The 43,084-nt window shown below is 65.4% G+C and carries 39 protein-coding genes and 4 pseudogenes; 17 read left to right on the top strand and 26 right to left on the bottom strand.

Annotation, left to right across the window (positions count from 1 at the left end):
- Together LXM94_RS15060 and arsK are read left to right on the top strand one after the other, a co-directional pair.
- A pseudogene (locus LXM94_RS15060) lies at nucleotides 1-715 on the top strand (flavoprotein); the annotation flags it as partial.
- Nucleotides 712-1,917: an arsenite efflux MFS transporter ArsK gene (arsK, locus tag LXM94_RS15055; RefSeq protein WP_235772286.1), complete on the top strand. Its 1,206-nt coding sequence runs from the start codon at nucleotides 712-714 to the stop codon at nucleotides 1,915-1,917. The pseudogene LXM94_RS15060 and the gene arsK, both read left to right, overlap by 4 nt.
- Here arsK and LXM94_RS15050 read toward each other — a convergent pair.
- Entirely contained in the window at nucleotides 1,914-3,272 is a 1,359-nt protein-coding gene (locus LXM94_RS15050; RefSeq protein ID WP_235772285.1) for a sensor histidine kinase, read from the bottom strand. The two genes, arsK and LXM94_RS15050, sit on opposite strands and share 4 nt — an antisense overlap.
- Nucleotides 3,272-3,988 carry a response regulator gene (locus LXM94_RS15045; RefSeq protein ID WP_235772284.1) on the bottom strand — a complete coding sequence of 239 codons (717 nt, stop codon included), beginning with the start codon at nucleotides 3,986-3,988 and terminating at the stop codon, nucleotides 3,272-3,274. The genes LXM94_RS15050 and LXM94_RS15045 overlap by 1 nt, the downstream gene beginning before the upstream one ends.
- 200 nt (nucleotides 3,989-4,188) lie before the next feature.
- Here LXM94_RS15045 and LXM94_RS15040 point away from each other — a divergent pair, with 200 nt between their 5' ends.
- From LXM94_RS15040 to LXM94_RS15015, 6 genes are all read left to right on the top strand, one after another.
- Nucleotides 4,189-4,503 carry a hypothetical protein gene (locus LXM94_RS15040; RefSeq protein ID WP_235772283.1) on the top strand — a complete coding sequence of 105 codons (315 nt, stop codon included), beginning with the start codon at nucleotides 4,189-4,191 and terminating at the stop codon, nucleotides 4,501-4,503.
- 129 nt (nucleotides 4,504-4,632) lie between these two features.
- On the top strand, nucleotides 4,633-5,148 hold the full coding sequence (locus LXM94_RS15035) for an SH3 domain-containing protein (protein ID WP_235772282.1): 516 nt from the start codon (nucleotides 4,633-4,635) through the stop codon (nucleotides 5,146-5,148).
- A gap of 47 nt (nucleotides 5,149-5,195) precedes the next feature.
- On the top strand, nucleotides 5,196-5,477 hold the full coding sequence (locus LXM94_RS15030; protein ID WP_235772281.1) for a cysteine rich repeat-containing protein: 282 nt from the start codon (nucleotides 5,196-5,198) through the stop codon (nucleotides 5,475-5,477).
- Nucleotides 5,474-6,805: an efflux RND transporter periplasmic adaptor subunit gene (locus tag LXM94_RS15025; RefSeq protein WP_235772280.1), complete on the top strand. Its 1,332-nt coding sequence runs from the start codon at nucleotides 5,474-5,476 to the stop codon at nucleotides 6,803-6,805. The genes LXM94_RS15030 and LXM94_RS15025 overlap by 4 nt, the downstream gene beginning before the upstream one ends.
- Entirely contained in the window at nucleotides 6,802-7,965 is a 1,164-nt protein-coding gene (locus LXM94_RS15020; RefSeq protein ID WP_235772279.1) for an ABC transporter permease, read from the top strand. Before LXM94_RS15025 ends, LXM94_RS15020 begins: the two co-directional genes overlap by 4 nt.
- Nucleotides 7,962-8,663: an ABC transporter ATP-binding protein gene (locus tag LXM94_RS15015; RefSeq protein WP_235772278.1), complete on the top strand. Its 702-nt coding sequence runs from the start codon at nucleotides 7,962-7,964 to the stop codon at nucleotides 8,661-8,663. The genes LXM94_RS15020 and LXM94_RS15015 overlap by 4 nt, the downstream gene beginning before the upstream one ends.
- 33 nt (nucleotides 8,664-8,696) lie before the next feature.
- Here the strand turns inward: LXM94_RS15015 and LXM94_RS15010 are convergent, their stop codons facing one another.
- From LXM94_RS15010 to LXM94_RS14990, 5 genes are all read right to left on the bottom strand, one after another.
- Nucleotides 8,697-9,344, bottom strand: a complete 648-nt coding sequence (locus LXM94_RS15010; RefSeq protein WP_235772277.1) for a hypothetical protein — start codon at nucleotides 9,342-9,344, stop codon at nucleotides 8,697-8,699.
- Nucleotides 9,345-9,355: 11 nt separating this feature from the next.
- Nucleotides 9,356-10,816: an aspartate aminotransferase family protein gene (locus LXM94_RS15005; protein ID WP_235772276.1), complete on the bottom strand. Its 1,461-nt coding sequence runs from the start codon at nucleotides 10,814-10,816 to the stop codon at nucleotides 9,356-9,358.
- Nucleotides 10,813-11,472, bottom strand: coding sequence for a class II aldolase/adducin family protein (locus LXM94_RS15000; protein ID WP_235772275.1), 660 nt, complete (start codon nucleotides 11,470-11,472; stop codon nucleotides 10,813-10,815). The genes LXM94_RS15005 and LXM94_RS15000 overlap by 4 nt, the downstream gene beginning before the upstream one ends.
- Nucleotides 11,465-13,078, bottom strand: coding sequence for a xylulokinase (locus tag LXM94_RS14995; protein WP_235772274.1), 1,614 nt, complete (start codon nucleotides 13,076-13,078; stop codon nucleotides 11,465-11,467). Before LXM94_RS14995 ends, LXM94_RS15000 begins: the two co-directional genes overlap by 8 nt.
- 86 nt (nucleotides 13,079-13,164) lie before the next feature.
- Complete coding sequence (locus LXM94_RS14990; protein ID WP_235772273.1) at nucleotides 13,165-14,205, bottom strand: AraC family transcriptional regulator; 1,041 nt, start codon at nucleotides 14,203-14,205, stop codon at nucleotides 13,165-13,167.
- A gap of 265 nt (nucleotides 14,206-14,470) precedes the next feature.
- Between LXM94_RS14990 and LXM94_RS14985 the strand changes: the two genes are divergently transcribed.
- Both LXM94_RS14985 and LXM94_RS14980 read left to right on the top strand, forming a co-directional pair.
- Nucleotides 14,471-15,613, top strand: a complete 1,143-nt coding sequence (locus tag LXM94_RS14985; RefSeq protein WP_235772272.1) for an MFS transporter — start codon at nucleotides 14,471-14,473, stop codon at nucleotides 15,611-15,613.
- A gap of 180 nt (nucleotides 15,614-15,793) precedes the next feature.
- Nucleotides 15,794-18,355: a GcvT family protein gene (locus LXM94_RS14980; RefSeq protein ID WP_235772271.1), complete on the top strand. Its 2,562-nt coding sequence runs from the start codon at nucleotides 15,794-15,796 to the stop codon at nucleotides 18,353-18,355.
- Between the two features lie 66 nt (nucleotides 18,356-18,421).
- Here the strand turns inward: LXM94_RS14980 and LXM94_RS14975 are convergent, their stop codons facing one another.
- From LXM94_RS14975 to LXM94_RS14965, 3 genes and pseudogenes are all read right to left on the bottom strand, one after another.
- The gene (locus LXM94_RS14975; protein WP_235772270.1) at nucleotides 18,422-18,868 is read right to left on the bottom strand and encodes an SRPBCC family protein; all 447 of its coding nucleotides are present in this window, start codon (nucleotides 18,866-18,868) and stop codon (nucleotides 18,422-18,424) included.
- A 209-nt stretch (nucleotides 18,869-19,077) separates the two neighbouring features.
- Nucleotides 19,078-19,491 carry a GFA family protein gene (locus tag LXM94_RS14970; protein ID WP_235772269.1) on the bottom strand — a complete coding sequence of 138 codons (414 nt, stop codon included), beginning with the start codon at nucleotides 19,489-19,491 and terminating at the stop codon, nucleotides 19,078-19,080.
- A 258-nt stretch (nucleotides 19,492-19,749) separates the two neighbouring features.
- Nucleotides 19,750-19,878: pseudogene (locus tag LXM94_RS14965) on the bottom strand (LysR family transcriptional regulator); the annotation flags it as partial.
- On the opposite strand from LXM94_RS14965, the pseudogene LXM94_RS14960 reads away from it, so the two are divergent.
- The 3 genes and pseudogenes from LXM94_RS14960 to LXM94_RS26195 all read left to right on the top strand — a co-directional run.
- Nucleotides 19,867-20,406 (top strand): annotated as a pseudogene (locus tag LXM94_RS14960) (isocitrate/isopropylmalate family dehydrogenase); the annotation flags it as partial. The pseudogenes LXM94_RS14965 and LXM94_RS14960 sit on opposite strands and share 12 nt — an antisense overlap.
- A gap of 53 nt (nucleotides 20,407-20,459) precedes the next feature.
- Nucleotides 20,460-20,945: pseudogene (locus LXM94_RS14955) on the top strand (GntR family transcriptional regulator); the annotation flags it as partial.
- Between the two features lie 104 nt (nucleotides 20,946-21,049).
- Complete coding sequence (locus LXM94_RS26195) at nucleotides 21,050-21,169, top strand: hypothetical protein (RefSeq protein ID WP_329605615.1); 120 nt, start codon at nucleotides 21,050-21,052, stop codon at nucleotides 21,167-21,169.
- 92 nt (nucleotides 21,170-21,261) lie between these two features.
- On the opposite strand, the gene LXM94_RS14950 is transcribed toward LXM94_RS26195, so the two are convergent.
- The 8 genes from LXM94_RS14950 to LXM94_RS14915 form a co-directional block, all read right to left on the bottom strand.
- A complete protein-coding gene (locus LXM94_RS14950) occupies nucleotides 21,262-22,359 on the bottom strand; it encodes a mannitol dehydrogenase family protein (protein ID WP_235772268.1) in 1,098 nt (365 codons plus the stop codon).
- Nucleotides 22,360-22,400: 41 nt separating this feature from the next.
- Entirely contained in the window at nucleotides 22,401-23,396 is a 996-nt protein-coding gene (locus tag LXM94_RS14945) for a Gfo/Idh/MocA family protein (protein ID WP_235772267.1), read from the bottom strand.
- Entirely contained in the window at nucleotides 23,393-24,274 is an 882-nt protein-coding gene (locus LXM94_RS14940) for a sugar phosphate isomerase/epimerase family protein (protein WP_235772266.1), read from the bottom strand. Before LXM94_RS14940 ends, LXM94_RS14945 begins: the two co-directional genes overlap by 4 nt.
- 25 nt (nucleotides 24,275-24,299) lie before the next feature.
- Nucleotides 24,300-25,133: a carbohydrate ABC transporter permease gene (locus tag LXM94_RS14935; RefSeq protein ID WP_235772265.1), complete on the bottom strand. Its 834-nt coding sequence runs from the start codon at nucleotides 25,131-25,133 to the stop codon at nucleotides 24,300-24,302.
- Nucleotides 25,130-26,053 carry a carbohydrate ABC transporter permease gene (locus LXM94_RS14930; RefSeq protein WP_235772264.1) on the bottom strand — a complete coding sequence of 308 codons (924 nt, stop codon included), beginning with the start codon at nucleotides 26,051-26,053 and terminating at the stop codon, nucleotides 25,130-25,132. Before LXM94_RS14930 ends, LXM94_RS14935 begins: the two co-directional genes overlap by 4 nt.
- Nucleotides 26,054-26,165: 112 nt before the next feature.
- Entirely contained in the window at nucleotides 26,166-27,365 is a 1,200-nt protein-coding gene (locus tag LXM94_RS14925; protein ID WP_235772263.1) for an ABC transporter substrate-binding protein, read from the bottom strand.
- Nucleotides 27,366-27,388: 23 nt separating this feature from the next.
- Nucleotides 27,389-28,369 carry an alpha/beta hydrolase gene (locus tag LXM94_RS14920; RefSeq protein WP_235772262.1) on the bottom strand — a complete coding sequence of 327 codons (981 nt, stop codon included), beginning with the start codon at nucleotides 28,367-28,369 and terminating at the stop codon, nucleotides 27,389-27,391.
- On the bottom strand, nucleotides 28,366-28,962 hold the full coding sequence (locus tag LXM94_RS14915) for a GntR family transcriptional regulator (RefSeq protein ID WP_235772261.1): 597 nt from the start codon (nucleotides 28,960-28,962) through the stop codon (nucleotides 28,366-28,368). The genes LXM94_RS14920 and LXM94_RS14915 overlap by 4 nt, the downstream gene beginning before the upstream one ends.
- A 189-nt stretch (nucleotides 28,963-29,151) precedes the next feature.
- Between LXM94_RS14915 and LXM94_RS14910 the strand changes: the two genes are divergently transcribed.
- A complete protein-coding gene (locus LXM94_RS14910; RefSeq protein ID WP_235772260.1) occupies nucleotides 29,152-30,234 on the top strand; it encodes an ABC transporter ATP-binding protein in 1,083 nt (360 codons plus the stop codon).
- A gap of 33 nt (nucleotides 30,235-30,267) precedes the next feature.
- Here the strand turns inward: LXM94_RS14910 and LXM94_RS14905 are convergent, their stop codons facing one another.
- The 4 genes from LXM94_RS14905 to LXM94_RS14890 all read right to left on the bottom strand — a co-directional run bounded on the left by LXM94_RS14905 (nucleotide 30,268) and on the right by LXM94_RS14890 (nucleotide 34,605).
- Nucleotides 30,268-31,074 carry a MipA/OmpV family protein gene (locus LXM94_RS14905; protein ID WP_268965133.1) on the bottom strand — a complete coding sequence of 269 codons (807 nt, stop codon included), beginning with the start codon at nucleotides 31,072-31,074 and terminating at the stop codon, nucleotides 30,268-30,270.
- A 499-nt stretch (nucleotides 31,075-31,573) separates the two neighbouring features.
- A complete protein-coding gene (locus tag LXM94_RS14900; RefSeq protein ID WP_235772287.1) occupies nucleotides 31,574-32,425 on the bottom strand; it encodes a DUF3313 domain-containing protein in 852 nt (283 codons plus the stop codon).
- A gap of 174 nt (nucleotides 32,426-32,599) precedes the next feature.
- Complete coding sequence (locus LXM94_RS14895) at nucleotides 32,600-33,931, bottom strand: sensor histidine kinase (RefSeq protein WP_235772258.1); 1,332 nt, start codon at nucleotides 33,929-33,931, stop codon at nucleotides 32,600-32,602.
- Nucleotides 33,931-34,605 carry a response regulator transcription factor gene (locus tag LXM94_RS14890; RefSeq protein ID WP_235772257.1) on the bottom strand — a complete coding sequence of 225 codons (675 nt, stop codon included), beginning with the start codon at nucleotides 34,603-34,605 and terminating at the stop codon, nucleotides 33,931-33,933. Before LXM94_RS14890 ends, LXM94_RS14895 begins: the two co-directional genes overlap by 1 nt.
- Before the next feature lie 178 nt (nucleotides 34,606-34,783).
- On the opposite strand from LXM94_RS14890, the gene LXM94_RS14885 reads away from it, so the two are divergent.
- Nucleotides 34,784-35,941: an efflux RND transporter periplasmic adaptor subunit gene (locus LXM94_RS14885; protein ID WP_235772256.1), complete on the top strand. Its 1,158-nt coding sequence runs from the start codon at nucleotides 34,784-34,786 to the stop codon at nucleotides 35,939-35,941.
- A gap of 1 nt (nucleotide 35,942) precedes the next feature.
- Entirely contained in the window at nucleotides 35,943-39,119 is a 3,177-nt protein-coding gene (locus LXM94_RS14880) for an efflux RND transporter permease subunit (protein ID WP_235772255.1), read from the top strand.
- 77 nt (nucleotides 39,120-39,196) lie between these two features.
- On the opposite strand, the gene LXM94_RS14875 is transcribed toward LXM94_RS14880, so the two are convergent.
- From LXM94_RS14875 to LXM94_RS14860, 4 genes are all read right to left on the bottom strand, one after another.
- Complete coding sequence (locus tag LXM94_RS14875; RefSeq protein WP_235772254.1) at nucleotides 39,197-39,895, bottom strand: hypothetical protein; 699 nt, start codon at nucleotides 39,893-39,895, stop codon at nucleotides 39,197-39,199.
- Between the two features lie 108 nt (nucleotides 39,896-40,003).
- On the bottom strand, nucleotides 40,004-40,201 hold the full coding sequence (locus tag LXM94_RS14870) for a tautomerase family protein (protein ID WP_235772253.1): 198 nt from the start codon (nucleotides 40,199-40,201) through the stop codon (nucleotides 40,004-40,006).
- A 79-nt stretch (nucleotides 40,202-40,280) separates the two neighbouring features.
- Nucleotides 40,281-41,276, bottom strand: a complete 996-nt coding sequence (locus tag LXM94_RS14865; RefSeq protein WP_235772252.1) for an alpha/beta fold hydrolase — start codon at nucleotides 41,274-41,276, stop codon at nucleotides 40,281-40,283.
- A gap of 59 nt (nucleotides 41,277-41,335) precedes the next feature.
- A complete protein-coding gene (locus LXM94_RS14860) occupies nucleotides 41,336-41,962 on the bottom strand; it encodes an NADPH-dependent F420 reductase (RefSeq protein WP_235772251.1) in 627 nt (208 codons plus the stop codon).
- 97 nt (nucleotides 41,963-42,059) lie between these two features.
- Here LXM94_RS14860 and LXM94_RS14855 point away from each other — a divergent pair, with 97 nt between their 5' ends.
- Complete coding sequence (locus tag LXM94_RS14855; RefSeq protein WP_235772250.1) at nucleotides 42,060-42,974, top strand: LysR family transcriptional regulator; 915 nt, start codon at nucleotides 42,060-42,062, stop codon at nucleotides 42,972-42,974.
- Nucleotides 42,975-43,084: the final 110 nt, after the last annotated feature.

The following is a 43,084-nucleotide window of genomic DNA, read 5'->3' as shown; positions in this document are numbered from 1 at the left end:
CAACCGCCTCGACCGGCTTCTCGGCGGCGGGCTCAGCGACCGGCTCCCGGCCCGCGGCGCCCTCGGCCTCGCCGCCCGGGCGGCGATCGACGGCGGCCATCTGAGGCTCCTCGCGCCCTTCGCGGTCGAAGCGGTCCGGCGCGCCGGCGACAGGATCGCCGTCGAGGCGACGGCAAACGGCCGGCCCGAGACGATCCTCGCCAACCAGCTCATCGTCGCGACCGGCTTCCGGCCCGATCTTTCCATCCTGTCTGAGCTCAGGCTCGATCTCGACCCGGCGGTCGAGGCGCCGCGCCGGCTTGCGCCGATGATCGACCCGAACCTGCATTCCTGCGGCACCGTCCCGCCGCATGGCGTCGTCGAACTGGCGCAGCCGGAGGCCGGCTTCCACATCGTCGGCTCGAAGGCCTACGGCCGCGCGCCGACCTTCCTGATGGCGACAGGATACGAACAGGTGCGCTCGGTCGTGGCGGAGCTCGCGGGCGATCATGCCGCGGCGCGCAGGGTCGAGCTGGTGCTGCCGGAAACCGGGGTCTGCAGCACCGATCTCCTCGGACCGGAGGGCCAGGCCGCCGGCTGCTGCGGCGGTCCCGCGCCCGTGGAAACCGACGCATGCTGCGTTGCCGATGCCGCGGCCAAGGCGCGTGGCCGGACGGGCTGCGGCTGCGGCGCGCCCTCCCCCTCGTCCGTCGCGCTTCCGGAACCCGCCGAATGAGCGCAGCGCCGGGCGCCAAGGGCCTCATCTGGGCGCTCGGCGTCACGCAGATCATCGGCTACGGCACGCTCTACTATTCCTTCGCGATCCTCGCACCGGCGATCGCGCGGGACGTCGCCCTGCTGCTCGACGCGCTGTTCGGCCTGCTGTCGCTTGCCCTCGTCTGCGGCGGGCTCGCAGCGCCGAAGGCAGGCGGCTTGGCGGACCGGTTCGGCGCCGGCCGGCTGATGGTGCCGGGCTCGCTTGCGGCCGGCCTCGCCCTCGTCGCCGCGGCCTTCGCCCCCGATGCGCTGACGCTCTTCCTGTCGCTCGTCGCAATGGAGGTCGCCTCTGCCTTCGTGCTCTACGGCACGGCTTTCGCGGCCATCGTGCAGGCAACGGGCCAACACGCCCAGCGCAGCATCACCCACCTCACGCTGATCGCCGGCTTCGCCTCGACGCTGTTCTGGCCGCTGACGGCAGCGCTGCATGCGCGGCTGAGCTGGCAGGACGTCTATCTCGTCTTCGCAGTGCTCAACCTTGCCGTCTGCCTGCCGATCCATCTGTGGGTCGCGCGGCTGCCGCGGGAGATTGCAACGAGCGAGGCCAAGGGCGATGCCGCACCGCCGTCCGGTCCGGACGGCGACGGGTTGCGGCCTGCTGCGCGCAGCCTGTTTCCGCTGATGCTCGCCGCCTTGGCCATCGAGGGCCTCGTGCTCGCGGCCATCCTCGTGCACATGGTGCCGCTCGTCACCGCACTCGGCCTCGGCACGTCAGGCCTCGTCGTCTCCACCTTCTTCGGTCCGGCGCAGGTGGCGAGCCGGCTCGTCAACATGTTGTTCGGCGGCCGGCTGGCGCAGCGCCACCTGGCGATCATCGCCGCCGGCCTGCTGCCGCTCGGCCTCGCTCTTCTCCTCTCGACCGCGCCGCAGCTTGCGGGCGTCGGTGCCTTCGCGATCCTGTTCGGTCTCGGCTCCGGCCTTACGAGCATCGTCGGCGGCACCCTGCCGCTCGAACTCTATGGCCGGAACGGCTATGGCGCGAGGCTCGGCTGGGTCTCGGCGGCGCGACAGTTCTCCGCCGCCTTCGCGCCCTTCGCCTTCGCGGTCGCCCTGGAACGCTGGGGTGCAGCGACGGCGCTGTCGACGGCACTTGCCTTCGGGCTCGCGGCCCTCGGCCTCTTCGTCTTGCTGGCCCGTGCGGCGGGAGCCGTGCGCGTCTAACCCGTACCGGCGAAAACCGGCACGCGGACGAGGGCGCGCCCTCCACCGCCGGGCGCTTCGGCAAGGTCCAGCCTGCCGCCATGGGCTTCGACGAGACTGCGGGCGACCGCGAGGCCGAGACCGGCGCCGCCGGTCCGGCGGGCACGCGACGGCTCCATCCGCACGAAGGGTTCGAGCAGCATTTCCCGCTGCCCCGCCGGGATGCCGGGCCCCTCGTCGTCGACCGTCAGCACCAGTACCTGATCGTCGCGCGCGAGCCGGACATGGGCGGCGGCGCCGTATTTGATCGCATTGTCGACCAGGTTGAAGACGACGCGCCTCAGCGCAAGGCGATCGCCGAGCACCTGGGCAGCACGGGCCTCCTCCGTCACATACAGCGTCGCGACCCGGTCCGCATCCGGCCGCTCGCGAACCTCGGCGATGACCAGCCCCGCCAGATCGAGCAGTTCCTCGTCCAGCGCGCCGACGCCGGCGCGGCCGGCGAGCAGCGAGTCGTCGAGCAGCGTGATCATCGCCTCAATGTCGCCCGCCGCCCGGCCGCGCTGCTCCTCGTCGGGAATGTGCTCGATCCGGAGGCGCAGGCGTGTCGCGAAGGTGCGGACATCGTGCTGGATGCCGCCGATCAGGGCGAGCCGCGCCCGCATCATCGAATGCAGCCTTCCCTGCAGCCGGTCGAAGGCGCCGACCAGCGTCTTCATCTCCTCTGCGCCGTAGCGCATGTCGGGAAGTGCTACCGGATCGCCCGCCGGATCCATCCGGTCGACGGCGGCGGCGAGCCGGCCGAGCGGCCGGATCTGGCTGTGCAGCAGCAGGACGGCGACGAGCGCGAAGACGGTGCCGATGACGCCTGCGCCAAATCCCGCGGGGAGGCCGAACCAGGTGACGACATAGGGCGCCCTCGCCTCGATCTGCAGAACCTCCGCGTCGTTCAGCCGGATGCGGAAGACGACGGGACTGACCGAACCGGCAAAGGGCCGCGGCAGCCAGCGGTCGCCGCCCTCGACGCGGCCCGCCGTGACCGAGAGCAGCGCGGCGCCCAGCGCCTCCCGGTACGGCTCGAAGCGGCTCTGCTCCAGAATGCTGTTGCCGCTGCCCGTCTCGGGCACGGGCATGTCCGTTTCGACCGAGACCGCGACGAGCGGCGACCGGACGATAGCCAGCACCTTCTGCCGGTCGGCCGGCCCGGCTTCGGCAAGCAGGCCGGCCATCGCGACGAGCTGCTGCGGAGCAGGAAGCGAAATCCCCTCGTCCAGCCCCTTCGACAGATAATAGACGGAGACGATCGTCACCCAGGTCGTCAGCATCGCCGTCGCCGCGATGGCGGCGAGGCGCGCGGAAAGGCCGGCTCGGACCATCAGGGCACCTGCCGGACAGGCACGGTGAGCAGATAGCCGTTGTTGCGGACCGTCGTGATCAGGGTGGCCTCGGACGAGACGGACTGCAGCTTGCGGCGCAGCCGCGATACCTGCAGATCGACCGTGCGGTCGAAGGGATTGGCGAGGCGGCCGTGCGTCCAGTCGAGGATCTGGTCGCGCGACAGCACCCGGCGCGGCCGCGCGACGAAACAGGCGAGCAGGTCGAACTCGCCGCTGGTCAGTGCGACCGGGACGCCGGTCTCGTCCGTGACGGTGCGGGAATCGAGATCGATCACGAAGCGGTCAAAGGCGAAGCGGCGCGACGGCGCGTCCTTGCGCTGCGTTCCGGCGCGGCGCAGCAGCGCGCGGATGCGGGCAAGCAGCTCGCGGGGGGCAAAGGGCTTCACCAGATAGTCGTCGGCGCCGATCTCCAGCCCGACGACCCGGTCCGTCTCGTCGCCCTTCGCCGTCAGCATGAGGATCGGCAGATCGTCCTCGCCGCGCAGCCGGCGGCAGATCGACAGGCCGTCCTCTCCCGGAAGCATCAGGTCGAGGACGAGAAGGTCGACCGGCGTGCGGGCGCGCACGGCGTCCATCTGGGCCGCATCCTCGGCAAGCTCCACGTCATAGCCCTCCCGGCGCAGCATGTCGCCGATCAGCCTGCGGATTTCGCCGTCGTCGTCGACGACGAGAATGGTCTGGTCACTGGTGCTCATGGGCGAAAGGATGCGGGGGCGGCGAAGCGGAATCAAGAGCCCGGCGGACCCCGTTACAAATTGCTACAAACCGGCGCGGCGGCGATACACAACGACTGCGCCGAGCCACATGGCGCATACATGCCGTCCCTATCCTTCGACCATCCCGAACGGCGCCGGCCACGGTGCCGGAACGGGAGAACGAGCGAAAGGAGAATGCCATGAACGTGACGAAGGCGATCCCGACAGGGCTGCTTGCCGGTCTCTTCGCAGTGGTGGCCGTCGGCGAGGCCGCCGCCTGGACCCGCAGCCGGTCGGTGACCGGCTGGCACGGAACGGCCTCGGTCAACGCCCATGGAAACTGCGCCGGAGGAACCTGCTCGCGCAGCGTCAGCCGCACGGGTCCCTACGGATATTCCGCCAGCCGGAGCGGTTCGGTGAGCTGCGACGGTCCGTCCCAGACCTGCAGCGGCTCGCGCACCACGACAGGCGCGCACGGCGGCACGGTTCATCGCGAAGGCAGCGTCAGCTGGTAACGGCTTCGCGATGACCGGCAGCGGGTTCTCTCCGCCCCCCGCGCAGCCCGCTGCCGGTTTCCCCTTCTTCCAACAGTCCCACGACCGCGCGGACCCGCAGCGGCCGCCCTACATTCCGAGGAGAACACGATGAAGATACGTGCAGCGATGCTCGCCCTGCTGCCTGCGCTGCTGGCCTCCGGAGCGGCAGAGGCCGCGACCAGTTCCATCACCGTCATGGATGTCAATCTCAGGGCCGGCCCCGGAACGGGCTATCCGGTCGTCCGCGTCATCGCGGCGGGAAGCCGGGTCGTCACTTTCGGCTGCCTCGCGGACTACTCCTGGTGCGACGTCGGCGTCGCGGGCGTCCGCGGATGGGTGGCTTCCCGCTATATCACGATTGCGAGCGGCGGCACGACGGTCGTGGTCACGCAGGCGACCGCGGTGCGGATCGGCGTACCGGTCGTCGCCTACGGCTCGGCCTACTGGCACGCCCATTATGTCGGATACCCCTGGTATGCCCGCGGCCACGCCTATTACGCCCGGCCGGTCGCCGGGCCGGCGGTGCGGCGGCCGGCGCGCTGCCTCGACGGCTGCTCGGCGTCGCGCACCACGACCGGCCCGCGCGGCAGGACCTATTCCCGCAGTTTCACCTTCGATCCGTGAGGCCTGCTGGCCCCCCAACGCTTCGTCAACCAAAGAGGAGATCCCAGATGAAGAACCGCATGCCCGCCGGCGCCCGTCCGTTCGCCGCCACGCTTCTTGCCCTGTCGCTGATCGGCGGCGCATCGTCCGCCTTCGCCCAGGCGCAGCAGGCGACACCCGAGATGAAGGCAAAGGCCAAGGAAGTCGCCCGCGCCTGCCGCACCGACATCCGCCAGTTCTGCAAGGGCATCGAACCCGGCGGCGGGCGGATCGCCATCTGCCTGCAGGAACACGCCGCTTCGGTTTCGCCGACCTGCCAGCAGACGCTCGCGGGAGCACTCGGCCAGTGACGACCCCTCCCCTGCCGCACCGGACAAACGGCGCAGTCGCCCCGACGAAGGCTGCCGCGAAACCGGAGCGGCAGGCCGACAGCGGGGCCGGCACGGCCGCCCCCGCTGTCAGGGCGCGCGCGGACCAGCCCGCCTCCGACCCTCCGGCGGGTTCAACCCGCCGCCCGCGGCCGCAGCGGCGGCGCGGGATACGCACCACGCTCGCCGGCGCCCTCCTTGCCGCAATGCTCGCCGGCGCACTCGGTCTTCGCTACGGCGTTCCGCATGCCGCCGAGGGCATCGTGCTTGCGGAAGCGCCGCTCGTCTTCGACATCAGCGGCCCCGGGACATTGACCGCCATCGAGAGCAGCACGGCCGGCGCCCGCATCCAGGGCATGATAACCGCGCTCCATGCCGACCGGAGCGACAGGGTCCGCAAGGGCGATCCGCTCGCCGACATCGCCGCGGACGACCTGAAGAGCAATCTCGCCGCCGCGACGGCCTCGCGCGACGCCGCGCGCCGCGCGGTCGACCTCGCCGAAGCCGATCGCGAGCGGGCCGAGGCCGGCCTGCGCAATGCCCGCCTCTCGCATGACCGGCAGCGCGATCTTTTGCGCCAGGGCACGACCTCGCAGGCCTCCTACGACACCGCGCTCGCCACGCTGCAGCAGGCGGAAGCGGACGTGGCACGCACCGAGGCCGCGGTTTCGCAGGCGCGCGCGCAGGCAATCTCCGCCGAGGCAACCGTGGCGCTCAACCGCACGCGGCTCGAGGATGCAGTCGTGCGCGCGCCCTTCGACGGCATCGTCGTGTCGCGCGATCGCAATCTCGGCGACGTGGTGACGCCCGGCACCTCGCTGTTTTCGATCGTCGACCCGGCTTCGCTCGTGCTGACCGCGCGTTTCGACGAGAGCACGATGGCCGAGATCCGCCCCGGCCAGCAGGCCTCGCTCTCCTTCGCATCGGCGCCCGACCGCCGCGTGGCGGCGCATGTCCACCGGCTGGGCCGCACGGTGGACGAGGAAACCCGCGAATTCACCGTCGACGTCAAGCCGGACCGCCTGCCGGACACCTGGGCGATCGGCCAGCGCGGCACGGCAAGGGTCGCGGTCGGCGCGGCGGCGAGGACGCTTTCGATCCCCACCGACGCCATCGTGCACGACGACGGCCGCCCGGGCCTCTGGTTCGTCGTGAACGGCCGCGCATGGTGGCGGCCGGTAACGTTCGGCCGGATCGGCGACGGCCGGGCGGAGATCCGCAGCGGCGGCGCACCGGGCGATACCGTGCTGCTCAAGCCTGCCGGCGCCTATCGCGGCATGCGGGTGGACCGCGCGGAGACGGCCCGATGAACCTCGCGATCAAGGACATCCGCTTCAACCTCGCGCGCTTCGTGATGACGGTTGCCGGCGTCGGCTTCCTCGTCACCGCCTCCATCGGCATGGTCGGCCTCTACCGCGGCATCGTCGCGGATGCGCTTCTCGTCATCGACGAGATCGGCGCCGATCTCTGGGTGGTGCAGGGCGGCCGGTCCGGACCCTTCGCCGAAAGCTCGGCCCTTGCGGCACGCATGGACCGCCGGGTCGAGGGCGTCGACGGCGTCGCGACGGTCCGCCGCTTCGTGCAGTTCAGCCAGCAGTTCGACGTCGCGGGCCACGCGCTGCGCGCCGCCGTGACGGGGCTCGACTATCCGACCGACACGGGCGCCTGGCTCGATCTCGTCGCCGGCCGTTCGCTCGCGACGGGACACTACGAGGCCGTGGCGGACGAGAGCGTCGGGCTTTCGCTCGGCGACCGCGTGAAACTCGGCCGCGACAGCTATGCGATCGTCGGCCTGACGCGCGGCATGGTCGACGCGACCGGCGACGGGCTGCTCTTCGTGACGGTCGCCGACGCCTCGGCGATCGCCACGACCCGCACCAGCGAGGAGGTGCTGCTCGCCCGCGCCGCGAACGGCCACGCCGCCTCCGACGACGGGCGGCAGAGCTCCGTCTCGCAGGACAGCAAGATCGCCGCCATTCTCGTGACGCTCAACCCGGCAGCCGACGAGAACGCCGTCAGGCGCGCCGTGCTCGGATGGGGCGACGCCAACGTGCTCAGCCGTGCCGACCAGCGCGACCTGCTGCTCAACCAGCGGCTCTGGCGGCTGCGCGTGCAGATCCTCGCCTTCACCGCCGTGCTGCTCGTCGTCATGACATTGGTGATCTCGATGATCATCTACACGCTGACGATCGAGAAGCTGCACCAGATCGCCATGCTGAAGCTGATCGGCGCGCGCAATTCCGTCATCGTCTCGATGATCGCGCAGCAATCCTTCCTGATCGGCGGCGGCGGCTTCCTGTTCGGCTGGGGCGCGGCGAAGCTCATCTTCCCCTATTTCCCGCGGCGCGTCGTCATCGACCCCGCCGACCTCGCCGGCCTGCTCGCGGCGATCGCCGTCATCTGCGGGGTCGCCAGCCTGCTCGGCATCTCGCGCGCCCTCAAGGTCCGGGCGCAGGAGGTTCTGTCATGAGGGCTGCGCCCATCCTCAGCATCGAGAACGCCACCCGCCACTATCCGAGCGGCGACGGCATCGTGCGCGCCCTTGACGGCGTGTCGCTGGAGATCTTCCCCGGCGAAGTCGTCGGCATCCTGGGGCCGAGCGGCTCGGGCAAGAGCACGATGCTGATGATCGCGGGGCTCCTGGAGCCGCCGACGGACGGCGAGGTGCGGATCAACGGCGAGCGCGTCTCCCATGCCGGTGCCGAGCTCGAAAGCCTGCGCGATTTCCGGCGCAACCATATCGGCTTCGTTTTCCAGAAGGCCAATCTCATCCCCTTTCTCACCGCAGTGGAGAACGTGGCGCTGGCGCTGGAGATCGACGACGTGCCGCCGCGCGTCGCCCGGACCCAGGCGACCATGCTGCTCGACGAGCTCGACCTCGGCCACCGCATCGACAACCATCCGGCGCGGCTTTCCGGCGGCGAGCAGCAGCGCGTCGCGATCGCCCGGGCGATCGCCAACGAGCCGGCGCTCATCCTCGCCGACGAGCCGACTGCGGCGCTCGACGGCGTGCGCGGCCGGCAGGTGATCGCGCTCTTCCGCCAGATCGCCGACCAGCGCGGTGCCGGCATCGCCATCGTCACCCACGACCACCGCGCGCTCGACCTCTTCGACCGCACCGTGGAAATGGCCGACGGGCGCCTGCAGCAGCCGGCAGGCCTGGCCTGACGGTCGCCGGTCCGCAACACGATGCCAGGGCCGTCAGTAACCGGCCTTCGGCACCGCCCGTTCGCCGCGCAGATGTGCCGCTGCGGCCTGCGCCTCGTCGTGCCGCAGCCGGCGGCTGGCGATGAAGCGGACGAGCCACGGGATGTGCTCGACGCGGTGGCCGGTCGCGAAGGCCAGCACATAGGCCTTGGCGCATTTCTCGAGAAGCTCCGCATTGAGCGCCAGGCGCTCGAGCGTCATGCCGAAGCACCAGATGCGGTTGTTGAACAGGACGGCGTTGGACCCGTCCGCAACGAGCGCCCGCAGCGCCGCGTCGTCGGCCACCGGCGCCGAGCGGCGCACCTCCAGGCCGAGATGCCGGATCTGCTCGTCGAAGACACCGGGCATCGAATGGCCGAGCTGTGCGAGCGCCGAAGCCCAGGGCTGGCGGCCGATGAGGATCGCGCCGACATCCGGCCGGACCGCCATGATGCGGCGCCGGAGGTCCGGATCGGTGCCGGCGAGATCCAGGCGGACGGCATCCTGCGGCGGCGCCGTGCCTGCGGCGAGCGTCAGGACGCGCAGCACGCCCTCCTCCGGAACCCGCGCGGCGAGCGTATCACCGGGCAGCATGAGGCCTTTTCCCGCAAGCCGCGCGGCAGTGCGGCGAAGCCGCGTTTCGTCGTCTTCTCCGATCGCCATGCCCACCCTCGTCAGACGAGCCGGAAGACGGCCTCGAAGCGGCCGAGTGCGTCGTCGATCACCTCGTCCGTATCGGCCATGCTCGTATAGATGCGGCTTCCGGCGAGCGTCAGCACGCCGTGTGCGAGATAGGCAGCGCCCATCTCCTCCATCGCATGCTTGCGGGCAGACGCCTCGCGCATCAGCTTGATCGGGTTGCGCATGCTCATGAGCAGCACGGCCGAGGTCTGCAGGTGCACGATCGAACCGAAATTATAGGCGACGAAGGGCAGGCCGAGCCGGTCGATGATTTCGTTCAGGCCCCTGCAGAGCCGGTCGCCGGCCCGCCCGGCGAGGACCGGGGCATCGGTGCGGGCCATCTCGGAGAGCGCGTGGTAGCCGGCGGCGCAGGAGAGCGGGTTCGCCGACAGCGTGCCGCCGACGAAGGCGCGGCGGCTGCTCGTGCCGATGCCGCCCGCCAGAAGCATCATCACCTCCTTCGACCCGCCGATGCCGCCGGCCATCAGGTAGCCGCCCGTCAGGCACTTGCCGAAGACGGTGAGGTCCGGCCGGACGCCGAAATAGCCCTGTGCGCCGCCCATGCCGACGCGGAACCCGGTGACGACCTCGTCGAAGACGAGGAGGGCGCCGAACTCGTCACAGAGCGCCCGCACGCCGGCATTGTAGTCGCGCGTCACCGGCCGCGTGCCACTCTCCGGCCCCAGCGGCTCGACGACGACCGCCGCCGTGCCGCCGCGCAGCCGGTTGATCTGGAGCTTGCGGCGCAGTGCCGCGAGGTCGTTCGGAAAGACCTCCTGCGTAGACGCGGTCGAGCCGCGCGGGATGCCGACCGCCTCGCGCCGGCCGGTGCCGGGCACGCGCATGCCGTAGACCACCTGGTCGCTCCAGCCGTGATAGGCGCCGCCGACCTTGATGACGCGCCTGCGGCCCGTATAGGCGCGGGCAAGCCGGATCGCACCCATCACCGCCTCGGTGCCCGAGCCCAGCATGCGGAACATCTCGACATTGGGCATGTGCGAGCGGATGAGCTCGGCGAGCTTCAGTTCGTATTCGTGGAAGAGGCCGGTGACCGGGCCGCATTCGTCGAGCAGCGCATGGACCTTCTCGCGCACCGGCGGATAGTTGGAACCAAGCAGCGTCGGGCCGCCCGCCTGCAGGAAATCGATGTAGCGGTTGCCGTCGGCGTCCCACAGATAGGCACCCTCGCAGCGCGTCGCGGCGAGCGGAAACGGATAGTTGAAGGCGAGATTGTGCTGCACGCCGCCGGGAATGACCTCCGCCGTGCGTGCCGCGAGCGCCTTCGAGGTCCTGCACTTCTTCTCGAAATAGTCGAGCACCGTCGGCAGGGCGTCCTTGCGGATGCCGCGAACGGGGAGCTTCAAAAGGGCGTTCAGCCGGTCCATCACCGCGGCATTGTCCGGCCAGGCGCTGATGGCATAGGACGCCGCGGCGGGCGCGGTGCTTGTGGTCATGTCCATGGTTCCTCCGTCAGGATTTCATCCAGGCAGGCGAGCACGATGCGGCGAACCTCGCCGCCGACGCGCGAGCGGGCCTGCATCAGGTTCTTGATATGGCAGGCGGCTGCAGCTTCGACGGCGGCGATCATCGCCGCCGCCGCATCGAGCGTCGGGGCGCTGCAGATGACGCCGTGGCTTGCCAGCAGATAGGCGTAGACGTCCGGCCGAAGACGCTTCGCCAGCGCGCGCGCCAGCATCGCCGTGCCCGACGGCCGGTAAGGCACCAGGCCGACATGGTCGCCGAGCCGCTCCCGGTCGGCGCCGGGCGGCCAGGTGAGCGCCTCGTGCAGGAGCGCCACGGCACTTGCGACCGGCTGATGGGTGTGCACCGACGCAGCGCGTGACGGAAAGGCCCGCAACATCCGCGCATGCAGCCCCGTTTCGATCGAGGCCGGCTTCGTGCCCTCGAGCTGTTCGAGCGTGTCGAGCCGGACGACTGCGACGTCGGCTGCCGTCACGGTGTCGTATTCGGTCGCCGACGGCGTGACCGCGAAGCGGTTTTCGTCGAGCCTCAGAGCGACATTGCCGCCGGTGCCGGCGAGATAGCCCCTGCCGGCAAGAGACCGGCAGGCGTCGGCGACCTGCCCGCGTTCGTCGAGGAAACTAGCCACGGCCCGCCCCCTCCCCGCCGTTCAGGCGCCGGTAGACGGGAGTGAGCCGCCGGTGCAGGTCGCGGAACAGGCCGAAACGATCGTCGTAGAGCCGGCGCAGGCGTGGATCCGGCTCATAGGTGCGGCCGATCCCGGCCCAGGCCGATGCCGCGGCAAAGGACGTCAGGCCGAGGCCGACCGCGGCGATCATCGCGGCACCGAGCGCATTGGCCTTCAGCGGTTCGCGCGGCTGGCGGATCGGCATGTCAAGCACGTCGGCGTATATCTGGCACCAGGCGGCCGACAATCCGCCACCGCCGATGATGGTGAGATGCGGCGGCCGACGGCCGAGGAAGCGTTCGACCGGCTTCATCATCCAGCGCGTGTTGAGCGCGGTGCCCTCGAAGACGGCGCGCACCAGCGTCTCCCGGCTGTGCTCGATGCTGAGGTTGAAGAGCCCGGCCCTGAGCGACCGGTCGTCCACGGGACAGCGCTCGCCGAACAGCCACGGCAGGTAGACGAGACCGTCACTGCCGGGCGACGTGCGCGCGGCAATGGCGTCGAGCACCGCGTAGATGTCCGGCGACGGCTCGCTGTCGACCAGCCCGTCGTCGTGGAAGATGATGCGGTCCTTGAGAAAGGCGATGCTGTTGGCGCCGCTCGTCTGCAGGGCCATCATCAGATATTTCGACGGCAGGGCGCAGGGGACGGAGGCGATCTGGTCGACAACGCTCGTCTTCTTGAAGGGTACGTGCGCCGCGACCCACGAGGACGAGCCGACATAGAGATGGGCGTCGTAGTCCGCGACGGTTCCCGCCCCGACAGCGGCGGCCGAATTGTCGATGGCGCCGGCGATCACCCGGGTTTCCGGCAAAAGGCCGAGGTCCTCCGCAACCGCCGGCAGCAGCGGGCCGACGACGTCGGTGCAGCGCACGAGATCGGGGAACTTCTCCCGGTCGATGCCGCTCAGGCGCAGCAGGCCCGCGTCGTAGCGGATGGCGTTCACGTCGCGGTTGTCCGTCACCCAGGAGGTGAGGATCGAATCCTGCGTCGCGACGAAGCGGCCGGTGAGCCGCAGCACGAGATAGTCGAGCACGTTGAGGAACTTGTGGGTCTTCTCGTAGACCGCCGGCCGATGGTCGCGGATGAAGAGCATGTGACCGAACGGATCCTTGCCGGACAGCGCCGGCGCCCCGCCGCAGAGCCGGAGCCATCGCTGCAGCTTGAGCGCATCGTAGCCGGCGACCTTCAGAAGACCGCGCATCCGCCGGCGGACGGACGGCGCGCCGCGCATGTCCATCCAGATGACGCCGTTCATCAGGGCGCGCCCGTCGCGGTCGACGGCCACCGTTCCCTCGCCCTGGGTCGAGGCGCAGACCGCGACGACGCGGGCGCGCGGAATGTCGGCGTCGCGGAGCGCCTGCCGGCCTGCCTCGACGAAGGCGCGCCACCAGTCGTCCGGCCGCTGCTCGGCGCCGGCGCCCTCCACGAGGACAAGCGACACCGGCCGGAAGGCCCAGCCGGCAACCCGGCCGGTCGCGGTGACGACCGCGACCTTGCAGCCGCTCGTGCCGAGATCGACGGCAAGGATGGCGGGCTCCGCAAGGGGGGAAACGGGGACTGCCAAGCGGACGGGCTCCTGTTGCAACCTTCTCGCCGCACGCTACCGCGACCGGCCGGCGGGGCTAAGGGGCGAGCAGACCGAAAAGGGGTCTATTCCGGCCAGATCGCATGCATGTCGCGGCGCAGGCTGCCGGGCGTGCTGCCCGTCCAGCGGCGGAAGGCACGCCGGAAATTGTGCGGGTCGGTGAAGCCGACGGCAAAGGCGATCTGCTCGATCGAAAGCTGCGGATTGCCGAGCAGTTCCAGCGCCCGCGTCTTGCGCTGGCCGTCGAGCAGCGACTGGAAGGAGACGCCGTAATCCGACAGGCGGCGGCGCAGCGTCCTTTCACTCATGCAGAGTTCGCGCGCGATGGCGGCGATCTGTGGATGACCGCGCAGGTTCTGGCGCAGGATGCGCTCGACCGAGGAGATCACCTCCGCCGCCTGGCGGTTCCTGGCGCGGTGATGGTCGAGGAATTCGAGGATCTGCCGGTGGCTGAGCAGATCGGCGGTGTTGAGCGGCCGGGACGACCACGCCTGGTCATAGATGAAGGCACTTGCGGGCTGACCGAAAGACACCTCGCAGCCGAAAATGCGCCGGTAGGTCGCAACATAGGCCGGCGCCGGATAGGCGAGGTCGACGCGGCGCGGCCGGAAACTGTCGCCGACGAGGTCGCGCGCCACCTGCATGAAACTCGCGAAGGCTTCCTCGACAAGGAAGGCGTGGATCTCCGGGTCGGGAAAGCGGCTGCTCGCGACGATCACCACCTCGCCCGCTTCGCTCCGCATGTCGAATTCGAGCATGCTGCCGGTGTCCTTCTGCAGCGTGAGACCGAGCGCGATCGCGTCGCCGACAGTGGGGCAGGTGATCATCGCATAACCGACGAGGCCGATCGACGTGATGCGCTCGCGGATGCCTGTCTCGAGGCCAAGCGCGTGGCCCCTCGCCATGTCGAGCGCGCGGCGGATGAGCTCCCGTCCCTGCCGGAACGAGACACGGCAGGAGGGATCCGTCAGGTCGTCCAGCGACAGGCCGAGGCCACGCGTCAGGCGCCCCGGCTCGAAACCGAGATCGGCGAGCGTCGAGGTCAGGCAGCGCAGCAGGAAGACCGGAATGTTGGCGGTGAGATAGGTCGTCTCGTGTGAAGTCATGGAACGGGCCTGCTGACGAAGCGTGACGCCGCCGACGGCGCTCACGATACATAGCAGAACACCGGCGCCGGCACAGGCCGCAATTGCGATCACCGCCGCCGCACCGGACGTCTCTTTGGCCGAATCGGATACCATTCTGGCCCGCCATCCCCTTGCCCGGCCTTTCGCCGCACCTATCGTGAGACCCGGGCAGCCGTTCCGGCAGCCCGTTCCGCGCAACCGAACCCGGCGGCACAAGCGCCGGCCCGCCACAGGACGATTGCCGATGCCGCTCTGGATTCTGGGATTGAGCTCCGCTTTCGCGGTGGCACTGAGCGGCACGATGGTGATGCCGATCGTCGTCCTGGCGATGAGCCGCATTCCCGGCTTCGACGAGGCGACGGCAACGATCGTCGCAAGCGCCGAACTCGCCGGCATCGCGCTCTACGGCATCTTCCTGCCGCGACTGGCGAACCGCCTGCCGCGCACCGTCGCCGTCGCCGGCATCCTCGCCGTGCTGGCGGGTCAGGCGTCGAGCTACGCGCTGACGACGCCGCTGCTTCTGGCCCTGGCCCGCCTCGTCGCTGGCCTTGGCGAAGGCGCGGTCTTCAGCCTGATCGCGGTGCGGGTCGCCTCGAGGCCCAATGCCGAGCGGCTGTGGGGCGCGCTGAACCTGATCGGCGGCACGACCATGGGCCTGCTGCTGCTCATCATCTCCGTCGTGCCGGCCGCGCCGACGCAGCAGCCGGTCTTCGGGTTGCTGACGGGCTTCGTCCTGCTCATGCTGCCGTTCTTCCTGCTGATGGGAGGCCGTCCGCCGATCCCCGCAGGCGGCGGCAAGCCTATCGCACTCGGCCGCGGCGCGATCCTGCGGACGATGATCGTCGTCTTCCTCGTCTATGCCGTCCAGGCGGGACAATGGGCGATCTGCGGCTATGTCGGCGAACGCGCGGGGCTATCGACCGGCACGGTGGGTCTCTTCCTCGCGCTGTCGTCCGTCGCCGGCTTCCTCGGCGCCGTCGTGCCGGCAGTCACGCGCAGGCGGAACCTCCGGCTGCCGCTCGTGCTCGCCGGGCTGCTCGTCATGGCCGTCTCGCTTTACCTGTTCTTCAACGTGCCGGGCGGCGGCGTCTTTCTCGTCGCCCAGATCACGCTCAATATCGGCTTCTACATGGCGACGCCCTTCGTGACCGGGCTTCTGACGGAGACCGATCCGGACGGTGCCCTGCTGTCGCGCATCCTCGTCGTCGCGCTCTTCGGCGCCGCGGTCGGGACTGCGGCCGCCGGCCCGATCCTGACCGCCGTCGGCCCGTCCGGTTTCGGCTGGATCTACATGCTGCCGCTCGGCCTGTCGGCCTTGCTCGCCGCGCTCGTCTTCGGACGGCTGCATGTGGACATGGTCGCAGCCGCCGCCGAACCGGCGAAATAGCACCCGTCCCGGCGGGCACGGCGCATTCGGGACAGCAGCGGCCCGCCGCCGCCCGCGACCGCCCGGTTTCCGGCCGCGCCCGTGGGTCGTGGAGCAGGATGATTATGTCGTAGACAGGCTTTGGTCCCGGCGCGGCAGGCACTAATATCCCGCTCCATATTGAAACCAGGGTCGCAGGCAATGGCAGAGTTTCCGCAAAGGGCGAAGGTCGTCATCATCGGTTTGGGTGGCATCGTGGGCGCGTCGATCGCGCATCATCTCATCGAGCGCGGCTGGGACGACATCGTCGGCATCGACAAGTCGGGCATCCCGACCGACATCGGCTCGACGGCGCATGCCTCGGACTTCTGCTACACGACGAGCCACGACTATCTCTCTGTCTGGACGACGCAGTATTCCATCGATTTCTACGAGAAGATGGGCCACTACGCCCGCATCGGCGGCCTCGAAGTCGCCCGCAGCGGTGACGAGACCTGGATGGAGGAGATCAAGCGCAAGCTCTCCTCCGCCAAGGCTTTTGGCACGCGCGCGCACTATGTCTCGCCATCGCAAATCAAGGAAATGTTCCCGCTGATCGAGGAAGACCAGGTGATGGGCGGCCTGTTCGATCCCGACGCCGGCCTCGTCGTCCCGCGCTCGCAGACGGTTGCCGGCAAGCTGGTCGACGCGGCCGAAAAATCCGGCAAGCTCCAGGTCTTCGGCAACACCCCGGCCCAGTCGCTGATCGTCGAGGGCGGCCGCATCAAGGGCGTCGTCACGCATCGCGGCACTATTCATGCCGACCACGTCATCGTCTGTGCCGGCATCTGGGGGCGCCTGATCGCCGAAATGGTCGGCGAGGATCTTCCCGTCATGCCGGTCGACCATCCGCTGACCTTCTTCGGCCCGTACAACGAGTTCGAGGGCACCGGCAAGGAGATCGGCTTCCCGCTTTTGCGCGACCAGGGCAACTCCGCCTATATGCGCGACACCGGCGACCCGAAGACCACCGAAGGCGGCCAGATCGAGTGGGGTTACTACGAGCAGACCAATCCGCGCCTCTGCCACCCGCGCGACATTCTCGAAAAGCACGAGGCGCGGCTGTCGCCGTCGCAGCGCGACCTCGACATGGAGCAGATCCTCGAGCCGCTCGAAAAGGCCATGGAACTGACGCCGATCCTCGGCGAGCTCGGCTATAACGAGGGCCATTCCTTCAACGGCCTGCTGCAGGTGTCGGCCGCCGGCGGCCCGTCCTGCGGCGAGAGCCAGAAGGTGCGCGGCCTCTGGTACTGCGTCGCCATCTGGGTGAAGGACGGCCCCGGCTATGGCAAGCTCATCGCCGACTGGATGACCGACGGGCGCACCGAAATCGACCACAACTCGATCGACTACGCCCGCTTCTACCCGCACCAGCTCGAGGAAAAGTTCATCGAGGGCCGCACCTTCGAGGCGGCACAGAAGATCTACTTCCCGGCCGTTCATACCCGCGAGCCCTATGCCACCGGCCGCAACATCAAGCGTTCGCCCTTCTACGAGCGCGAGGTCGAGCTTGGCGGCTATTTCATGGAGCTCGGCGGCTGGGAGCGCGCGCACGGCTATGCGGCCAACGAACACCTTTTGGAAAAATACGGCAACCGCGTGCCGGTGCGCGAGAACGAGTGGGACAGCCGCCACTTCTGGCGCGTCTCCAACGCCGAGCATCTGGCGATGAGCGAGGATTGCGGCATCGTCAACCTGTCGCACTTCCATATGGTGGATATCGAAGGGCCGGACCATGTCGAGCTGCTCGAATGGCTCTGCGCTGCCAAGATCGGTGGGGACGGCAATATCGGCAAGGGCATCTACACCCACTTCCTCGACGACGAGGGCATGGTGCGCGCCGACTTCACGGTCTTCCGCATGGCCGACCGCTGCCGTCTGGTGAACGGTGCCGATGCCGGCCCGCGCGACTTCCACTACATGCGCCGCGTGGCCCAGGACCGCGGTCTTGACGTCACCATCACCGACGTCTCGGAACAGTTCATCACGATCGGCATCTGGGGTCCGAACGCCCGCGAGACGCTGAAGAAGGTCGTGGCGGATCCGGCCGGCCTCGACATCGAGAACTTCCCCTTTGCCGCAATCAAGCAGATCGGGATCGCCGGCAAGCCGGTCACCGCCTTCCGCATCTCCTATGTCGGCGAGCAGGGCTGGGAACTGCACATGAAATACGAGGACGGGCTTGCCGTCTGGGACGCGCTGCGCGCCACCGGCGTCATGGCCTTCGGCGTCGAGACCTATGCCAATTCGCGCCGCATGGAAAAGAGCCTGCGCCTGCAGAACGCGGACCTGCTCACCCAGTACAACCTCATCGAAGCCGACCTTGCCCGTCCGAAGGTCAAGGAAGCCGACTTCCGCGGCAAGGCGAAGCATCTGGAATACAAGGCGCGCGAGCACCAGCCCGCCATGCTCTGCACGCTGGTGATGACGGAAAACACCGACAAGACCGGCGTGAAGCGCTATCCGGTCGGCAACCTGCCGGTCATGGACCCGGAAACCGGCGAGGTGCTGATCGACGAGCTCGGCCGCCGCTCCTACACGACCTCGATCGCCTTCGGCCCGACGATCGGCAAGAACATCGCGCTCGCCTACCTGCCATGGGTCTATTGCCAGGAAGGCCGCAAGCTGAACGTCGAATATTTCGCCGAGACCTATCCGGTCGAGGTGGTCGGCATCGGCTACAAGCCGCTCTACGACCCGGAAAACGTGAAGCCCCGCAGCTGAGGACCCGCGCGCGTCCGGCCGGCATCGGGGGGCCCGGCCGGCCGAAGCGCGTGCCGCAGTCCCTCCTCAGTCCGCGTCGATGCTGATGCGGACGTCATTCGGGAAGGTCGAGCCCCTGCCGGTCTCCAGCATCGCTTTCAGGCTCATCAGGAAGGTGGCCCATTTGGTGCTGCAGTGGTGCATGAACTCCACCGGCTCGCGCCAGCCCTGGTGCTTGAAGAGAATGGTCGTGCCCTTCTCGTAGGGCCTGAGATCCCAGATGACGCGGGTGCCGATCCAGTCGCCCGGCCCCTTCACCACTTCCCAGACGACGCGCTTGCCCGGATCGAGTTCGAGCACCTTCATGTCGAAGAAGCCCCGGTCACCGAACTGGAAATGGATGACGCTGCCGATGCCGGTCTCCCCCGTCGTGTCGTTCGTCCACCACGCGGCGAGACCGTCGAGCGTGGCGAGGGCATTGTAGACGTCACGCGGCGGGGCGTCGATGCCGACGCGGTGCAGGATGTCCACCATGATTGTACTCCTTCTCGGGTTGGCGCCGGTGTCGGATTGTCTGCCGAGCGGCGCGGTCGGGTCCGTGTCTTTTGCGCCCGACGGACTTCCGGGCATAGGCAGGACGCAAGGCTCCTGCCGGAGGGCGCGGACGCCGCTCCGGAGATTGCATTGCACTCGTTTGTCGACGTGGATTGCGGCGACCGGTACGACGGCGCCGCCGGGCCGTGTCATCCGGGCATGCGCTCGAATTTCTGAAGGGAAGGGTCGAGCGTATCCCAGGCATGGCCGCGCACGGTGTAGGTGACCGCCTGCGGATCGAACTGGGCCGGATCGTCGAGGCTCGCGGCATGGACCGCGATCAGCTCCGGCATCGCGACGAAGGTCAGGTAGACCGGCGTGCCGCAGGTCGGGCAGAAGGCGTGGAGCTTTTCGTCGCCACTGTCGCCGGCGATCCGCCACTCCCTCGCCTCACCCGAAATCGCCACGTCCGTCCGCCGGGGAAAAACCAGATAGGACGAATGGCCGGTGCCGCTTCGCTGCTGGCAATGCCGGCATTGGCAATGGCTCTGGAAGATGGGTTCGTCGGTCGTCTCGTAGCGGACGAAGCCGCATGCGCATCCGCCTCTATAGTGTCTCGTCATTGCCTTCTCCATCGAGGTCGATCGTCGTTTCGGGCTGTCCGGCAGCCGTCTCTCAAAACAGACAATAGGGGCAACGGCGCAGGTGTGAGAGTAACAAGCTTGGCGCGAAAATCGGGCGTGGCGCCGGACGTCCGCCGGACCAGTCCGCTGTTCCGGACGCGGCGGCAGCCTGCCGCGGAACGCCTCGACTTGACGCCGCGCCGGAACCGTTTTCCCTCCCCGCAGACAGCAATATGCGGGGCCGGCGCCTTGACGGCGTCAGTCTGCCTTCCAGACGCCGAGAAGCATGCGCCGGAAGCGCTCGGCCGCCGGCGAGAGCGTGGCGGCGCGGCGACGGACGATACCGATGGTCCGCGAGATCTGCGGGTCCCTCAACGGCCGCGCAAGCGGCTGACCGTCGTCACCAAGTCGAACGCCCAGCGCCACGGCATGGTGCTGTGGGACGAGGCCTGCCGCGACGTGCTGAAGGAGTTTCCGGAACTTGATGTCGACTGGAAGCTGGTCGATGCGATGGCGGCGCTGATGGTGACGAAACCCGGCAATTTCGACACCATCCTTGCCAGCAACCTGCACGCCGACATTCTCTCCGACCTCGCCTCGGCGCTGACGGGAAGCCTCGGCAACGGTGCGACCGGCAATGTCGATCCGTCCGGAAAGCATCCGTCGATGTACGAGCCGATCCACGGCTCGGCCTTCGACATCATGGGCAAGGGCATCGCCAACCCGATCGGCGCCTTCTGGACCGCGGCGATGATGCTGGACCGGCTCGGCGAGGCGGCGGCCGCCGAAAAACTCATGGCGGCCATCGAGACAGTCAGCCGGTCGGGACCGCATACGCCGGATCTCGGCGGACAGGCGGACACGAAGGCCGTCACCGAAAACGTTCTGGGTGCGATAGGACGGGGCGCCCAATAGGAGTTGCAGCTTACATTCCCATTGTTTATTGCCTACAATAGCAATCGAATTCAATGGAAGGCGCCCTGTATCAGGAACCGAAGGTGCAGCAGAACGACCTCATGGTGTTGAGAACGTCGTCGCTGAAGGGGGTGATCGAGCGCGAGCTCGAACACCTCATCCTGGCAGGCGAGTTGAAACCCGGCGAGCGCCTCAACGAAATCCAGCTTTCGACACGGTTCGGTACCAGTCGCGGACCGCTGCGCGAGGCGACGCGGAGCCTGCAGGCCAAGGGTCTCGTCGAGAGCATCCGCAACCGCGGCGTCTTCGTGCGCTCGGTTTCGCCGACGGAGGCGCTTGAAATCTACGACGTGCGCGCCGCGATCTTCGGCCTTGCGGGACGCCTGCTCGCCGATCTCGTCACCGACCAGATGCTGGCGCGGCTCAATGCCTTCCTCGACCAGATGGACGAAATCGCCGCGAGCAAGAACTTCGACGACTACTATCCAGTCAATCTCGCCTTCCACGACTATCTCGTCACGGCGACGGGAAACGGGACACTCGTCAAGGAATATAAGGGCTTCGTCAACAAGCTGCATCTCGCCCGCGCCCGCGGCCTGGTTCAGGCCGCGGGCTCTCGGTCTCCAACCGCGAGCACCGCGAGATGGTCGACGCACTCGCCTCCGGCAACCGCGAACGGGCCCAGGAAGCCTTCTTCCGCCATGTCGAGCGCTCGAAGATCCGCTTCCGCTCGACGCTGGGTGCCAGCGAATCCGGAGCCTAACAGGCGCCTGGAAGCTGGCAACGCGGGCTCTGCTGCGAGACTGGATTGCTCGGTGCGCCCGTCGTGGCGCCTGGTGCGGCCTTGCCGCTGCCCTAGCCGAGATGCCCTGCCACCTCGGTCAGCCCGGGAAACCGGGCATTGCAGCCGGACTGCCGCGCGAGATCGAGAAAAGCGACGATGCGGCGCTGAACCTTCTGCGCATGATTCTGGGCGATGTCCGCGAGCTTGTGGTCCAGGAAAGGATTGGCGAACCGCTCCAGCGTCGTGTCGCGATAGCGCCGGGCCGCCTCGCCGCAGCCGAGATGCGCGAAGACCGGCAGGACTTCGTCGTCATAGATCCCGGCCAATTCGCCCGTCACCGCCGCACGCCCCAGGAAATCGCGCACCACGGGATCGCCGGTCATGCCCTCCCGTTTCCAGATATGCACGAGAACCGTATGGCCGAGATTCAGGATATGGAGTTTCAGCCGCTCGATTTCCTTCAGGTCATCGACCAGCCGGACGGCATCGTGGCGGCACGGCTCCACGACGCCGGCCGCCTTCTCGATCGCCCAGAGCGCATAGGGTTCGGCAACCGCGCCGGCCGGTTCGATCGGCTCCGAGACGATACGGTCCACCAGACTGCATGCCCAGGTGACGTCGCCCTCGAGATAGGACACAAGGGCGCGCGATGCGCCGCTTCTCCTCGCCTGCGCCAGGACAGCCGCTTTCAACACCTTGCCGTTGTCGACGACGAGTTCCATCGGCATCACGACAAGCGGGCCGGAACCGGCCGCATGGCGGGCCGCCAACAGGCGATAGAGTTTCGCGGGAAAGCTCATCGCCGGATCGAATTCTTCCTGCGTATCCTCCGGCCGCTCCTGGTAGCCGGCGTCGCCGGTGTTGGAGATCGCCAGTTCCGCCTCTTCAAACGCACGGACCACGTCCGGCCAGTCGGTAGCGGTCGAGAGGCAGCGCTTCACCGATGTCACGCGTTTCGTTTCGTCGACGGTCCTGCCGTCCAACAGACCCCGGATGCGCACCGGATAGCCTTCCGGTGCGGCAAGGGCCTGCAGTCGCCTGGATCGGCCGGTATCGCCCGACGTCTGCACGACCGTGACCGTGCGGGCGGGGGCGCCTTCGGAGAAGAACAGGTCGGCATGCGCCTGCAGGAACCGGCTGGTTCCGAACTGGATCACGGACGTCTTCATGGATTTCCTCCCTCGCCGTTGCAGGTGTAATCTGTAACCGGTCAAAGCGAAAGTTCGCGCCGCAGCGCTTCCAGCCGCTCCATCGCCACGACGCCGTCGCGGATGGACGGCGCCGGCGTTTCGGCGCCGGCAAGCGCCGGAAGGACGTCGGCGAGCAGCGAATAGTATCCCTTCGGATCCTCGTTCGCCGCCGCCGTGAAGTTGGGCTTCCAGGTGAGGCTGTCGGTGGTATCCGACAGGGACGCAGCCGGATCGTCCACCTTGAAGGGCGGATTTCGGTTCCATCGCACCTCGATCACGTTGTCGACCTCGAGGCGCTGGTGATCGCCCATGATTTCGATGCGTTCGACGGGCGCGCCCCGCGATTGCGCCGTTCCCATCGCGATCGTGCCGATCGCGCCGCACTCGAAGTCGAAGTGAACGTGAAACAGGATCTTACCCCGATCCTTCTCCACCTTGCGCGCCGTCAGTTTCGAAACGGGCGACACGAGGAAGGACACGAGATCCATGTAGTGGACACAGTGGTGCAGAAAGAAGCCGGTATAGTCGACATTGCCGGCGAAGTAGCCCGGCGCCGTCATGTAGTAGCCGGTCAGGCCGTAGATATCGCCAAACCGGCCGGAGCGTAGGATGTTGGCGGCGACCTTGTTGCCGGCCGAATAGCGCTTCATGAATCCGAGCAGCAGGGGCTTGCCCGCCTTCTCCGATGCGCTCATGAGCTCGCGGGCGCCTGCGGCGCTTCCCGACGGGGGTTTCTCCATGAAGACCGGCAGGCCGCGCCGGAGGGCCGCCTTGCCGAAGAGGAGATGCTGGTCGGGGCCGACCGCCATGCCCACGGCGTCGATTCCCGGCGTGCGGATGAGCTCCTCGGCATCGCTCGTCAGCGTCGAAACGCCGAATTGCCGTCCAGCCGCGGCGAGCCGCCTGCCGTCGATGTCGCAAAGTGCTGCGAGTTGCACGTCATGGCGAACGAACTGCGGAAGCAGCATCTGGGTTGCGTGGGTACCGCACCCGATCCAACCGATCTTCAGGGTCATCGACGAAATTCCGTGAGCAGGATATGGGACTTGATGAATTCCGCGCTCGCGGAAAGGCGGGCGCTTTCGTCTTCGTGCGGCGGCCGCCACTGGGCGAAGGGTACACCGAAGCGGTCGTCGTTGCGCCGGAAGGGTTCCAGCGACACCGGCCCCTCATAGCCGATCTCGTGCAGCGCACGGAACACCGCGACCCAATCGGTGGCGCCGGTTCCCGGGAAGCCGCGGTGGTTTTCGTTGGCCTGGAAATGGACGAGGCGCCCGCCGCCAAGACGGATCGCCTCGGCGATCGAGGCCTCCTCCATATGCATGTGGAAGGTGTCGAGCATGAGCTGCACCGCCGGATGGTCGACGGCGTCGAGCAGTTCGATCGCCTGCTGCGTCGTGCAGAGCACATCGCTCTCGAAGCGGTTGAGCGGCTCGACCGCGAGCATGACGCCGCGACCGGCGGCATGATCACCCGCCTCGCTGAGGCCTGCGACGGAGCGCGCCTTGCGCGCCAGCCGCTCCTCCTCGGCGACGGGGTGCGGCGAGCGGCCGGCAAAGACAAGCGGATTGCCCGTCAATGGGCCGCCGACGATCGTCGCTCCGAGTGCGACGGCACAGTCGGCGGCATAGTTCAGGTAGTCGATGCCCGCCCGGTGCGCAGCCGGATCGTCCGAGCAGAGATTGCGCTGCAGGTTGACGCGCGCGGCCAGCACGACGGCAAGCTTCGCCGCGTCCAGCGCCCGGCGCATGTCCGCCAGATCGACCTCGCCCGGCTCCGGCACCAGCAGTTCGACGAAGTCGTAGCCAAGCCTTTTCATCTCCGCGAAAAGGGGAAAATGTTCGGCCGTGAAGGGCCTTGCATATTGCATGGAGATCAACCCGACAGGGTTCATTGTCTGTCCTCTTTCTTCGTTCGGTTCAGCCCTTCACCGCGCCCTGCGTCAGCCCGCCGATCAGGCGGCGCTGGACGAGCAGGAAGAGAAGTGTTGCCGGCATTGCGCCGACGACCGCGCCGGCCGCCAGCAGGCCCCATTCGATCTGGTATTCGCCGATCAGGGTCTGGATCGCCACGGTGACGGGACGGACGTTTCGTCCACCGAGCGTCAGCGCATAGAGATATTCGTTCCAGGCCGTAATGAAGATATAGATGCCGGTGGAAATGATGCCCGGCATGGTCAGCGGCAGCACGACGCGACGGAGCGCCGCCAGTCGCGAGCAACCGTCGATCATCGCTGCCTCGTCGAGACTTTTGGGGATGGCCCCGACATAGCTCGTCAGCATCCAGACGGCAAAGGGGATGGCCACCGTCGCATTTGCCAGTACGAGGCCGAAATGCGTGTCGAGAATGCCGACCTGCCGCATCAGCACGAAGAGCGGCAGGATGAGCAACACCACGGGAAACATGTTTATGAGAAGAAACTGCAGCATCACCACCTTGCGTCCGGCGAAGCGAAAGCGCGAGAAGGAATAGGCTGCGGTGACGGCGACGGCGAGCCCGAGCACGACGGTGCCCGAGGCGATGATCAGGCTGTCCAGCATGTTGTCGAGAAAGGACGTCTGGCGAAACAGCCGCAGATAGTTGTCGAAGCTCCAGCCGGCCGGCGACAGCGCGACGCCGCCGGCGTTCAAGGCTTCCGTCGGCGTCAACGACGTCAGCACCATCCAGGCGAAAGGCCCCATGGCAAAGAGCACGATCAGGAGAACCGGCAGGTCCGTCGTGAGGATCCGGCGCAGGGTCGACGGCCTGTTCATCGCTCCACCTCCCGCATGGTTCGCGCCAGATACACGGCGACGACCGCGCCAAGCAGGATCGTGAAGGTCACCGCGATTGCCGTGCCGTAGCCGAAGTCGAGGTTCTGGCGGGCCCGGATGAAGGCGTAGAGCGGCAGCGTGTGGGTCGCATAGCCGGGGCCGCCGCCGGTCATGACGAAGATCACGTCCATCGAATTGGCCACCCAGATCACGCGCAGCAATCCGGCCGTCGCAAGCACCGGCGCGATGCCGGGGAGCGTGATATGGACGAACTGGCGCCAGGGCGAGGCGCCGTCGATCGAGGCTGCCTCGTAGTGGCTTTTCGGTATGCCCTGGAGACCGGCGAGGATCATCACCGCAAAGAAGGGAAAGCCCTGCCAGGTGAGCGTGGCGATGATCGCGTAGAGCGCGAGGTCCGGATCGGCGAGCCACGGCACCGCGGAGCGCACGATCGACAGATGGATGAGGATGTCGTTCAGCACGCCGGTATTCGGGTCGTAGATCCAGCGCCACATCAGCGCAATCACCACGCTCGGCAGCGCCCAGGGAATTATGATGAGCGCGCGCGCAAGGCCGCGCCAGGGGAACTCCCGGTTCAGCAGAAGGGCGGTGACGAGGCCAAGACCCATCTGCAGCGGCACGGTGAGACCGATCCAGACCGTCGTATTCCGGAGCGCCGTCCAGAAGACCGGATCCCCGAAAAGCTTCACGTAGTTGCCGAAGCCGACGAAACGACTGGCATTCGGCTTCCAGAGGATGAGGTCGTAAAGACTCGTGACCACGGCCTGCAGCATCGGGAAGAACACGATGAAGAGCGTGACGAGCACCGCCGGCGCCAGCAGCATGTAAGGCATCATCCGGACGCTCCAGGGGGGCCGGGTGGCGAAGGCAGCGGTTGTCGGAGCGGTGGTGGCAGTCATGCGGTGGTTCCCGGCCGTTCACGGCAAATGAAAGGTCCCATCCGTCCAGTGTTCGGGCAGGACGGATGGGAAGGCAGGACCGGCCTGCTCATCGGCCGGTCCATGGGAGGGTTCATTGGGCGAAAAGCGCCTCGAGCTGCTGCATCATCTGCTCCGAGGTGATCTGCCCCGTCAGGGCCTGCTGCATGGCGGTCTGCCAGGCCGTGTTGACGAATTCCGATGTCGCGGTGTTCTGCGGCAGGACATGGGCGAACGGCAGGGACCGCACTGTCGCCTCGACGAACCGTTGCTCGTGCAGGTTCCAACCTTGCGAGCCGCTCTTCGTTACCGTCAGCTGGCCTGTCGCCTTGTTGAACTCGACATTGTTTTCCGCTTCGGCGAGGAACGAAATCCATTTCCATGCGGCGTCCTTCGCCTCGGACGCCGAGAAGATGGCCAGCGACTCGTCGCCGTAGGACGTCCACCGGCCGCCGCCGCATTCCGGCACCGGAACCGCGGACACCTTGTCCCCAAGCGCCTTCACCATGTCGTTCGACGAACCGACGTGGTGGATCGTCATGGCCGTCGTACCATTCTTAAAGGCGCCGATGATTTCCTGGAAACCGTCATTCGGCGCCGACGGCGGGATCGCCTTGTCTTTCTGGAAGAGATCGATCAGCCACTGGTTGGCGGCGATCGCTTCCGGCGTCGTCAGACCGCCGGGCTCGAGCTTTGCGCCCTGCGACAGCACGAAGGCGCCCCACTGGTCCCAGCCACCCTTGCCGCCGCGCAGGCCGAAACCGTAGGTGTCCGGAGCCTTGGTCAGCTTCATCGCCGCGTCGCGGAAGTCGTCGCAGGTCGCCGGCGGCTTCAGGCCGGCAGCCTCGAACATATCGGCACGGTAGTAGAGATAGAGGACCACATACTGGATCGGCAGGTAGTATTGCTGGCCGTCCGGCCCCTTGTTGAGATCGAGAAGGTTGTCGAGGAGATCGGCCTTGCCGGCCCATGCGTCGATGCGCGCGCCGAGCGGCTCAAGCGCGCCCATCTCGATCAGCCGGGGCTGGGCGAAGAGCTTCACCATCGCCGCATCCGGCGCATTGCCGCCGACGAGCGAGGTGTAGAGGTTGTCGTAGTAGCTGTTCCAGGGAACGTTCTCCGCCTCGATTTCGATGCCGGGATTGGCGGCCTCGAACTTCGCGACCAGGTCGTCCATCGGGTTTTCAGGATTGTCGAAGTGATACCAGAACCGCACGGTTTCGGCCGAAGCCGCACCGGCGACGAGCGACGCCGCGAGTGCAGCGCCGATAGCGAAAGTCTTCAAGATTTTCATTGTCTCCTCCTTTGAAAATCTGTTCAGCCGGAAACGGCCATGCGTCGCGCCGCCTTGCCGGCAGCCGCGAGCGCCTCCCGGGCCGCATCGAGGTCGAGGGTATTCTGCAGAAAACCATGCGTGACGCCGGGCACGACGGTCATCTCCTCGTTGCGGCCGAGCGAAACGAGGCGACGGTGCAGTTCGAGCGTGTCGGACAGGAGCGGATCGACCCCGGCCGCCATCAGATGCAGCGGTGGCAGCGCGGCAAGCGCCGCATCGCCTGCCGCGAGCGGACAGGCAAGCGGATCGGCCGAAACGTCCCGATCACCGATATACCACCGCCAGTAGCGCTGCATCTTCCCCGTGGTCAGTCCGGGACCGTCGGCGTAGTCGCGGTAGGACTCGGTGCGGAAATCGCCGGCATAGGTGCCGTAGAAGAGCAGCGCACCGGCGACCTGCCCATCGCCATGGTCCTGCTCGTGGAGCATCGCCGCGAGCGCCAGATTGGCGCCGGCGGAATCGCCGGCAAGGATCAGCGGCCCCTGCCGGACACCGGCCTCGGCGGACACGGTCAGCGCCTGCCGCACCGTCGCGACGACGTCCACCAATCCGGCCGGGTAGGGATTTTCCGGGGCAAGGCGGTAATCCGGCAGAAGGACCGGCATGCCGCATTCGGCCGCCAGGACACGCGCGCACCGCTCGTGGCTTTCGGGGCTGCAGAAGGCAAACCCGCCACCATGCACGAAGATCAGAGCGCCCCGGTCGTGAGCCGGCGGCACCAGCACCTTGAGGCGAATTCCCACCGACCCGAGCGCCTCATCCGGCGCGAGCCACAGGTCGTCGACATGCGCCATCTGCGGGAGATCGACATTCCACCGCCGGTTGCCCGCCTCCGACAGCGCCCGTCCTTCGGCCGGCGGCAGGGTGGTCGGATCCGGCTGAAGGCCCACCTCCGTCGCGACGCGTGCGAGCAGGGCAGCCATTTGCGGCGATAGCCGGGTCTTGTTGCCGATGTCGTTCATTGCGTCGTATCCGAAAAGACATCCGGCCCAAGATCAACGATCGTCGCGATATGGTGCCGCAAGGCGGCGCTGGTTCCCGCGACATCGCCGCTCTCGATGGCCTCGATGATGAAGCCGTGGCGCTGCGCCGTCGCAACCAGGTCGCGCGGCGTCGTGCTGCGCGAGATCTTGAACCGGTGATTGTGCACGAGGCAGCGGTGAAGGATCGGATCGAGTGCCGGAAGCTGCGCATCCTGAAAGATGCGCCGGTGAAAGTCGCGGTCGCAGGAGGCAAGCCCGAGTTCATCCCCGGCCGCCGCCGCGTCCAGCATTTCGGCGAGGAGCACCTTCAGGTCCGGCATGAGCGTGCGGCTGGGCGCCTGAAGAACGCGCACGATGCCGTTGCACTCGATCTGCTGGCGGACCCGGAACATCTCGATCGCTTCCGCCTCGGTGCACTCGGAGACCTGCGTGCCCCGATGGCCCTGGCGGCGCACGAGACCCTCCTCCTGCAATTGCAGCAGTGCCTCGCGCACGGTGCCCTGGCTGCAGGAGAAATAAGCGGCGAGTTCGAGCTCGGTGAGCGCGGTGCCGGCGGGCAGGTTCCCCAGCATGATGTCGCGCTTCAAGGCATTGAACGCGGTGGCAGACTTCGCGGGCCTTGCGGGGGCACGGCTGCTCGAGGTTGCAGAAAAATAAGCCATCGCCGGACCTGTGGAGTTGCCAATCGTTGCCTCTGTCATTATTGATATTGATATCGATAATGAAGGTCAAGGGCAGATTGCCCGATGGAGGAGGAAACCGTGACCGCAATCGCGTTGAGGCAGATCCGGAAAACCTATGGCTCTCTGCAGGTCATCCACGACCTCGATATCGACATCGCAAGCGGAGAGTTCCTGGTCCTGGTCGGTCCGTCGGGGTGCGGCAAGTCGACCCTCCTGCGCATGATCGCCGGGCTGGAGGAGATTTCCGGCGGTGTGCTCGATATCGGCGGAAGGGTCGTCAACGCGCTTCCGCCATCAGACCGGGACATCGCGATGGTCTTCCAGGATTATGCGCTCTATCCGCATATGAGCGTGAGGGAAAACATGGCCTTCGGGCTGAAGATGCGCGGCACGGACGGAGCGACGATCGAGCGGCGCGTGACGAAGGCTGCCGAAATCCTCAAGATACAGTCTTTCCTCGAACGCCGGCCGGCACAGCTTTCCGGCGGCCAGCGCCAGCGCGTCGCCATGGGCCGGGCTATCGTGCGGGAACCATCGGCCTTCCTTTTCGACGAGCCGCTCTCAAACCTCGATGCGGCGCTGCGTGTCGAAATGCGGCTCGAGATCGCCAAGCTGCACAACCGCATGAAAGCCACGACCGTCTACGTGACCCATGACCAGGTCGAGGCCATGACGCTTGCGGACCGCATCGTCGTGCTGAATGCCGGCCGGATCGAGCAGATCGGCCCTCCCCTCGAACTCTACCATCACCCGGCGAGCCTTTTCGTCGCGCGCTTCATCGGCAGCCCGACCATGAACACGATGGAGGTCGTGCTGGCCGGCGGCGACGCGGGACGCGTGACCCTCAGCCGCAACGGTCGGGCGTTGCCGGGGGCGGGCTGCACCTTGTCCACGCCGGCAACCGGCGCGGCGACGCTCGGCGTCCGCCCCGAGGACCTTGAAGGCTGTGCGCCGGAGGAGGCCTGGTTCAGCGGTCAGCTCGCCGTCGTCGAGCGGCTTGGCAGCCAGACCTTCGGCTATGTCGAGATCGGCGAGAGCCGAATGCTGACCGTCGAGTTCCCGCAGGATGCCGGAATAAGGGTGGGGGACGAAATTCACGTGCGCGGCAGGGCGGAAACCCTCCACCTGTTTGACGACGCGACAGGCCTCCGCCTCGAATAGCCGGCGCGCGGATCGATTGAATGGGGCCGCACCCTAAAACCTATACGCGACTCCCAGCATCGCGAACGGCTGGACATCATCCTTGACGATCGGGCTGTCCTTGGCATCTCCCATCAAGAAGCCGGCGCCAGCCGCTCCGGTAACCAGCCAGTTTTCGGTAGCCATGTAGGTGATCGATGCCTTCACATCGACACGCTTGACACCGGCCTTGGCATCGTACTGAGCCAGGCCGGAGCGCGCCGACTGGGCCGAAGTGATCCCGAAATACGATTCCATATGCTTGTCGTCGGCCCAGGTACCCAACACATCGGCAGAGAAGATGAAGCGTTCGTATTTATAGGAGGCCTTGGCGCCGACGGTACCCGTCAATCCATCGCTACCGCCGATGGTCTTGTCCAACGTCGCATAGGCCTCGAAGGGGCCGGCTTCGTAACTGACGATGCCGCCGATCACACCGCCCGCGTCGATATCGCCGAGTCCGCGCAAATAATCGGAATCGTCTGCCTTGCACCCCATCTCATAACCACCCTTGACGCCGACGCGGAAGCCGTTGGCCTCGTAGAGATCAACGGTGACACCGGTGATGTCGACGCTGACACGCTCGCCAAACTCCGCCGAGAAGATCGGGAACGGATTGACGTCGAACTTATCCGAACCCTCGTATTCCGGCATGTAGATTGCGCCGGTTCCAATCGTGACTTTCCAGTTTGCAAGTCTGTCGCGGAAGTCGCCGTAACGTTCGGTGTCGAACTGCTGCGGCTGGGGCATCCCGGCATCACTCGTATCGAGGTCCGCTGCGAGCACTGCCATCGGCAGAGCAGTCAAGGCGCACGCAAACATGATGGTATGAACCGTGCTGCGAGCAGAACGGCTGGCCTTTGCTCGACAAGGGCGGGATTGATGTCTGGTCACGAAAAACTCCTGGTATCGGATTTTGGAAGGCCCAGCCAGAGAAGCCGGGAACGGGGGTTGAACATGGGATCAGATGCGACCCGCGTCAGGTCGCGCTGTAGCGCCGGCGAAAGCGGGGAAAATTCCCTCAAGTGTTGACAAAAGCTTCGCTACGGCTGGCGAAGTGCTGGACTGGACGCTTCGGGTTGGCGGCGGCAGGCATAAGCGCCGCCGTCTCCACGCAATGTCGCTGCAGTTTCCCGGTCTCCATTGCTGTTTCCCCTACGAGAGTAGCCCCTGCCCTGTTTCCGAGTTGGCGCTACTCTGGCGAGGAAGAATTGCGGCAACATTACAAGGGGCAATGCAGCCGAGATTTTAAGACGGACGGAAGGCCTGGGGTTTGGCCCGTGCTCCGTCCGTCCTACCCGCCCGGCAAAGCCGGCCGATTTTAGAGCGTCGAAGCTTGTTGTGTCGGGATCTTCGGCTGCTTGTCGGTCCACTGAGGCGGTGCACCGACCTTGTCCGCGACGATACCGGCGAGACCCGGCGACCGACCGAATGCATCGCAGGCCGCATATTTCGGCTTGCCGCCGAGCGCGGAATTCAATCGTTGGCCAGACGGCAACGAGAGATCGAGACCCTTCGGCTCCTTGCCGCTGACAAGCATGCGGGAGAAGTATTTCCCGAAATTCGCGGCGAGACTGTAGGCGTCGCCGACCTCCGACACGCGCGCATTGTTGGTGATCGAGTTGGCGCCCTTCGACCAGACGACCGCCGCGCGCTGCGTGCCGCCGACGTCGACCGCCTCCGCCTCGACCGCAAGCCCACCGAGCCCGACAGGCAGTCGTGGAATCCCGACCGGGAGGGCGAGGCTGCTTCCAAGCGAAACGGCGGTTGAAACACCCGCCATGGTCTTGTTGGTCGCGACAATGTCGGTCACGACAGTTCGGACGATCATATCCGCAGGCTGTCCGGTTGGAACGATCTGGTACTTGTCGCTAAGGGAGACGCAAACTGCACGGTCGAGAGCGTTGGAGACGAGTGCCCTGTCTTGTGGCGTCTTGATCCGCGATGCCGCGTCGAATGAGAATGTCGTCGGCACGATCGAAACCGTTCTGACGCCAGCCAGCCCCTGCGCATCGACAAAGGTGCGGGATTTGGTGAACTTTCCCTTGGAAGGGCTGAGTTGACTATAAGACGTCAGCGTTCCTCCCTCTTTCAGCGGAACGGACGTACAGCCAGCGAGCAGGGCTAGCGTGGGCAAGACAAGCCACGCCAGTCCGCGGCGATGCCTGCTCATGTTGTCTGCTCCGGAAAACGTCGCTTCCGGATGATGTCTGTTGTTCACAATGCTGTCCTCTTGCCGGTCGCAATGGGCGGAAGATGCGCGACAAGAATTGCGGCAACATTACAGAGTTTCACGTACCGACACCTTCAGTCTCGATGAGGGTGCGGCAGTTCAGCCAAGGGTATCCTACAAGCGAATTGCGAACGTGGTCCCTGCGGATGAACTGTCGATCGTCACCGCGCCGCCATGGCGAGCGACGATCTGCCTGACAAGCGCCAGCCCGAGACCCGCTCCCTTGCTCTTCGGGGTCACCCGGTAGAAGGGCTCGAATATCAGCTCCCGCTGGTCGGCGGGGATGCCCAGCCCCTGGTCGGAAACAGCAATCACAGCATCAGGGGAGACGGAGACGACGATCGCCCCGGTGTTTCCTCCGTGATCGATCGCGTTGCGGACAAGGTTGGTGATCGCCCGGGTAAGTGCGGAAGGGCTGCCCCGCCGCTGCAGGGTTTCCTTCCCACTCTCGAACGAAATGTCATAGCCGGCCGCGATGGCGACGGGGGCGAGATCCGCCACCACTGTCCGCGCGATGTCGACGAGATCGACAGCCTCCTGCAGGTCATCGGTCTGATCGTTGCGCTCGAAGGCCAGCAACTGCTCTGCCGTGTCCGCCAGCCGCGCGACATCGTCGAGGAGGCGCCGACGCTCCCTGCCCTCATCCATGCCTTCGATGCGGGTCTGCATAATGGCGATCGGCGTTCTCAGTTCATGGGCCGCGTCGATCAAAAATCGCTGCCTGGCCAGGAATTGCTCCTCAAGCCGCTCAAGCACACTGTTGAAGGCGACGATCAAGGGAGCGACTTCTTTCGGCACCTTGCGGACGGGAAGTCGTGTCCCGGGACGGCGGGGGTCGATCTCCGGCGCCATTTTCGCGACGTCTTTCAAGCCGGCGAGCCCCCGGCTGACGATACGTGGGATGGTGAGGAACAATGCCGGCAGAGCGATCGCCAGAAGCGGGACGTAGATTGGTGCAAGGCTGGTCAGCATCGTCAGGATATTGTCGGTCGTGCTGGTATTGCCACCGTACATGACCCGGACTTCACCGAGAGGTGTTTCGATCGCGTCGATTGACGCTTTTTCAGCGGTTCCGCTTGCTCCGCGAATGTCTCCATCTCTTATCAAACGAACATAGGGCGCGAGACCGGTATAGTAGTCGGGGGTTGTGCCGTAGCTCGCCAATTGCCCGTCTTGAGTGGCGGCGACAAACCATAGCCGGTCGTTCTCGGCCTTGAACGATCGAAGTTGGGCGCTCTCTTCGATGACGAGCCTTCCCTGTTGATCGCGCACAAGTGAATCTTCAAGCGCGTGTGTCAGCCTGTCCTTCAGCCCGACATTGGGCGAGAGGATCATGGCGCCGTATACGCATAGCCCTACAATGACGGCGGCCACGACAGCGACAAATACGAGGCTCAACTGCCAGCTCAGCTTCCACCAAAGCGAGGAGTTCGGTTGCGTGTCCATCAGCCGTCATCCTTGAGCAGATAACCGACACCCCGGATATTATGGACGGACACGCCTGCAGAGCAATCCGCCAGGCGCTTGCGCAGCCGCGAGATATGCGCGTCGAGCGCGTTCGACTGGATCTCTTCCTCGTAATTGTAAACGGCCGCTTCAAGGACGGATCGCACGACGGTCTTGCCCTGTCGTTTGGCGAGCGCAATCAGCACCAGAAGCTCCCGGCGCGGCAGATCAAACGGACTGTTGTCCATCGTCACCGTGAGATTGAGGGGATCGATCGTCATGCGGCCGACTTTGATTTGCTGTTCCACCACGGACGCCGGACGGCGAAGCACGGCGCGTACACGCGCCATCAGTTCGTCGACGAGAAAGGGTTTGCCGAGATAATCATCCGCTCCCCCGTCAAGACCTTCGATCCGCTCCTTCGGATCGTTTCGGGCGGTCAGGACGATCACCGGTGTGACGATACCTTCCCGCCGGAGTTGGGGAATGAATGTCAATCCCTCGCCATCGGGCAGACGTCGGTCGAGAAGGATCGCATCGTAGGTGGTCTGACGCGCGAGTTCGTGAGCGTCGGCAAGCAATATTGCATGGTCGATGACCACCCCCTGTTTCTCAAGCGCCGTCGTCAAGGCGTCAGCCAGTTCGTTCTCGTCCTCGACCAATAGCAGTCTCATTCTGTTCACCGCCCTTTCCGCGTCCTCTTTTCTATCCTGAACGTTGCGGCAGGATTACGGAACCCGGATCCTGAGCGGTAATGCTGCTGCAATTGTTGGAGCCTAGAGCCGTAAACTCACACGAAGCGAGGCAACTGTTCCGACGGTCATTTTGCGTCCGGTCGAAAGGATAAGAGCTATGGCATTCAGATGGGCGACGCGTATCGTCAAGGCGGGCTTTCTAGTCGGCGGCTGCACTCTCGCCGTCATGTATCTCGCTTCTGCAGGCGGAACAGTCGACGCGAACGATCGGCTCAAGAATGTCGTGGCGTCCGTATCCACGTCACAGACAGTCAGACCATTCGAGCTTACGCAGACGGAAGTGGTCAAAATCGCATTGGTTCCCATGGAAGAACGACTGCGCGTTAGCGGCGAGCTTAAGCCAGTCAACCGTGTGGTTATCCGCGCCGAGGCCGGAGGAAAGGTCATCGACGTCAGCGCCCGCGAAGGCGAGCGGGTGAAGGCAGGCGAGGTCATTCTTCGCTTTGAAACGGATGACCTGCAATCGACGCTGCTGCTGCGCGAAAGCGATCGAGGCGCGGCCGAGGCCGAACTGAAGCTGGCCATACAGGCACTAAGCCGCGTCGAACAGCTGGCCACCAAAAATGTGGCATCGAAAGAGCAACTGGAAAAGGTCAGAAGGGATGTCGCCGCGACCACATCGAAGGTCCAGAGCCTTTCGGCACAGGTCGATATCGCCCGCGCCGCCCTCCGCGATGCGGACGTCACGGCCCCCTTCGACGGCGTCGTGGCGGGCCGTGTGGTCGAGGCGGGCTCGCGGGTCAGCGCGGATGCCGAGCTGCTGACCATCGTCGACACCAGCGCTCTGGAAGCGAAAGTCCTGGTTTCCACCCGCGACATTACACGTGTCGCGGCAGGCCAGGCCGCCACATTGACGATCGATGGCATGGAAGGACAAGCGATTGAGGGTACTGTCGCGCGGATCAATCCGGTCGCCGAGAGCGGCACGCGCTTCGTGCCGGTCTATCTGCGACTAGCCAATCGCGACGGACGGCTCTGGGGCGGCATGTTCGCCACCGGCTCGATCCTCGTTCGGGAAAAGGCAGATGCGCTCGTTGTCCCAGCCATATCGCTGCGCAAGGACGAAACCGGCGACTATGTGCTCAAACTGCACAATGGTCATCTTCAGCGCCAGTCTGTGACGGTTGGGCCGGCCTGGAGCAGCGGCAGCATGATCGAGATTGCCGATGGCCTCGTCGAGGGCGACACGATTATCACCGCGCCGCTGTCCGAACTGCGGCCCGATGTCGCCGTGACCATCATCAAGGCCGGCTGACATGCTCCTGACCGGCATCTCCGTCACCCGTCCCGTCTTCACCACCATGATGATGGTCGCCCTGCTGGTGATGGGCGCCTTCTCCTTCCAGCGGCTGGGGCTCGATCAGTATCCCAATGTCGATGTTCCGATCGTCGTTGTCATGACGACCTATCCCGGCGCCACGCCGGAAACCGTGGAGACTGAAGTCACGCGCCCGGTCGAAGACGCACTGAACGCGATTAGCGGGCTCGATGAGATCACCTCGACGTCCTACGAGGGGCGTTCCGTGGTAACCGCCAAATTCAAGCTCGAGGTTCAGGGTGCGGTCGCGGTGCAGGATGTGCGCGACAAGCTCGCCGCCATCGAAGCCGACTTGCCCGACGATGCCGACAAGCCGATCGTCTCGCGGTTCAATCCGTCCGATCAACCCATCCTCTCCATTGCCATCAGTTCAACGTCGCTGGACGTCCCTGCCCTGACGACGATCGCCGATCAGCGCGTCGTTCGGCAGGTGACGACCATTTCGGGCGTCGGTCAGGCAACGCTGGTGGGCGGACAGAAACGGCAGATCGACGTGAGGATCGACGACACGCGGATGCGGGCACTTGGAGTTGGCATCAACGACGTGATCAATGTTCTGAAATCGGGAAACCAGAACAGCCCGGCCGGAAGCGTCATCAGCACCTTCTCCGAACGCACGATACAGGTTCAGGGCCGGATCGAGCAGCCCGAAGACCTGCTCGACATGATCGTCGCCCGTCATGGCGGCGGCCCCGTCTACCTGCGTGACGTCGCGACCGTCTCGAACGGCGCAGCCGACGCCGAAAGCCGCGCCCTCTACAACGGTGAAACGGCGCTCGCCATCGATATCGTCAAGGTACAGGACGCCAATACGGTTCAGGTCGTGGCAGACGTGCGGGCACGTCTCGATCAGCTCAACACGGAACTCGCCGCCCAGAACGTCCAGCTCCGCGTTGTGACGGATGCCTCGACGGCGATCGAAGAATCCGTGAGCCAGGTGCAGGCAACCCTGATCGAGGGCGCAGCGCTCGCCGTAGCGATCGTCTTCCTCTTCCTCAATTCCTGGCGCAGCACCGTCATCACCGGCCTGACGCTCCCGATCGCCATGCTCGGAACGCTGGCGGTGATCAGCCTCCTCGGCTTCACGCTCAACACGTTGAGCCTGCTGGCGTTGACGCTGTCGATCGGCATCCTCGTGGACGATGCCATCGTCGTGCGCGAGAACATCACGCGGCACCTTCACATGGGCAAGTCGCATATCCGGGCGGCACTGGACGGCACCAATGAAATCGGGCTTGCGGTGATTGCGACGACATTGACGATCGTTGCGGTGTTCCTGCCGGTCGCCTTCATGGACGGTATCGTCGGGCGCTTCTTCTACGAATTCGGCGTGACCGTTTCTGCCGCCGTGCTCATCTCGCTGTTCGTCGCCTTCACAGTCGATCCGATGCTGTCCAGCGTCTGGTATGATCCCGATGCGCATCCGGATGCGAAACGCGGCCCCATTGGACGGCTGATCGCGCGCTTCGATCATGGCTTCGAATGGCTGGCTGATCAATATCGCCATGTGATCGGCTGGATCTTGCGCCATCGCCTCGTGACGCTTCTGGCAACCGTCGGCATCTTTATCGGCAGCCTGTTCATGCTGCCTCTGGTCGGCGCGGAGTTCGTGCCGGGCGCCGACGAAGGCCGGTTCCAGATCAACGTGACGGCGCCGGCCGGCTCCTCCCTCGACTACACCGCGACGAAAGTGCGGCAGGTCGAAAATGCGCTCAGGGAATTCCCCGAGATCGAGACGATCTATTCGACGATCAACACGGGCGGGACGGTCGGCAAGCATCGCGCCGCAGTGCTGGTGCGCCTCGTGCCCCTTGAGCAGCGTGAACGAACTCCACTCATGCTGGCAAACCCGATCCGCGAGCGGCTGTCCGCCATCCCGGGCATCGAGATCGCCATCGTGCAGGAAGGGCTGGGCGGCGGCGACAGCCCGATCCAGCTGAGCGTGCTGGGAGACGACCGCGCGGTCATCGAGAAAATCGCCTCGGATCTGGCCGACAGTATGCACAGGATACCCGGCATGGTCGACGTCAATTCGAGCGCCAAGGAAGTGACCTCCATCCTTTCGGTGCGGGTGAAGCGCGAAGCGGCAAGTGATCTCGGCCTGACCATATCCGATCTTGCCGCCTCGCTCTCTCCGCTGGTCGGCGGCGAGGAGGTTTCGAACTGGACCGATGCCACCGGCGAAACCTACAATATCGTGGTACGTCTACCGAATGAACGACGCTCCGATCCCGCGACGATCGGCGAGCTGATGCTGACGACCGGAAAAACGGGTGCGAACGGAACACCAATTCTGGTTCAGGTCGATCAGGTCGCCGTTATAAAGGCCGTCCCGGCGGCTTCCGAAATCCGCCATCTGGACAATCGCCGTGAGGTGCTGGTGTCCGCCGATGTATCGGGCCGCACGCTCGGTGACGTGACCAGCGAGCTGCAGGCGCTGATTGACAACCGAGATCTGCCCGACGGCTACCGCATCCGTTTTGGTGGCGAATCCGAGAACATGCAGGAAACGATGGGGCATATGGTGACCGCGCTGGCGATGGCCGTGATCTTCATCTACCTCGTGCTGGCCTCGCAGTTCGGCAGCTTCTTGCAGCCGATCGCCATCATGGCGGCCCTGCCCCTGTCGCTCGTCGGTGTGCTTCTCGGCCTCATGGTCGCCGGCAGCACGTTCAACATGTTCTCGCTGATCGGCTTCATCATGCTGATGGGCCTCGTCACCAAGAACGGCATCCTGCTGGTCGACTTCGCCAACCAGGAGCGTCGCCGCGGTCTTTCGCTCGACGAGGCGCTGATCAGCGCCGGCGCCATCCGCTTCCGGCCGATCGTCATGACCACGCTGGCGATGATCTTCGGCATGATCCCGCTTGCAATAGCGGTGACCGGCGGTGGTGCGCAACGCGCGCCGATGGCACATGCCGTGATCGGCGGGTTGATCAGTTCCACCGTCCTGACCCTGATCGTGGTACCGATGATCCTGTCTTACATCGACAGCATCACGCGGCGTCTGGCCCGCTTCATGCCGAAGGCGCCGGACGATCATGGCGATCAAACGCCGCACGCCGGGACACAAGACGGTTATCGCGGACAGCAGCCGGGCACGGCTACCTCCTAACCCGCCGCAAGCAACATGAAGGCCGAAAGGCATGCGAAAGGCGTCGATCATGACGTGCCTACGGCTCGTTTACTTTTTCAAGGCGCAGGGGTCACCTTCAGGTTCCGGAAATAGGCAACAGTGCCGGATTCGAGCCAGACGCCCACACCGCCTTGTTGCTCGGCTCCCAGTTTCAGATCGCTGACGATTAAAGCCGCTCGTGGATTGTCGTCGAGATAGAGCTCTGCCCTGTCCCCGGATACAACGATCTTCATTTGGATCCAACGCCCAAGGTCCAGTTCGGCATAGCTCTCGTATTTTTCAGGAGATTCTTGCCTCAGCCTGTCGAAACGATGGTCAGGATACGCCACATACTGGATACTGTGGTTGCGCCGTATCTGATCGTTCGCCGTGCTGTTCGTCGGGCGCAGGTAGATGCTTTCAAAGCGGCCGTCCCTGTCGATCCGGAATGTGAGGCCGATAAAGCCACGGGCGTAGGCGGGAGCGTTCTCGACCAGTTCACTTGCCACCTCGACCTCGATGACGCCGTTGCCAAAATCCAACGGCAACCAAGCCATGAAGTCCCGGTCCGCAAGCTTTTCCTTCTGCGGGTCCTGGATAGCCTCCGATGGCATGGTCATCCTGAACGCCGGTTCGCCCTTGTAGCTGGACTGTTCGAGCGAAACACCGGAAAGGATGAAATCTGCGGCAGAGGGGGGAGCCGAGGATCCGGCTGAATGGCCTTCGGCAGCAAAAAGCATTCCGGCGGCGAGTGGCGCCGTACGCAGCAAATTCATCGTGTTCCTCCGGTTTCGTGTGGCGGGAAAGTCGCGCCCCCACGCCTGATGCGCTCCTCTGCGGGCGTGCTGCCGAACCTTCAAGACAACACGCCCGGTTTCGGATGGTTAGGATGTCTCGGCCGCTTCGCCGAAGAGCTTGCCAGCGCCTGCCCAATCCGACGGCTCGATATCCTCGAACAGCACATAGATATAGCTCGCGTCAGTGCCGGTGTTCCTGACGATGCTTTCGGTGATCTCGGCTGCAACCGCAGCTTTGGCTTTCGCGTCCTTACCGCTGAACCAGCTAACGCGTACAACAGGCATGTTGAATCTCCTTCTGTGTTGAGCGGCTGTATTCCGCTATCCGATGGGTCGGGCTTTCTGCCCAGGAATTCTGACAACGCTAGCGTTCCAGGAACGAGCTGAGATCGTCGGTGAACTTCACCGGGTTCTTGAAGGCCAGGAAATGGTCCCCCTCCTCGCCAGCGGAATAGACAAACAATTCCGATCCCCTGATCTGCGACTGCATCCACTTTTGGCTCGGAACATTGTTGCTATTGTCGCCGGTGAAGATCGCCGTCGGCACGTCGATCTTCCGGCTGACGACATCGCGCCAGTCATTGGTCGCATGGTCGAAAAGAACCCGGGCCATATAAGCTGGATCGCTCTTGATGAATTCGCGGGCAAAGGCTTCAGAGTTCTGGGAATAGGGAGAGCCTTTTTCCATGGAACGTCGTACAACGTTCATGTCGACGACCTGATCGTTCGTCGGCGCGCCGGCGAAGGCTGCGATCATCCGCTCCGGCGATGTTGTCATGCCGCCGGCGTTCAGGCGTTCTTCCTCCGTCCAGTCGGCATGGGTGTAGATCGAGATCGGCTCGTCGATAAAGGCCGCCTTGCGGATGGACTTCGTTCCGAACAGATCGACGTAGCTCCAGATCACGGATGCTCCCATAGACCAGCCGCAGAAATCGGCTTGTTCAAGGCCAAGATGATCGACGAACTCTTTCAAATCCATGCCGTAGCGCGCGATCCGAGTGCCATAGTCGACATTCTCGGACAGGCCCTGATTGCGCGGATCGAGCACAAGAACGCGGTACTTCTTGCTTAGCAGGGCCATGACATTGAAATATTCCGCACCGTTGGCACCCCACCCGGGAACGAAGATGATTGGTCGACCTTCGCCAGCTTCCCAGTAGGACAGCGTCACGCCGTCATTCGTCTCGAAGCTGTTGATCTGCAGACCGTTGAAGTCGGAAAGCTTACCGGGAACGCCCTTGATCTGGTTCGGAAACGTGAAGTCACGGCCGAGTACATCGATTGCGGGCGCGGCGAGTGCCTGACTTGCGACTGACATCATCAATGCCGCATAAATTGTCTTGAGTCCGAGACTGGTCATCGGCGTTTCTCCATTCAAAGGTGGACGGCGAGGGCCGCCGTCCATTGATCAGATTGTGTTCAAACGCGAATCCAGGCGGGCGCCACTGTCGGGCCCATGCCGAGGAAGAAACCGAAGTGGATGTTCATCTCTCCGATCGGTTCAAGGAAACGGCTGTTGCTCAGCGGACCGGCGTTGATCGCCTCAAAGGAGAGCTTTTCCGCGAGTTCGCGCACCTTGGCAGTCGCGTCGGCATCGTCGCCAGCTACGAACACCTGCAAGGTCTTGCCAGCACGCGCCTCGGGCGAGAGCAGGCCGGCAAAGATCGTGTTGAACGCTTTGACGACATGAGCCCCGCTTGCCGCCTTCTGGATTTCTTCGGCCGCGGAGGTCGTGTGGCCCAGCAGAAGCTCCTTGTAGTCGGCGGTGATCGGATTGCTGATGTCGATCAGGATCTTGCCCGTCAAATCTCCGGCTTCGCCGAGGACAGAAGCCACGCTCTGATATGGCACGGCAAGCAGCACGATATCGGCGAGCTTCACAGCCGCTGCAGTGCCACCGCCTTCGACGGTGGCGCCGACTTCAGCAGCCAGCGATGCGGCCTTGGCCGGATCGCGATGGCCGATCACCACATCAACGCCTGACGAAGCAAATGCCCGGGCGAATCCCGAGCCCATGTTTCCGGTTCCGATAACTGCAATTTTCATTGTCTTGTCCTCTGTTGGAGCTGACGCGGATATTGACGATGAAATGAAACGAGATAAATTTCGAAAAAATCGCTTTACCTGAAACGGAGTATTTCAAATGGACCGGCTGACCGGCATGGAAGTGTTCGTCAAGGCGGTCGAAAGCGGCTCCTTCAGCGCCGCCGGTGAAGCCCTGCAGATGTCGTCCCAGCTTGTCGGGAAACACGTGCAGAGGCTTGAACAGCACCTCGGCGTTCAACTGCTTCATCGCTCGACCCGCCGCCACAGCCTGACGGATTTCGGGCGCATCTTTTACGAGAGAGCGAAGATCATTTTGTCAGAGGTTGAGACGGCGGAAGGTTTGGCGGCAGAAACACGCGCCGTTCCAAGCGGGCGTCTGCGCATCAATGCCCCTGTCAGTTTCGGCATGCGGACCCTTTCTCCGCAATTGCCTGAATACATGCAGATGTATCCGGAGGTGTCGGTCGAACTCACCCTCGCCAATCGTGCCGTCGATCTCATTGATGAAGGCTACGATGCCGTCTTCCGTGTAGGAGAACTGTCGGACAGCGGGCTGATCGCCCGACAGCTCGCGCCCTATCGCCTCGTATTGTGCGCGGCGCCTGCATACCTGGAACAGCACGGTCCCTTGGCAACCCCAAAGGACCTGCAGATGCATGAGTGCCTTGGCTTCTCGCATACGGAGTTGAGGACGCACTGGACGTTCGATGGAGCTGAAGGGAGGGAAGTCGTGCCCGTGACGGGGCGGTTCATGGCCGATCATGGTGAGCCACTGCTTTGCGCCGCCCTTGAAGGCCTGGGCATCATGCTGCAACCCACAGAAGTCGTGAAAGACTACCTGGCTGACGGCAGACTTGTTCCATTGCTGCCCGATTACTCTGTGCCAGCCCGCCCCCTGCACGTCCTGTATGCGCCGGACCGTCGCCTGACACCGAAACTCCGAAGCTTCATAGATTTCGCGGTCGCCAGTTTCGGAGCTTCGAAAGATCTCGCTTCGATGCGCTACAAATGAAAACGAAGCAAAACTCGCAATCCGTGAATAGCAGTAAGCGGCAAGGAGACCCCATCTGGCGCGGCTGATGCTGAGCAGGGTATTTCGGGCATACGAGTTCTCTGAATGTG

It is taken from the genome of Rhizobium alarense (assembly GCF_021555155.1).
Lineage (GTDB): Bacteria > Pseudomonadota > Alphaproteobacteria > Rhizobiales > Rhizobiaceae > Rhizobium_D > Rhizobium_D alarense.
Note: the sequence above shows the minus strand (reverse complement) of the source record. Positions and strands in the feature narration are given on the sequence as shown.

Coding starts and splice junctions, on each gene's coding strand:
- LXM94_RS15030 (WP_235772281.1), top strand. CDS start 5,196: ATGAAGAACCGCATGCCCGCCGGCGCCCGTCCGTTCGCCGCCACGCTT.
- LXM94_RS15040 (WP_235772283.1), top strand. CDS start 4,189: ATGAACGTGACGAAGGCGATCCCGACAGGGCTGCTTGCCGGTCTCTTC.
- LXM94_RS14865 (WP_235772252.1), bottom strand. CDS start 41,276: ATGACCAGTCTCGGACTCAAGACAATTTATGCGGCATTGATGATGTCA.
- LXM94_RS14990 (WP_235772273.1), bottom strand. CDS start 14,205: ATGACTTCACACGAGACGACCTATCTCACCGCCAACATTCCGGTCTTC.
- LXM94_RS15010 (WP_235772277.1), bottom strand. CDS start 9,344: ATGGCGATCGGAGAAGACGACGAAACGCGGCTTCGCCGCACTGCCGCG.
- arsK (WP_235772286.1), top strand. CDS start 712: ATGAGCGCAGCGCCGGGCGCCAAGGGCCTCATCTGGGCGCTCGGCGTC.
- LXM94_RS14880 (WP_235772255.1), top strand. CDS start 35,943: ATGCTCCTGACCGGCATCTCCGTCACCCGTCCCGTCTTCACCACCATG.
- LXM94_RS14885 (WP_235772256.1), top strand. CDS start 34,784: ATGGCATTCAGATGGGCGACGCGTATCGTCAAGGCGGGCTTTCTAGTC.
- LXM94_RS15020 (WP_235772279.1), top strand. CDS start 6,802: ATGAACCTCGCGATCAAGGACATCCGCTTCAACCTCGCGCGCTTCGTG.
- LXM94_RS15045 (WP_235772284.1), bottom strand. CDS start 3,988: ATGAGCACCAGTGACCAGACCATTCTCGTCGTCGACGACGACGGCGAA.
- LXM94_RS14925 (WP_235772263.1), bottom strand. CDS start 27,365: ATGAAAATCTTGAAGACTTTCGCTATCGGCGCTGCACTCGCGGCGTCG.
- LXM94_RS14970 (WP_235772269.1), bottom strand. CDS start 19,491: ATGACGAGACACTATAGAGGCGGATGCGCATGCGGCTTCGTCCGCTAC.
- LXM94_RS14890 (WP_235772257.1), bottom strand. CDS start 34,605: ATGAGACTGCTATTGGTCGAGGACGAGAACGAACTGGCTGACGCCTTG.
- LXM94_RS14945 (WP_235772267.1), bottom strand. CDS start 23,396: ATGACCCTGAAGATCGGTTGGATCGGGTGCGGTACCCACGCAACCCAG.
- LXM94_RS14975 (WP_235772270.1), bottom strand. CDS start 18,868: ATGGTGGACATCCTGCACCGCGTCGGCATCGACGCCCCGCCGCGTGAC.
- LXM94_RS14935 (WP_235772265.1), bottom strand. CDS start 25,133: ATGAACAGGCCGTCGACCCTGCGCCGGATCCTCACGACGGACCTGCCG.
- LXM94_RS14930 (WP_235772264.1), bottom strand. CDS start 26,053: ATGACTGCCACCACCGCTCCGACAACCGCTGCCTTCGCCACCCGGCCC.
- LXM94_RS26195 (WP_329605615.1), top strand. CDS start 21,050: ATGGTCGACGCACTCGCCTCCGGCAACCGCGAACGGGCCCAGGAAGCC.
- LXM94_RS14860 (WP_235772251.1), bottom strand. CDS start 41,962: ATGAAAATTGCAGTTATCGGAACCGGAAACATGGGCTCGGGATTCGCC.
- LXM94_RS14855 (WP_235772250.1), top strand. CDS start 42,060: ATGGACCGGCTGACCGGCATGGAAGTGTTCGTCAAGGCGGTCGAAAGC.
- LXM94_RS15005 (WP_235772276.1), bottom strand. CDS start 10,816: ATGACCACAAGCACCGCGCCCGCCGCGGCGTCCTATGCCATCAGCGCC.
- LXM94_RS14950 (WP_235772268.1), bottom strand. CDS start 22,359: ATGAAGACGTCCGTGATCCAGTTCGGAACCAGCCGGTTCCTGCAGGCG.
- LXM94_RS14875 (WP_235772254.1), bottom strand. CDS start 39,895: ATGAATTTGCTGCGTACGGCGCCACTCGCCGCCGGAATGCTTTTTGCT.
- LXM94_RS14980 (WP_235772271.1), top strand. CDS start 15,794: ATGGCAGAGTTTCCGCAAAGGGCGAAGGTCGTCATCATCGGTTTGGGT.
- LXM94_RS14915 (WP_235772261.1), bottom strand. CDS start 28,962: ATGCTGGGGAACCTGCCCGCCGGCACCGCGCTCACCGAGCTCGAACTC.
- LXM94_RS14900 (WP_235772287.1), bottom strand. CDS start 32,425: ATGAGCAGGCATCGCCGCGGACTGGCGTGGCTTGTCTTGCCCACGCTA.
- LXM94_RS14905 (WP_268965133.1), bottom strand. CDS start 31,074: ATGTTTGCGTGCGCCTTGACTGCTCTGCCGATGGCAGTGCTCGCAGCG.
- LXM94_RS15015 (WP_235772278.1), top strand. CDS start 7,962: ATGAGGGCTGCGCCCATCCTCAGCATCGAGAACGCCACCCGCCACTAT.
- LXM94_RS15050 (WP_235772285.1), bottom strand. CDS start 3,272: ATGGTCCGAGCCGGCCTTTCCGCGCGCCTCGCCGCCATCGCGGCGACG.
- LXM94_RS14940 (WP_235772266.1), bottom strand. CDS start 24,274: ATGAACCCTGTCGGGTTGATCTCCATGCAATATGCAAGGCCCTTCACG.
- LXM94_RS14895 (WP_235772258.1), bottom strand. CDS start 33,931: ATGGACACGCAACCGAACTCCTCGCTTTGGTGGAAGCTGAGCTGGCAG.
- LXM94_RS14870 (WP_235772253.1), bottom strand. CDS start 40,201: ATGCCTGTTGTACGCGTTAGCTGGTTCAGCGGTAAGGACGCGAAAGCC.
- LXM94_RS15035 (WP_235772282.1), top strand. CDS start 4,633: ATGAAGATACGTGCAGCGATGCTCGCCCTGCTGCCTGCGCTGCTGGCC.
- LXM94_RS14985 (WP_235772272.1), top strand. CDS start 14,471: ATGCCGCTCTGGATTCTGGGATTGAGCTCCGCTTTCGCGGTGGCACTG.
- LXM94_RS14920 (WP_235772262.1), bottom strand. CDS start 28,369: ATGAACGACATCGGCAACAAGACCCGGCTATCGCCGCAAATGGCTGCC.